At 62.5% G+C, this 57,671-nt stretch carries 49 protein-coding genes and 1 tRNA gene (2 of these 50 cut by a window edge); 27 read left to right on the plus strand and 23 right to left on the minus strand.

Annotated features, from left to right (window positions below):
• The 6 genes from I6L33_RS02965 to yqhD form a co-directional block, all read right to left on the minus strand.
• A protein-coding gene (locus I6L33_RS02965; protein ID WP_216973516.1) for an L-cystine transporter crosses the window boundary here: on the minus strand, positions 1-732 show its 5' portion. It extends 669 nt beyond the left edge of the window; 732 of the gene's 1,401 nt are visible here — the first part of the coding sequence; its start codon is at positions 730-732; the stop codon falls past the left edge of the window.
• Between the two features lie 166 nt (positions 733-898).
• A complete protein-coding gene (locus I6L33_RS02970) occupies positions 899-2,206 on the minus strand; it encodes a serine dehydratase subunit alpha family protein (protein ID WP_043158750.1) in 1,308 nt (435 codons plus the stop codon).
• A 315-nt stretch (positions 2,207-2,521) separates the two neighbouring features.
• On the minus strand, positions 2,522-3,274 hold the full coding sequence (locus I6L33_RS02975; protein ID WP_017784169.1) for an ABC transporter substrate-binding protein: 753 nt from the start codon (positions 3,272-3,274) through the stop codon (positions 2,522-2,524).
• A gap of 96 nt (positions 3,275-3,370) precedes the next feature.
• Complete coding sequence (gene pntB / locus I6L33_RS02980; protein WP_005306445.1) at positions 3,371-4,855, minus strand: Re/Si-specific NAD(P)(+) transhydrogenase subunit beta; 1,485 nt, start codon at positions 4,853-4,855, stop codon at positions 3,371-3,373.
• Between the two features lie 11 nt (positions 4,856-4,866).
• Positions 4,867-6,393, minus strand: coding sequence for a Re/Si-specific NAD(P)(+) transhydrogenase subunit alpha (gene pntA, locus I6L33_RS02985; protein ID WP_017764816.1), 1,527 nt, complete (start codon positions 6,391-6,393; stop codon positions 4,867-4,869).
• Between the two features lie 507 nt (positions 6,394-6,900).
• Positions 6,901-8,064, minus strand: coding sequence for an alcohol dehydrogenase (gene yqhD, locus I6L33_RS02990; RefSeq protein WP_017784171.1), 1,164 nt, complete (start codon positions 8,062-8,064; stop codon positions 6,901-6,903).
• 145 nt (positions 8,065-8,209) lie between these two features.
• On the opposite strand from yqhD, the gene I6L33_RS02995 reads away from it, so the two are divergent.
• Together I6L33_RS02995 and I6L33_RS03000 are read left to right on the plus strand one after the other, a co-directional pair.
• Positions 8,210-9,112, plus strand: coding sequence for an AraC family transcriptional regulator (locus I6L33_RS02995; protein ID WP_216973517.1), 903 nt, complete (start codon positions 8,210-8,212; stop codon positions 9,110-9,112).
• A 17-nt stretch (positions 9,113-9,129) separates the two neighbouring features.
• Positions 9,130-9,657: a lipocalin family protein gene (locus I6L33_RS03000; protein WP_216973518.1), complete on the plus strand. Its 528-nt coding sequence runs from the start codon at positions 9,130-9,132 to the stop codon at positions 9,655-9,657.
• Positions 9,658-9,706: 49 nt separating this feature from the next.
• On the opposite strand, the gene I6L33_RS03005 is transcribed toward I6L33_RS03000, so the two are convergent.
• Positions 9,707-11,599 (minus strand): methyl-accepting chemotaxis protein, encoded by a 1,893-nt coding sequence (locus I6L33_RS03005; RefSeq protein WP_216973519.1) that lies wholly within the window; start codon positions 11,597-11,599, stop codon positions 9,707-9,709.
• 242 nt (positions 11,600-11,841) lie between these two features.
• Between I6L33_RS03005 and I6L33_RS03010 the strand changes: the two genes are divergently transcribed.
• A complete protein-coding gene (locus I6L33_RS03010; RefSeq protein WP_019839389.1) occupies positions 11,842-12,360 on the plus strand; it encodes a class IV adenylate cyclase in 519 nt (172 codons plus the stop codon).
• A gap of 49 nt (positions 12,361-12,409) precedes the next feature.
• On the opposite strand, the gene I6L33_RS03015 is transcribed toward I6L33_RS03010, so the two are convergent.
• Complete coding sequence (locus I6L33_RS03015) at positions 12,410-13,780, minus strand: phosphatidylserine decarboxylase family protein (protein WP_216973520.1); 1,371 nt, start codon at positions 13,778-13,780, stop codon at positions 12,410-12,412.
• Between the two features lie 293 nt (positions 13,781-14,073).
• A tRNA-Trp gene (locus I6L33_RS03020) sits at positions 14,074-14,150 on the minus strand.
• A 209-nt stretch (positions 14,151-14,359) separates the two neighbouring features.
• On the opposite strand from I6L33_RS03020, the gene I6L33_RS03025 reads away from it, so the two are divergent.
• From I6L33_RS03025 to I6L33_RS03045, 5 genes are all read left to right on the plus strand, one after another.
• Complete coding sequence (locus I6L33_RS03025; RefSeq protein WP_005306461.1) at positions 14,360-14,902, plus strand: hypothetical protein; 543 nt, start codon at positions 14,360-14,362, stop codon at positions 14,900-14,902.
• A 99-nt stretch (positions 14,903-15,001) separates the two neighbouring features.
• Positions 15,002-15,196 (plus strand): hypothetical protein, encoded by a 195-nt coding sequence (locus I6L33_RS03030; RefSeq protein WP_216973521.1) that lies wholly within the window; start codon positions 15,002-15,004, stop codon positions 15,194-15,196.
• Positions 15,177-16,097 (plus strand): aspartate carbamoyltransferase, encoded by a 921-nt coding sequence (gene pyrB, locus I6L33_RS03035; RefSeq protein WP_216973522.1) that lies wholly within the window; start codon positions 15,177-15,179, stop codon positions 16,095-16,097. Before I6L33_RS03030 ends, pyrB begins: the two co-directional genes overlap by 20 nt.
• Positions 16,098-16,113: 16 nt before the next feature.
• Positions 16,114-16,578 carry an aspartate carbamoyltransferase regulatory subunit gene (pyrI, locus tag I6L33_RS03040; protein ID WP_005306465.1) on the plus strand — a complete coding sequence of 155 codons (465 nt, stop codon included), beginning with the start codon at positions 16,114-16,116 and terminating at the stop codon, positions 16,576-16,578.
• A gap of 218 nt (positions 16,579-16,796) precedes the next feature.
• A complete protein-coding gene (locus tag I6L33_RS03045) occupies positions 16,797-17,288 on the plus strand; it encodes an arginine repressor (RefSeq protein WP_005306467.1) in 492 nt (163 codons plus the stop codon).
• Between the two features lie 156 nt (positions 17,289-17,444).
• Here the strand turns inward: I6L33_RS03045 and I6L33_RS03050 are convergent, their stop codons facing one another.
• The 4 genes from I6L33_RS03050 to arcA form a co-directional block, all read right to left on the minus strand.
• Complete coding sequence (locus tag I6L33_RS03050; RefSeq protein WP_005306469.1) at positions 17,445-18,851, minus strand: YfcC family protein; 1,407 nt, start codon at positions 18,849-18,851, stop codon at positions 17,445-17,447.
• Between the two features lie 123 nt (positions 18,852-18,974).
• Positions 18,975-19,979: an ornithine carbamoyltransferase gene (gene argF / locus I6L33_RS03055; RefSeq protein WP_005306471.1), complete on the minus strand. Its 1,005-nt coding sequence runs from the start codon at positions 19,977-19,979 to the stop codon at positions 18,975-18,977.
• Between the two features lie 79 nt (positions 19,980-20,058).
• Positions 20,059-20,985 (minus strand): carbamate kinase, encoded by a 927-nt coding sequence (arcC, locus tag I6L33_RS03060; protein ID WP_042005682.1) that lies wholly within the window; start codon positions 20,983-20,985, stop codon positions 20,059-20,061.
• 62 nt (positions 20,986-21,047) lie between these two features.
• On the minus strand, positions 21,048-22,268 hold the full coding sequence (gene arcA / locus I6L33_RS03065; RefSeq protein WP_017764826.1) for an arginine deiminase: 1,221 nt from the start codon (positions 22,266-22,268) through the stop codon (positions 21,048-21,050).
• A gap of 746 nt (positions 22,269-23,014) precedes the next feature.
• Between arcA and I6L33_RS03070 the strand changes: the two genes are divergently transcribed.
• From I6L33_RS03070 to I6L33_RS03080, 3 genes are all read left to right on the plus strand, one after another.
• Positions 23,015-23,191 (plus strand): hypothetical protein, encoded by a 177-nt coding sequence (locus I6L33_RS03070; RefSeq protein WP_010635804.1) that lies wholly within the window; start codon positions 23,015-23,017, stop codon positions 23,189-23,191.
• Positions 23,192-23,289: 98 nt separating this feature from the next.
• Positions 23,290-23,937 (plus strand): AAA family ATPase, encoded by a 648-nt coding sequence (locus tag I6L33_RS03075; protein WP_005306480.1) that lies wholly within the window; start codon positions 23,290-23,292, stop codon positions 23,935-23,937.
• Position 23,938: 1 nt separating this feature from the next.
• Entirely contained in the window at positions 23,939-24,307 is a 369-nt protein-coding gene (locus I6L33_RS03080; RefSeq protein WP_005306483.1) for a hypothetical protein, read from the plus strand.
• Positions 24,308-24,907: 600 nt separating this feature from the next.
• Here I6L33_RS03080 and I6L33_RS03085 read toward each other — a convergent pair.
• The 6 genes from I6L33_RS03085 to I6L33_RS03110 form a co-directional block, all read right to left on the minus strand.
• Positions 24,908-26,641, minus strand: coding sequence for a methyl-accepting chemotaxis protein (locus I6L33_RS03085; protein WP_216973523.1), 1,734 nt, complete (start codon positions 26,639-26,641; stop codon positions 24,908-24,910).
• Positions 26,642-26,692: 51 nt separating this feature from the next.
• A complete protein-coding gene (mglC, locus tag I6L33_RS03090; protein ID WP_005306488.1) occupies positions 26,693-27,703 on the minus strand; it encodes a galactose/methyl galactoside ABC transporter permease MglC in 1,011 nt (336 codons plus the stop codon).
• A gap of 16 nt (positions 27,704-27,719) precedes the next feature.
• Positions 27,720-29,240 carry a galactose/methyl galactoside ABC transporter ATP-binding protein MglA gene (mglA, locus tag I6L33_RS03095; protein ID WP_201892751.1) on the minus strand — a complete coding sequence of 507 codons (1,521 nt, stop codon included), beginning with the start codon at positions 29,238-29,240 and terminating at the stop codon, positions 27,720-27,722.
• A gap of 52 nt (positions 29,241-29,292) precedes the next feature.
• Positions 29,293-30,279 (minus strand): galactose/glucose ABC transporter substrate-binding protein MglB, encoded by a 987-nt coding sequence (gene mglB / locus I6L33_RS03100; protein ID WP_216973524.1) that lies wholly within the window; start codon positions 30,277-30,279, stop codon positions 29,293-29,295.
• 234 nt (positions 30,280-30,513) lie between these two features.
• Positions 30,514-33,591 (minus strand): beta-galactosidase, encoded by a 3,078-nt coding sequence (locus tag I6L33_RS03105; RefSeq protein WP_216973525.1) that lies wholly within the window; start codon positions 33,589-33,591, stop codon positions 30,514-30,516.
• Between the two features lie 218 nt (positions 33,592-33,809).
• Positions 33,810-34,814, minus strand: coding sequence for a substrate-binding domain-containing protein (locus tag I6L33_RS03110; protein ID WP_017764831.1), 1,005 nt, complete (start codon positions 34,812-34,814; stop codon positions 33,810-33,812).
• A gap of 205 nt (positions 34,815-35,019) precedes the next feature.
• Between I6L33_RS03110 and galE the strand changes: the two genes are divergently transcribed.
• The 6 genes from galE (at position 35,020) to bacA (ending at position 41,492) form a co-directional block, all read left to right on the plus strand.
• Complete coding sequence (gene galE, locus I6L33_RS03115) at positions 35,020-36,033, plus strand: UDP-glucose 4-epimerase GalE (protein WP_216973526.1); 1,014 nt, start codon at positions 35,020-35,022, stop codon at positions 36,031-36,033.
• A 107-nt stretch (positions 36,034-36,140) separates the two neighbouring features.
• Positions 36,141-37,187 carry a UDP-glucose--hexose-1-phosphate uridylyltransferase gene (locus I6L33_RS03120; RefSeq protein ID WP_041204693.1) on the plus strand — a complete coding sequence of 349 codons (1,047 nt, stop codon included), beginning with the start codon at positions 36,141-36,143 and terminating at the stop codon, positions 37,185-37,187.
• Complete coding sequence (galK, locus tag I6L33_RS03125; protein WP_017781211.1) at positions 37,184-38,332, plus strand: galactokinase; 1,149 nt, start codon at positions 37,184-37,186, stop codon at positions 38,330-38,332. Before I6L33_RS03120 ends, galK begins: the two co-directional genes overlap by 4 nt.
• A 52-nt stretch (positions 38,333-38,384) precedes the next feature.
• The gene (galM, locus tag I6L33_RS03130; protein WP_216973527.1) at positions 38,385-39,377 is read left to right on the plus strand and encodes a galactose-1-epimerase; all 993 of its coding nucleotides are present in this window, start codon (positions 38,385-38,387) and stop codon (positions 39,375-39,377) included.
• Positions 39,378-39,475: 98 nt separating this feature from the next.
• On the plus strand, positions 39,476-40,486 hold the full coding sequence (locus tag I6L33_RS03135) for an aldo/keto reductase (protein WP_216973528.1): 1,011 nt from the start codon (positions 39,476-39,478) through the stop codon (positions 40,484-40,486).
• Positions 40,487-40,676: 190 nt separating this feature from the next.
• Positions 40,677-41,492 carry an undecaprenyl-diphosphate phosphatase gene (gene bacA, locus I6L33_RS03140; protein ID WP_017764837.1) on the plus strand — a complete coding sequence of 272 codons (816 nt, stop codon included), beginning with the start codon at positions 40,677-40,679 and terminating at the stop codon, positions 41,490-41,492.
• A 63-nt stretch (positions 41,493-41,555) separates the two neighbouring features.
• Here the strand turns inward: bacA and I6L33_RS03145 are convergent, their stop codons facing one another.
• From I6L33_RS03145 to I6L33_RS03155, 3 genes are all read right to left on the minus strand, one after another.
• Complete coding sequence (locus I6L33_RS03145; protein ID WP_214454587.1) at positions 41,556-42,221, minus strand: ChrR family anti-sigma-E factor; 666 nt, start codon at positions 42,219-42,221, stop codon at positions 41,556-41,558.
• Positions 42,214-42,783: a sigma-70 family RNA polymerase sigma factor gene (locus I6L33_RS03150; protein WP_010635791.1), complete on the minus strand. Its 570-nt coding sequence runs from the start codon at positions 42,781-42,783 to the stop codon at positions 42,214-42,216. Before I6L33_RS03150 ends, I6L33_RS03145 begins: the two co-directional genes overlap by 8 nt.
• Before the next feature lie 133 nt (positions 42,784-42,916).
• Entirely contained in the window at positions 42,917-43,483 is a 567-nt protein-coding gene (locus I6L33_RS03155) for an LON peptidase substrate-binding domain-containing protein (RefSeq protein ID WP_010635790.1), read from the minus strand.
• 313 nt (positions 43,484-43,796) lie between these two features.
• Between I6L33_RS03155 and argS the strand changes: the two genes are divergently transcribed.
• The 4 genes from argS (at position 43,797) to hslU (ending at position 48,524) form a co-directional block, all read left to right on the plus strand.
• The gene (gene argS, locus I6L33_RS03160; RefSeq protein WP_201971030.1) at positions 43,797-45,542 is read left to right on the plus strand and encodes an arginine--tRNA ligase; all 1,746 of its coding nucleotides are present in this window, start codon (positions 43,797-43,799) and stop codon (positions 45,540-45,542) included.
• A gap of 3 nt (positions 45,543-45,545) precedes the next feature.
• On the plus strand, positions 45,546-46,385 hold the full coding sequence (locus tag I6L33_RS03165; protein ID WP_017787082.1) for an SPOR domain-containing protein: 840 nt from the start codon (positions 45,546-45,548) through the stop codon (positions 46,383-46,385).
• A gap of 184 nt (positions 46,386-46,569) precedes the next feature.
• On the plus strand, positions 46,570-47,103 hold the full coding sequence (hslV, locus tag I6L33_RS03170; protein WP_005306539.1) for an ATP-dependent protease subunit HslV: 534 nt from the start codon (positions 46,570-46,572) through the stop codon (positions 47,101-47,103).
• A gap of 92 nt (positions 47,104-47,195) precedes the next feature.
• Complete coding sequence (gene hslU, locus I6L33_RS03175; protein ID WP_005306542.1) at positions 47,196-48,524, plus strand: HslU--HslV peptidase ATPase subunit; 1,329 nt, start codon at positions 47,196-47,198, stop codon at positions 48,522-48,524.
• A gap of 92 nt (positions 48,525-48,616) precedes the next feature.
• Here hslU and I6L33_RS03180 read toward each other — a convergent pair whose 3' ends face one another.
• Positions 48,617-50,041 (minus strand): MFS transporter, encoded by a 1,425-nt coding sequence (locus tag I6L33_RS03180; protein ID WP_216973529.1) that lies wholly within the window; start codon positions 50,039-50,041, stop codon positions 48,617-48,619.
• A gap of 168 nt (positions 50,042-50,209) precedes the next feature.
• On the opposite strand from I6L33_RS03180, the gene I6L33_RS03185 reads away from it, so the two are divergent.
• The 6 genes from I6L33_RS03185 to mgtE form a co-directional block, all read left to right on the plus strand.
• Positions 50,210-51,121 carry a LysR family transcriptional regulator gene (locus I6L33_RS03185; RefSeq protein WP_216973530.1) on the plus strand — a complete coding sequence of 304 codons (912 nt, stop codon included), beginning with the start codon at positions 50,210-50,212 and terminating at the stop codon, positions 51,119-51,121.
• A gap of 305 nt (positions 51,122-51,426) precedes the next feature.
• Positions 51,427-53,973, plus strand: coding sequence for a nitrite reductase large subunit NirB (nirB, locus tag I6L33_RS03190; protein ID WP_216973531.1), 2,547 nt, complete (start codon positions 51,427-51,429; stop codon positions 53,971-53,973).
• Positions 53,973-54,290, plus strand: a complete 318-nt coding sequence (gene nirD, locus I6L33_RS03195; protein ID WP_206867246.1) for a nitrite reductase small subunit NirD — start codon at positions 53,973-53,975, stop codon at positions 54,288-54,290. Before nirB ends, nirD begins: the two co-directional genes overlap by 1 nt.
• 51 nt (positions 54,291-54,341) lie before the next feature.
• On the plus strand, positions 54,342-55,154 hold the full coding sequence (nirC, locus tag I6L33_RS03200; protein ID WP_216973532.1) for a nitrite transporter NirC: 813 nt from the start codon (positions 54,342-54,344) through the stop codon (positions 55,152-55,154).
• Between the two features lie 12 nt (positions 55,155-55,166).
• Positions 55,167-56,573 carry a siroheme synthase CysG gene (cysG, locus tag I6L33_RS03205; protein WP_216973533.1) on the plus strand — a complete coding sequence of 469 codons (1,407 nt, stop codon included), beginning with the start codon at positions 55,167-55,169 and terminating at the stop codon, positions 56,571-56,573.
• Between the two features lie 132 nt (positions 56,574-56,705).
• Positions 56,706-57,671: the 5' portion of a magnesium transporter gene (mgtE, locus tag I6L33_RS03210; RefSeq protein ID WP_010635780.1), read on the plus strand. Its footprint extends 459 nt past the window's final position; 966 of the gene's 1,425 nt are visible here — the first part of the coding sequence; the start codon lies at positions 56,706-56,708; its stop codon lies beyond the right edge, outside the window.

Here is a 57,671-nt window from a genome sequence, read left to right on the forward strand (position 1 = left end):
CATCAGCGCCAGCACACCGTAGGGAGTGAGGCGCAGCACCAGGGTCACCATCCGCATCACGATGACGTGGGCCACCTGCATGAAGTGGCCGAAACTCGCGAAGATCTCCGGCTTCTTGCGGGCGATGCCGGTGGCGGAGAGGCCGATGAAGATGGAGAAGATCACCACGGCGATGGTGGAGGTCTTGCGCGCCCCCGTCATGTCGAGGAAGGGGTTGGCCGGGATGAACTCCAGCACCATCTTGGCAAAGGACATGCTCTCGACGCTGCCGAGGGTGGTCTGCAAGGCCACCCCGCGGGCGGTTTCGGCGGCGCCGGCGGTGAGCCCCTCGGCGGTCAGACCGAACAGGTTGGACATCAGGATGCCCGCCCCGGCGGCAATCATGGTGGTGAAGATCAGTACCCCTATGGTCATGGCGCTGATCTTGCCAAGGGCGGTACCACCGTTGAGCTTGAGGATGGCCCCTATGATGGAGACCATGATGAGCGGGATGATGATCATCTGCAGCAGTTTCACGTAGCCGCTGCCGACGATGTCCAAGTAGTCGCCGGTCTGCACCAGCACGTCGGAACCGGCCCCGTAGAGCAGCTGCAGGGCGGCACCGAACAGGATGCCCAGCCCCAGCCCCGAGAAGACCCGGCGGGTGAAGCTGACGTGGGTCTGCTGCAACCGATAGAGAAACAGCAGCAACATGGCCAGGATGGCCAGATTACCTATAACGCTAAGAGTCATGACGATATTCCCCAAAATGATCGGGCTAGGCCCGAAGTGTGCGGACGAGTGCCCAGTACGCACTCCTCCCTGAAACCTGCCGCGTCGTGGCGGCGCGCCCCCCGGTATGGCCGAGGTGGCGTCAACTGGCAGAAAAACGGAGGGTGGCCTGCGCCACCCTCTTGCATCACTCGGCCTTGCCTTGTTGCTTGGCCCGCATGATGTTGATGATCTCGATATCGGTATCCAGCATCCCCTGCTTGGAGAGGCGGCCCAGGTTGGCGATGGTCTGATCCACATCGTCGGAGACGATGCCTTCGCTCTGGGGGACCCGCAGATTGTTGATGGCCATCAGCGAGGATTTCACCGCCGCCGAGGTGGAGGTAGAGACCTTCATGGAACAGGCGCTGCCGGCACCGTCGCAGATGATACCGGAAACGTCGCCAATCATGTTGTTGATGCAGTGACTAATTTGCTCGAACTGACCACCCAGCAGCCAGGTGATGGCGGCCCCCGCCCCCATGGCGGCGGTGCTGGCGGCACAGAGGGCCGACAACTTGTTCTGGTAGGTCTTGATGTAGATGGCGACCAGGTGGCTCATCACCAGCGCCCGGGTCAGCTGCTCGTCGCTCGCCTTGAGGAAGCGGGCGGCGGCGACCACCGGCATGGTGGCGGCAATGCCCTGGTTGCCGGAGCCCGAGTTGGACATGGCGGGCAGCATGGCACCATCCATCCGCGCGTCGGAAGCGGCGGAAGAGAGGCGCATGGCCAGGGTCATCAGATCATCGGAGAGCAGCTTGCGCTCCACCTGCTCGGTGAGGATCTTGCCGATGCGCAGGCCATACCCCTGCAACCCTTCGTCCGCCAGCGCCTGGTTCATAGTGGCCGCCTCGCGGATGAAGTCGATCTCGGCCAGCGGCACCTGCAGGGCGAACTCGACAATCTCGCGCAGGGTCATGGTGGGCTTGCTGGCAGGGGCGGCCTGGATCTGCACACCAGGGGCACTGTCCTGCGCCATCAGCACCTCGCCATCGCGCTCCATCAGGATGATGCGGGTGTGGTCGGTACAGATCACCACCCGGGCGCTGTGGCCCTCTACCTCTGCCAGCACCTCGGCGTAGAGCACGTCCGGCACGTCCTTCACGTCCACCTTGATGGCGGGCAGCAGCGCCTTGGCGGCTTCGACCTGATCCGGCGTGAGGGTCTTGAGCACCTCCAGCCCGGCATCCGGGTTGCCGCCGGTGATACCGACGGCGGCAGCCACCGGTAGCCCTATCATGCCGGTGCCCGGCACCCCGACCCCCATGCCGTTCTTGAACAGGTTGCCGCTGACCCAGACGCTGACGCGGGTCGGCACCTGCCCCAGCAGCTTGCGGCAGTTGGCCGCCGCCAGCGCCACCGACATGGGCTCGGTGCAGCCAAGGGCCGGCACCACTTCACGCTTGAGCAGGGTAATAAAGTCGGTCCATTGTGCGTTCATTGCGATGTGTCTCATGTTCATGGTGCCCGCATGGGGGCGTGTATTGTGCAGTCCGGCCCGCCGTGCAACGGCGGAGCGACATATAACCAGTATGGCGGGAGATGCCGGGCTGGCGGCAGTCGAATGAGGGCCGCGCCTATGATCGGAGCCGCTGTGGCGCTGGGCAATCCGATCAACTTTTGGTAACTCTAAAGCAATAGGACTCAAATAAAATTGAGCCGACTCGCTTTTTGCGCAGGCATTATGCCCCACTGGCGGTGAAGTGCCACAAAATGTGAACAGGCGCACAACAGGGCGATAGCGGCCCGGTACCGCCGGTTCAAGAGGGGGTCAGAGCCCGTAGCGGGTCAGCAGGGCCTGATACTCGGGGGTCTGCTTGAAGGCCTTGAGGGCGAGGGAGAACTGATAGGCCAGCCGTTCGTTGCCGGGCCTGTGGGTAAAGGCGAGAAAGTTGCGGTTGCTCTCGGTCACCATCTTTTCGCTGTGACCGACCTGATCCTGCAGCCCCTGCCCCTTGAGCAGGTAACGGCCCACTATCTGGTTCATCACCACCGCATCCAGCCGACCCGCCATCATCAGGTGCAGCTGCTTGATCATGTTGCTCTCCCCGGTCATGGGCACCCGGGTGAACAGGGCCGAGGTCAGGAAGGGTTCGCCATAGGCGTAATCGGCCTGGGTGCCGATACGCAGCCCCTTGAGGCTCTCCAGGCTCTGATAGTCGACAGGTTTGCTGAAGGGGAAGAAGATCACTTCGCCGCTCTGGGAGAGGGGTTCATCCGGATAATGCAGCCACTCCAGCCGGCGCTCCTCGAAGAAGACGTCGACCACGGCATCGCCGCGCTGGAACCTGGCCTCCTGCAGCACCCGCTTCCAGGGCAACACCTTGACCCTGGTCTGGTAGCCCATCCGTTTGAGCACGGTGCGGGCCAGCTCAAGATCGGCACCGCCCAGACTGCCGTCGTCGAGGCGCATCACATAGGGCGGCCACAGTTCAGTGAGCAGGGTCAGGGTCGGCGGCTCGGCGGCCTGCACCAGGCTCCCCCACCAGAGACAAAACAGGATCCATCCTTTCCGCCACACCATGCCGCGCTCTCCCTCTGTGCATTGGCTGAGGATATACCAAAAAGTAAGTAATAAAAAAGGAGGCCGCAGCCTCCTTTTTGCTTTCCTCTCCGGCGCTTACAGCGCTTTCAGGATGGCCTCGACGCTGGCCTTGGCATCGCCGAACAGCATCTGGGTGTTCTCTTTGAAGAACAGCGGGTTCTGCACACCGGCATAGCCAGTGTTCATGGAGCGCTTGAAGCCGATGACGTTCTGCGCCTTCCACACTTCCAGCACCGGCATGCCGGCGATGGGGCTGCCCGGATCTTCCATGGCAGCCGGGTTGACGGTGTCGTTGGCACCGATCACCAGCACGGTGTCGGTATCGCTGAAGTCTTCGTTGATCTCGTCCATTTCCAGCACGATGTCGTACGGGACTTTCGCTTCCGCCAGCAGCACGTTCATGTGGCCAGGCAGACGACCGGCAACCGGGTGGATACCGAAGCGCACCTTGACGCCGCGGTCACGCAGCTTCTGGGTGATCTCGGCCACCGGGTACTGGGCCTGCGCCACCGCCATGCCGTAGCCCGGGGTGATGATGACGGAGCTGGAGTTTTTCAGCAGCTCGGCCACGTCTTCGGCGCTGGTCTCGCGGTATTCGCCCATCTCCTGGTCGGCCGTGGAGGCCACACCGTCGGAACCGAAGCCACCGGCGATCACGGAGATGAAGGAGCGGTTCATCGCCTTGCACATGATGTAGGACAGGATCGCACCGGAAGAACCCACCAGGGCACCGGTGACGATCAGCAGGTCGTTGGAGAGCATGAAGCCCGCCGCCGCCGCCGCCCAACCGGAGTAGGAGTTCAGCATGGAGACCACCACCGGCATGTCGGCGCCGCCGATGGAGGCAACCAGGTGCCAGCCGAAGGCGAAGGCGATCAGGGTCATCACCAGCAGGGCGAAGGTGGAGCCACCGGCGTTGACGAAGTGGATCATCAGCGCGATGGAGACCACCACGGCCAGCAGGTTCAGCTTGTGGCGGTGCGGCAGCATCAGCGGCTTGGAAGAGATCAGGCCACGCAGCTTGCCAAACGCCACCACGGAACCGGTGAAGGTCACCGCACCGATGAAGACGCCCAGGAACACTTCCACCAGGTGGATGTTCAGCATGGCGCCGGTCAGGTGCTCGACCTGGGCGACGCTGTTGGCCTGTTCGAAGGCGGCGCGGGCCGCGGCCAGAGTGGCATCTAGGTTGGAACCGACAGAGACCACCACTTCAGCCGGAGCAGACGGGTGCAGATCGATGAAGCTGTTGAAGCCCACCAGCACGGCCGCCATACCCACGAAGCTGTGCAGCACGGCCACCAGCTCGGGCATTTCGGTCATCTCGACCTTGAGCGCCAGACGCACGCCGATGGCACCGCCGATCACCATGGCCAGGATGATCCAGTGAACGCCACTGGTTTCCGGGTTGAATACGGTGGCGAGCAGGGCGATGGCCATACCCGCGATACCGAACAGGTTGCCATGTTTGGCCGTCTCTTGCTTCGACAGTCCCGCGAGACTGAGGATGAAGAGCACGGCGGCAACGATATAGGATGCTGTTACCAGTCCTTGAGACACGTTAAACCCCCTTAATCCTTACGGAACATCTTCAGCATGCGCTGAGTGACGGTGAAGCCGCCGAAGATGTTGATACTGGCAATCAGCACGGCGATGAAGGCCAATGCGGTGACCAGGGTCGACCCTTGCCCAATCTGCAGCAGGGCACCGACCACGATAATGCCGGAGATGGCATTGGTGACCGACATCAGCGGCGTGTGCAGGGCGTGAGAGACGTTCCACACCACGTAGTAACCGACCACACAGGCCAGGATGAATACGGTGAAGTGAGAGAGGAACGCGGCAGGCGCCACGGCAGCAACCCAGCCGAAGGCGGCGATGCCGAGGGCACCGAACACGAACTTCTTGTTGGAGGGTTTGGCCTCTTCTTTCTTGGCAGCCGGTTTGGCGGCGGCCGGCTTCTGCGGGGCGGCAGAGACGGAGATGGCGGGTGGCGGGAAGGTCACTTCACCGGCCTGGATCACCGTCATGTTGCGCTGCACCACGTCTTCGAAGTCGATGGCGACGTTGCCGTCCTTCTCCTTGCACATCAGCTTCATCAGGTTGACCAGGTTGGTACCGTAGAGCTGGGAGGATTGGGCAGGCAGACGACCCGGCAGATCGGTGTAACCGATCACCTTGACGCCGTTGTCGGTGACATGCAGTTCACCCGATACCGTGTATTCGCAGTTGCCGCCAGCCTGGGCAGCCATGTCCACGATGACGGAACCCGGCTTCATGCTGTCCACCATCTCTTTGGTGATCAGCTTGGGTGCCGGCTTGCCCGGGATCAGGGCGGTGGTGATGATGATGTCCACTTCCTTGGCCTGCTGGGCAAACAGCGCCATCTCGGCCGCGATGAACTCTTCGCTCATTACCTTGGCGTAACCATCGGAGGAAGAACCATCCTCGCCGCCGAAGTCGAGCTTGAGGAATTCACCACCCATGGACTCGATCTGCTCGGCCACTTCCAGACGGGTATCGAACGCACGCACGATGGCACCGAGGGAACCGGCAGTACCGATGGCGGCCAGACCGGCGACACCGGCACCGATCACCAGCACCTTGGCGGGCGGCACTTTACCGGCGGCGGTGATCTGGCCGGTGAAGAAGCGACCAAACTGGTGCGCGGCTTCAACGACGGCGCGATAGCCACCGATGTTGGCCATGGAGGAGAGGGCATCGAGGGACTGGGCACGGGAGATCCGCGGCACCATGTCCATCGCCATCACATTGATGTTGCGCGCGGACAGCTTCTTGACCAGCTCAGGGTTCTGGGCGGGCCAGATGAAGCTCACCAGAGTGGCACCATCTTTAATTTGTGCGATCTCGGCATCGGTCGGCGCATTGACCTTGAAGATGAGGTCGGCTTGCCAGACGCTCGGCACCACGCTGGCACCGGCAGCCTCGAAGGCGGCATCATCGAAGCTGGCCAGCAGGCCGGCACCGGCCTCGATAGCGACCTCGAAGCCGAGCTTTTTCAGCTGCTCAACGGTGGCCGGGGTCGCTGCGACCCGGGTCTCACCGGCGAGACTCTCTCTCGGTATTCCAATCTGCATGACTATTCCCTGATGGTTAATAAACAATCGCTGCCCAGTGTCGCATTTCTGGCGAAACAAGACATGACCAAAGTGCAGGTCACGGGCCCTTTGTTATGAAAATCAGTAGGCTTTACCTCAACCTCCTGTCATGGTCAGGCCCCCGCTTTTCAGGCGCGAAGGTGATTAGTATCAAATTTTGGAGTTTTATTACAACCGCAGTCCCGGCAGCGCGCGTACAGAATTCAGCCCGTCCCGGACCATGATTTAAAAAAACAAACCAAATTAGCGACTTATACCAGTAAAAAGCGCTGGAAAAAGTGATCCAACCAGTCAAAAAAAATGTTTTACCGGCCCTCTATCTTAGCGCTTTTTGTTCTTACGAAATCCGCACGGATCACAGATATCAGGCCGAAAACGAAAAAAGTAACTGTTTTGTAACAGACAAGGGGCCGTCTACCCGCCAAATAGGCGGATCCGGCCCCTGTTATTTAATCGTTTCGATGGTGACTGACCGGTGCGCCCGGCTTACCAGGCCGCCTCATAAATATGCTGGCTCTGCACCAGGTCGATATCGCCGTGCTCGCCGATGGCGGTCATGCCGTGTTCCGCCAGCTTGCCGAGCAGGGTATCAATTCCTGCGTCCGCCACGCCGTAATCCCGCAGCCGGGTCTTGATCCCCATCCGCTCGAAGAAGTCGCGGGTGGCGGCGATGGCGCCGTCGATGCGCTCAGCCTCGCTGCCACTGCGCAGATCCCACACCCGCTCGGCGTATTGCAGCAGCTTGGCGTGTTTCTGCTGGCGCTTGGCCTGCAGCAGGGCCGGCAGCACCACCGCCAGGGTCTGGGCGTGGTCGAGGCCGTGCAGGGCGGTGATCTCGTGGCCCAGCATGTGGGTGGCCCAGTCCTGCGGTACACCGGCTCCGATCAGGCCGTTCAGCGCCAGGGTGGCACTCCACATGATGTTGGCGCGCACCTCGTAGTTTTCTGGTTCCACCAGTGCCTTGGGGCCCTCTTCCAGCAGGGTCAGCAGCAGGCCCTCGGCGAAGCGATCCTGCACCTTGGCGTTGACCGGGTAGGTGAGGTACTGCTCCAGGATGTGCACGAAGGCATCCACCACCCCGTTGGCCACCTGACGGGCCGGCAGGGTGTAGGTGAGCACCGGGTCGAGCACGGCGAAGCGCGGCATCACGAAGGGCGAGAAGAAGTGCACCTTGTCGCCGCTGCTGCGACGGGTCACCACGGCGCCCATGTTCATCTCGGAACCGGTGGCCGGCAGGGTCAGCACGGCGCCGAGCGGGATGGCGGAGCGCACTTCATTGCCCACGGTCTCGAGGATGTGCCAGGGATCCCGGGCCGGATCATAATGGGCAGCCGCGGCGATGAACTTGGTGCCGTCGAGCACGGAGCCGCCGCCGACAGCCAGCAGGAAGTCGACCCGCTCGGCGCGGGCCAGCTCGACCGCCCCCATCAGGGTTTCATAGGTGGGGTTGGGCTCGATGCCGCCGAATTCAAACAGGGTCATGCCGGCCAGTTCGCTGCGGATCTGGGCCAGCAGGCCGCTGCGCACCACGCTGCCGCCACCGTAGGTGATGAGGATGCGGGCGTCGTGTGGCAGTTGGGCACGCAGCTGGGCGACCTGGCCCTTGCCGAACAGGATCTTGGTCGGGGTATGCAGGGTGAAGTTGTTCATCGACATTGCCTTTTTAGTCTCTGGCGGCCAGGCCGCAAAAATGTGATTGCATTTTTCTCCAGACAACCAATACCATCAAGACAACATCCTGCTAGTTATTTGCCTATTTCTACAAAACAGTCAGAACAGACTTCAAGAGCACCCCATGCAGACACGCTACACCGACCTCGCCGCCAAGCTGGCTCGCCACGTCACCGCCCCCGGCATCACTCCCTCGCCGGTGGATCAGGTGAGCCTCATCTACACCACCGAATACCACGGCCGCACCCCTGTGCTCTACCAGCCGCGGATGATAGTGATCCTGCAAGGGCACAAGGTGGGCTATCTGGCGGACCAGGTGTTTCGCTACGACCCCAACCACTACCTGCTGATGACCCTGCCGCTGCCCTGCGAGTGCGAGTGCTTCGCCTCCCCCGAGCAGCCCCTCATCGGCTTCTCCCTCGAGATCAACTTGGTGACCCTGCAGGAGCTGTTGCTGGAGCTGGGGGATGCCCTGCCCGCCCCCGCTCCGCAAAAGAGCGGTGTGCACTCGGTGCCCCTGTCGAAGGCCATGTTCTGCGCCGCCGAGCGACTGATCGATCTGATGGACAAACCCCATCACGCCCGGGTGCTGGGGCCGCAGACGGTACGGGAGATGCTGTTCTACGCCCTGCACGAGGGGGGTGGCCCGGCGCTGCAAGCGCTCGCCAACCGCCACAACCATGTGGGCCAGATTGCCCGGGTGCTGCGTATGATAGAGCAGCGTTTCGCCGACAACCTGACCATGGAGGAGCTGGCACGGGAGGTGAACATGAGCGTCTCCGCCTTCCACCACCACTTCAAGGCGGTCACCGCCACCTCGCCGTTGCAGTACATCAAGTCGTTTCGCCTCCACAAGGCGCGGATGATGATGCTGCACGACGGCATCAAGGCGGGCACCGCGGCGGCCAGGGTCGGCTACGAGAGCAACTCCCAGTTCAGCCGGGAGTACAAGCGCTTCTTCGGCAGCACGCCGACGGATCAGGCCTCCCGCTTTCGGGAAGGCCAGCTGCGCATCATAGAGGGATAACCAGAGAGGAACTGTTCATGCGTACACTGCTTTGCCTGCTCACCGCCTGCCTGCTGACGGCCTGTACCGGCCTCGCCGACGGCATCCGCCCCGTTACCGGCTTCCAGCTCGACCGCTACCTCGGTACCTGGTACGAGATAGCCCGCCTCGACCATAGCTTTGAGCGCGGACTGGAGCAGGTGAGCGCCACCTACAGCCTGCGCGACGACGGCGGGGTCAGGGTGCTCAATCGCGGCAAGCAGAGTGACGGCAGCTGGCGCGAGGCAGAGGGCAAGGCCTACTTTGTCGACAAGCCGGACGAGGCACGGCTCAAGGTGAGCTTCTTCGGCCCCTTCTACGGCGGCTACAACGTCATCGAGCTGGATCCCGATTATCAGCTCTCGCTGGTGACCAGCTACAACCACGACTACCTCTGGATCCTCGCCCGTTCCCCCAATCCGCCCAAGGCCAACGTGGATGCGCTGATCGCCAAGGCCAAGGGGCTGGGCTTTGCCACCGATCAGCTGATCTGGGTCAAGCAGACCCCTGAGCCTGTCGTGAAATAACAAAGGGCAGCCCGCGGGCTGCCCTTTTTCATGGACGTTCGAGCGATGATCAGAGCCGGAAGCGGCCGATCTCCTGCTCCAGCCGCTCGGTCAGCCCCTTCAGCTCGGCCGCCTGCACCGCCTCCTGATTGGCCTGCTCGGCCAGCTCCTGGGAGACGTGGCGGATGTTCTCGGTGTTGCGGCTGATCTCGCTGGTGACCGAGGTCTGCTCTTCGGCCGCCGCCGCAATCTGGGTCGCCATGTCGCTGATGGAACCGATCGCCTCGTTGATCCGCGCCAGGCTCTGGTTGGCGGACTCCGCATCCTCCACGCTGGTGCCCGCCAGCTGGCGACTGGTCTCCATGCCGCCCACCGCCCGGCGGGTGGTCTGCTGCAGGGTCTCGATCATCTGCTGGATCTCGTCGGTGGAGTCGTGGGTGCGGCGCGACAGCACTCGCACCTCGTCCGCCACCACCGCAAAGCCGCGCCCCTGCTCGCCGGCCCGGGCCGCCTCGATGGCGGCGTTGAGGGCCAGCAGGTTGGTCTGCTCAGCGATGCCGCTGATGGTGGCCAGAATGCCGCTGATCTTCTGGGCATGGGCATCCAGCTCGTTGATGATCTGGCTGGCGTCGGCCACTTCGTCCGCGAGCCCCGTGATGCTGCGCTGGCTCTGGCCGACCTGCGACTGGCCCGATACCGCCAGCTTGACCGCATCGCCCGAGGTGGTGGCGGCAAACTCGGCGTTGCCGGCGATCTCCTGGGTGGCGGAGGCCATCTCGGTCACCGCGGTCGCCACCATCACGATCTCGTCCTGCTGCTGGCGCACCCGCTGGCTGCGGGACTGGGCGCCGGCCGCCTGGGCGCGAGACTGGGCCGCCAGCTCGACGGTAACGTCACGCAGTCGGCTGACGATGCCGTGCAGCCGCGCCACGAACTGGTTGAAGCTCTCCGCCAGCTGACCCACCTCGTCCTTGCTGCGGGTGTTGATGTGGACCGTGAGGTCCCCCTCGCCGTGGGCGATGTCGTGCAGCGCGCCGGCCACCCGGCCCAGATCGGCAAACAGATACTTGAACATGGCGGTGAGCAGGGCGCTGAACACCAGCATCAGCACCAGGGTCAGCCCCACCAGCTGCCACAGCAGGGTGGCGAGCGGTGCCTCCAGCACGTCGCGATACATCACCATGGCCAGCAGCCAGTCGGTGCCCGCCACCGGTTGCACCGCCAGCAACACGTCGCGCCCGTCGAGGGTGGCGGCGTGCAGCTCGTTGTTCTCGCGACCCCACTGCTGGAAGGTGGCCGCCGACAGGTCGGGAGAGAGCTCGCCAATCTGCTTGAGCGCCAGCTCCTTGTTGGGGTGGCCGACGATGAGCCCGCTGCTGTCGAGCAGCATGGCGTACCCATCCCCCTGCACCTGCATCGCCAGTACCTCGTCGATCAGCTTGTCGAGCGCCAGGTTGGCCCCCACGGCGCCGACCAGCTCTCCCTGATACAGCACCGGCTCGGAGAGGGTGACCACCAGCTTCTGCATGGTGACGCTGACATAGGGGGCGGTGACGATAAGCTGTCCCGCCTTCACCGCGTCCTGATACCAGGGGCGCTCGCGCGGGTCATAGTTGCCGGTATTGAGGGAGGGGTCCTGGCGGGTCATCACCCCCTGGGTAGAACCAAAGTAGGTAAGCCCGAAGCCACCCGAGGTGTAGGCCTGCTTCAGGTGGGGCACCAGCTCGGCCTGCGGGTTGTCGGCGATCAGGTTCACCAGCGCGTGCACCGTGTTCTTGCGATCCGCCATCCAGTCGCCGATAGCGACCGAGTAGGCGTGGCCATAGTTGACCGCCTCGCTCTGGATGGCGCTCATGGTGCGGGATTTGAGGGTGTGAAAGGCAACGATGCCGAGCAGTGAGGCCATCAGCAGCACCACCCCCAGACTGGTGGCCAGCAGCTTGCCGCGCAACGAAAGTGTCATGACTACGGATCCTTGTTGTTGTGACGGGCCAGGGAGAGACCCTTGTTTAATCAAGGCTATCGGCCACATGCTGAACAGACTTTAGTGAATCCTGTCGATTTATCATGACTCGGCAACAGGTTGTGCCACAGCTCACGAAAAACCACCCACTCTTCGTCCGATATCCGTCTCGACAAATGGCTATGCAGGGGAGCAATCCGTGCTAGGTTGGACTCCTTCAAACCCTGATGGATAAGCCTGCCATGCCCCGAAATATCGAGATAAAAGCCAGCATAGAGCGGATAGATGACCTACTCCCCAAGGCACTCGCCATCGCCGATCAGGGCCCCGTCGAGATCGAGCAGGATGACACCTTCTTTCGCTGTGACGCCAGTCGTCTGAAGCTGCGAACCTTGTCCCCCTCGGCCGGCGAGCTCATCTTCTACCGCCGCGCCGATCAACAAGGCCCCAAGGAGAGCTTCTATCAGCTGACCCCGACACATGAACCGGATCGCCTGCGGGAGACCCTCAGCCTGGCCTGGGGCCAGATCGGCAGGGTGCAGAAGAAGCGCACCCTGTTGCTGGTCGGCAGAACCCGGATCCACCTCGATCGGGTGCAGGGGCTCGGCCACTTCCTCGAACTGGAGGTGGTGCTGGAGGAGGACGAGCCGCTTGAGGCGGGGATGCAGGAAGCCAACGACCTCATGGCGCAGCTTGGAGTTGAGCCCTCCCGGCTGATAGAAGGCGCCTATCTGGATCTGCTTCTCCGGCAGCAGGCCTGAATGCAACAAGGCCGCCCGCAGGCGGCCTCCCATACTCTGCCCGGCAGAGCTACTTGACCCGGGCGATGGCGGTATTGAGCCGCATATTGGTCGCATCCAGCCCTGGGGTCTGGCCATGGAAGTCGAACTCCAGCCTGACGCCGGGGCGAAACAGCAGACAGTGGGTGGAGCCGCCGAAGTGGAACATGCCGAGCTGATCCCCCTTCTTCACCCTGTCCCCCGCCTGCACCGTGATCTCGCAGCTCGACACCTCGGCCATCCCCACCGGTACCACGCACATCAGACCGATTTTGGGGTTGTCCGCCTCGATGAAGATGAGTGCCCGGGTCGCCACCGAGGTGAGGAACGGCTGGGAGTTGTTGGGGGCGCAGGGATCCGCCCCCTGCGGGTCGGCAAAGCCTTCGAACTGGTTCTCCAGATAGTAGGTGCCGTTGACGACGCGCACCTTGCGGATGGTGCCGCTCACCGGGCTGTGCCAGCGGTGGTAGCTGAGCGCGCTGAGGAAGGCCTGGTAGACGGTGCCGCCCTCGAAACGGGGGGCCAGATCGTCAAAATCGAGCATGTTCTCCAGCGAATAGGGCTGCCCCTTGAGCCAGAACTGATCGCTGCGGCTCACCTCCTTGCGCACCTGCAGCGGCGCCGACTCGCAGGCGTTGACGATGACATTGTCATCCGTTGGCGCCGAGACCGGCCGCACCCCGGCCCGAAAACGCCGGGTGAAGAAGTCGTCCCAGCAGCCGAAGCCGTGGTAATCGGCCGCCGGCTCGCACTCGAAGATCTGCTCGAAACTGCCCGGCGTGGGGTTGGGCCCCTCCCCGACCGCTTCGTTCGCCACCTGCACCATCTCGGCCTTGGCCGCCTTGCCGAGCCAGGGCACCACCAGGGTCTCGCGATCCAGCCGGCTTACCGGCTCGGTCAGCACATAGCGGGAAGCCGGGCTTTGCAGGAACTGGGCCCAGTAGTCGAGGATCTTCTTGAACTGCTGGTTGACCAGGGCATTGGCAAAAAACTGGTAGCCGGAGCGGGTGGCCATGGGCCAGTCGAGCAGGGCATTGATGGGAAAGCCGATGAGGCCGGACGGTTCCTGGCTGGGGATGTCCTGATAGGCCTCGGGGGCCGTGGTCATGATGCCGTTGAGCAGACCGAGGAACTCCTCGAACGAGCGCACCTCAGGCTGACCGAGCGGGGTCTGGTGCTTGTGGCGCCAGGCCTCCTTGAACATGGCCTCGGCCTGGGCATGCAGCGCCGGGTCGGCCTTGACCAGATCCCGCAGCTCGGCGATGGGGGGGACCAGCGCCCTCGGCTGCTGGTTCACGTAGTGCTTGATCCGCCGGATCCAGCGCTCGACATGGGCCCCATCCTGGGGGATCCAGCCGCCGGGTCGGGACTTGTTCAATCGGGTTTCCACTGCCTTGTTCATGGTTCGCTCTCCTCAGCTGATGTGCACGCCCACAATCCACGGCTTGAGCATTGAGTGCCGGCCTGCCAGCGGCATGCCAGGGCACCGACCCTGTTATGTAGCACAGGGGGCCCTGCAGCACGATTGCCAGAAACGACAGGGCAGAGTGGCGCAATAGCGACTAGCGGTTGGGATAGGCGGATATGGGGAGAGCAACCAGGCCAGGAGAGCAGGCGGCACAAGGGATGTGCAAAAGGAGAGTGGCAGGCCCGGAAAAGCGAAAAGCCAGCTCAATGAGCTGGCTTTTCTGAAAATGGCAGGGGCGGCAGGACTCGAACCCGCAACCATCGGTTTTGGAGACCGCTGTTCTACCAATTGGAACTACGCCCCTGCAACAAACGAGGCGTAGTATACAAAGCGGGTTTCAAAGGTAAAGGCTTTTTTCTCACTTTCGGTGCGATTGCGCAAAGGACGAGCAGATCCCGCCAATTTATGCAGCTCCAATGGGTAACCTGCTGTATTTACAGCCTTGTTTGGGTAGGAAACTGACCGCAATGGGGGTAGGGTTAAAGTTGGGGCCAGGCAAGAAGGGGGCTGCACATGCTCAATTACCGGTTACTGCAACAACTTGCACCGCTCAACTTCAGGGATGAAAGCAAAACCGAGACACTGCCCGACTATCTGGCACGGGTCGCCCCGCTGGTGCCCTTCATTCCCGAAAATGTGCTCATCCAGTGGATTTATCGCCATTGGCGCGGTTTTGAGTCCAACTGGAGCTTTATCGATCTCGCCCGCCATCAGTTCGAGTGCGAGAGCTGGCCCACCGCCCGGATCATCGACCAGATAGACTCCCGCCATATGGAGGTGATCGAACGTTGGGGCGAGATGCTGCGCAGCAACCGCTACGTGCGCAGCTCCTGGCTCGGGGAGAGGATGTTGCGTGAAGGGAGTTGGCCAGAACCCATCATAGTGCTGGCATCGACGGCCGGGGACAGCTACCCGAACGGACAACCCCTGCCCCACCCCTACTGCCTGCTGGAAGGGCACCACAGGCTCGGCTATCTGCGTGCCATGGTGCATGATGACGAGCCACTGCAGCCCCAGCATCAGGTGTGGGTTTGCCGACCTGTTCGCAGCACTTAAACGTTTTTCCGTGCAAATCTTGCCTTTGAAATAAATTTTTGACAATTCAAAATGCGACTCTATAATCTGTCCGGTTTGAAAAAAGGTCAGGACAGGACGATGCAGTTTTTGATGAAAAAAACAGCCTTGCAGACGGGTGAAGCGCACCAGAGCGGCCCCGTTGTTTCCGGTTCCCGACCCATAGATCCCCAATTGTTTTCAAAAAAAGCCCCTGTTTCAGGGGCTTTTTTTTGTGCCCGAAAAACCTTCATTGATGTCAAAGGGAATGCAGACGATGACCAATCCACTCTATAAGAAACATGTCATCTCCATCACGGACCTGACCCGGTCTGAAATGGAACTGGTAGTCTCAACCGCACAACGGTTGAAGGCCGAGCCCGACACCCGCTTGCTGAAAGACAAGCTGGTCGCCAGCTGCTTCTTCGAAGCCTCTACCCGCACCCGCCTCTCCTTCGAGACCGCGGTGCAGCGCCTGGGTGGCAACATCATCGGCTTCGCCGACGGTGGCAACACCAGTGCCAAGAAGGGTGAAACCCTGGCCGACTCCATCAAGATCATCGGCTCCTACACCGATGCGGTGGTGATGCGTCATCCGAAAGAGGGGGCAGCCCGCCTCGCCTCCGAATTCTCCCGCGTGCCGGTCATCAACGGCGGTGACGGCTCCAACCAGCATCCGACCCAGACCCTGCTCGACCTCTTCTCCATCCGCGAGACGCAAGGGCGCCTGGACGGCCTCAACGTCGCCTTCGTCGGCGACCTCAAATACGGCCGCACCGTGCACTCCCTGGCCCAGGCCCTCAGCCTGTTCAACTGCCGCTTCTTCTTCATCTCGCCGGAAGCGCTGGCGATGCCGGACTACATCTGCGAAGAGCTGGAAGAGAAGGGCATCCAGTTCAGCGTGCATGAAACCATGGAAGAGGTGATGCCGGAGCTCGACATCCTCTACATGACCCGGGTCCAGAAAGAGCGCTTCGACGAGACCGAGTACAAGCACATGGCCGCCAAGTTCGTGCTGGAACAGGCCACCCTGGAAGGGGCCAAGCCCACCATGAAGATCCTGCATCCCCTGCCCCGCGTCGACGAGATCGACGTCGCGGTCGACAAGACGCCCCACGCCTACTACTTCCAGCAGGCTGAGAACGGGGTCTATGCGCGCCAGGCACTGCTGGCTCTGGTACTGAACGAAACTGTCTAACGGAAAGGGGAACATCATGTCTGACAAGAACCAACTGCAAGTCGAAGCCATCCGTCACGGCTCCGTCATCGACCACGTCCCCGCCGGCCAGGGCATCAAGATCCTCAAGCTGTTCCAGCTGGTAGAGACCCAGGAGCGGATCACCGTCGGCTTCAACCTCAAATCCGGCGCCCTCGGCAAAAAGGATCTCATCAAGATCGAGAACACCCGCCTGACCGAGCAGCAAGCCAACCAGCTGGCGCTGTTCGCCCCCAAGGCGACCGTCAACATCATCGAAGACTTCGCCGTGGTGAAGAAGCACCAGCTCAAGCTGCCGGAGTTCATCGCCGGGGTGTTCCACTGCCCCAACTCCAACTGCATCTCCCACAACGAGCCGGTGGAGAGCTACTTCCGGGTGCGCGAGGTGAAAGGCGCGGTACGGATGAAGTGCAAATACTGCGAGAAGTCCTTCACCCAGGACATCGTCAGCGAACGCTACTGAGAACCAGACTCAAAAAGATATCCATGTGGGCCCCAAGGGGCCCATTTTTGACCCCTGTCACATCACCAAATAACCAGTTGGTTATAATTTGCCATCCAAAGAGAGCTATTCCCGCTCATTTCCTGCCAGTGCATTGATTGCCAGTATTTTTTGCTGATATTCAGCAAATGCGGCAGATATCGAGCATTTACCGTCGGTCATCATCAAAGGAATTCGCCGTGGTCAAGACCCTCAGCCGTCCCGTTGCCCAAGAGCCCGATCTGGCCCAGCTGGATGCCTGTCGCCAGATCATCGGCCAGCACTGCTACAGCACTCAGGAAGAGATCCGCCGCGAGCTGTCGGAGCGCGGCTTTGCCGATATCAGCCAGTCCACCATCTCCCGCCTGTTGCGCCGCCTCGGCGTCGCCAAGGCGCAGAATGCCAACGGCAAGAAGGTCTACACCCTGGTTGACGAACAGCTGGAACCCGCCGGCAGTACCCGCTCCATTCACGACATGGTGCGCGCCGTGGTGCACAACCAGCAGATGGTGTTGATCCATACCACGCCGGGGGCCGCCACCGTGGTGGCCCGCCTGCTGGATCGCAACGCCAATCCCGAGATCATGGGGGCCGTCGCCGGCAACGACGTAGTGCTGGTCGCCCCGCGCCACATCAGCCGCACCCGTCAGGCCCACGCCGCCGTGGTGCGCACCCTGGAACAGGCGCGCTAGCCCTCCCCCAATGCAGCAAGGCGACCCAGGGTCGCCTTTTTGTTGTCTGCCAATCGGCTTTTTATCCCATCCGTGCGCTGTCTGGGCCCGCCTCGTGGTCGGCCATAAAAAACGGGAGCCAGCGGCTCCCGTTTTTACGGCTATGTCTGTCGGTGTTTATGCCAGCACGGCGCCCAGGCTCAGGCAGACCACGATCAGCACGGTCAGCAGGCCGAGCAGCGGAGCTACCCATTTCAGCCAACGTACATAGGGTACCTTGGCGATGGCCAGGCCACCCATGACCACGGCGGAGGTCGGGGTCACCAGGTTCACCAGACCGGAGGCTGACTGGTAAGCGGTGACCACCAGCTCGCGACCCACGTTGGCGAAGTCAGCCAGCGGCGCCATGATCGGCATGGTCAGCACGGCCAGGCCGGAGGAGGACGGCACCAGGAAGGAGAGCACCACTTCCAGCACGAACATTACGTTGATGAACACTACTGTGGAGAGGCCGGTCACTATCCCTTCTGCGCTGTGCAGTATGGTGTGGGTGATCATGCCGTTGTCCATCACCACTACGATACCGCGGGCGATACCGATGATCAGGGCCACGCCGAGCAGGTCGCGGGCACCGTCGATGAAGTTGGAGGTCAGCTCCTCCTCGCTCATGCGGGAGATGACGCCGACTATGATGGCGGCGGCCAGGAACACACCGGAGATCTGCGCCATCCACCAGCCCAGCACGGCCACCCCGTAGATCATCACGGCGAAGGCGGCGACGAAGATGCCCAGCACTATCTTGCGAGTAAGAGTGAACTCCAGCATCTGGTCGCTTTTGTTGCCGAGGAAGTGGGCACGGTTCTCTTCCCACTTGTCAGCCACCAGGGACTTGCTGGGGTCGCTGCGAACCATTTTGGCGTAGCGCATCACATAGGCCACGCACAGCAGCCAGCCGGCCACCAGCATGGCGACGCGCAGCCAGATGCCGTCGGTAAAGGAGATGCCGGCGGCGTTGGCGGCGATCACGGTGGCAAACGGGTTGATGGTGGAACCCAGAGTACCGATACCGGCCCCCAGCAGCACAGTTGCAGCAGCCACCACCGGGTCGAAGCGGGCGGCCATCATCACAGGCACCAGCAGGGTGTAGAACGGCAGGGACTCTTCCGCCATGCCGTAGATGGTGCCCCCTGCGGCGAACAGCGCCATCAGGATCGGGATCATCCACTCTTCACGGCCGCGCAGGCGGTCGGTTACCCGTTCGATACCGGCATCGATGGCACCGGTCTTGGTCACTATGCCAAGAAAACCACCGATGATCAGGATGAAGAGGGAGACGTCGATGGCGCCTGCCTCGTAGGTGTCATGGTTGTAGAGACCATCGATCGGCGCCAGCAGCACGTCGACGATCCCCTGGGGATTGCCCTCTACCAGCTTGTAGGTACCGGCCACCGGCACTTCCTTGCCGAGGGCTTCGTTCATGGTCATTTCGTATTTGCCGGCCGGCACTATCCAGCTCAGGGCGGCCACCAGGGCGATCAGCACGAACAGTATCGTGTAGGCTGACGGGAACTTGAATTTGGTCATGGTCCAGCTTCCTTCTGTGGGTGTGGTATCCATGCAGGCTGCGGGTCGTAGGGTTGGAGGTATTATGCCGCTGTCACATGGTCGAAAAGCCGGGGGTCACCCCCCGGCACCACTACTGCGACCTTAGTCGCCCAGCGTAGCAACCATCACTGCCTTGATGGTGTGCATCCGGTTTTCGGCCTCGTCGAACACGATGCTGTGCTCGGATTCGAACACGTCCTCGGTCACTTCCAGGCCTTTCATGCCGTATTTGTCAGCCACTTCCTTGCCCATGGTGGTTTCGTCGTTGTGGAACGCCGGCAGGCAGTGCATGAACTTCACATCCGGGTTCTTGGTGGCGTTGATGACGTCCATGTTGACCTGATACGGGGTCATCAGTTTGACGCGCTGATCCCAGGCTTCTTTCGCTTCACCCATGGAAACCCAGACGTCGGTATAGAGGAAGTCGGTACCCAGCACACCCTCTTTGACATCTTCGGTCAGGGTGATGCGTGCGCCTGTCTCTTCGGCGATCAGGCGGCACTTGGCAACCAGCTCTTCTTCCGGCCAGAAGGCTTTCGGCGCAACCAAGCGGATGTCCATGCCCATCTTGGCGGCACCGACCATCAGGGAGTTACCCATGTTGTTGCGGGCGTCACCCAGGTAGGCGAACTTGATTTGATCCAGGCGTTTGCCCTTGCCGTGCTCCAGCATGGTCATGAAGTCGGCCAGGATCTGGGTCGGGTGGAATTCGTTGGTCAGACCGTTCCAGACCGGGACACCGGCGTGGGCACCCAGCTCTTCGACGATTTCCTGACCGTAGCCACGGTATTCGATGCCGTCATACATACGGCCCAGCACCCGGGCGGTGTCTTTCATGGACTCCTTGTGGCCGATCTGGGAACCGCTCGGGCCGAGGTAGGAGACCTGGGCGCCCTGGTCGAAGGCCGCCACTTCAAACGCACAACGGGTACGGGTGGAGGTCTTCTCGAAGATCAGGGCGATGTTCTTGCCGGTCAGGTGTTTGCGCTCATAGCCACCGTATTTGGCTTTCTTCAGGTCGATGGCCAGATCGATCATGTATTGGATTTCGCGCGGGGTGAAGTCCAGCAGTTTCAGGAAGTTACGGTTACGCAGATTAAAAGCCATGATGAGTTCTCTCTATATTTGTTTCAGACCAATTCAGGCAGTAGTGTTGACTACGCATTCTCAGTACATATGTCGGTAATTACGCATTCACGGTACGGGTGGCGACGATATTGGTGCCGGCTTCGCCCTTGAGGATGGCCAGGCCATCGTCCAGTGCACCTATGCCGACCATGCCGCCGGTTGCCTTGACGAATTCACAGGAGGCTTCGACCTTGGGCCCCATGGAGCCGGCATCGAACTTGACCCCGGCCAGCTCGTCCGGGCTGGTGATCCGCAGCGGACGCTGGGTCGGTTTGCCCCAATCCAGGTAGACGGCATCGGCATCGGTCAGGATCAACAGGGCGTCGGCCTTGATCTGCTTGGCCAGGTAGGCGGCAGACATGTCCTTGTCGATGACGGCTTCGATACCGGTCAGGCTCTGGCCATCCCAGGTCACCGGAATGCCACCACCACCGGTGCAGATGATGAGGTGACCCTGGGCGATCAGGGTTTCGATGGCGTCGCCTTCGACGATGCGCTGGGGCAGCGGAGACGGCACCACGCGGCGGAAAAATTTGCCATCGGCCTTCACCACCCACTGCTTCTCTGCAGCCAGGGCGCGGGCTTCAGCCTCTTCGTAGACGGGGCCGATGAATTTGGTCGGATTGACAAACGCCGGATCCTTGGGATCGACCTGCACCTGGGTCAGCAGCGCGGTGACGTTGCGACTCGGCATCAGGTTCTTCAACTCCTGGATCAGCATGTAGCCGATCATGCCCTGAGACTCGGCACCCAGCACATCCAGCGGATAGGGGGATACCTTGGTGTAGGCGCTGTTCTGCAGAGCCAGCAGACCGACTTGCGGGCCGTTGCCATGCACCAACACCACGTTGTACTCCTGAGCGATCAGGGCGATGGTCTTGGCGGCGGTGGCGATGTTCTTGCGCTGGATATCTGCTTCGAGCGGCTCGCCACGACGGAGCAGGGCATTGCCACCCAGGGCGACGACGACAGTTGGTTTTTTCATGAGTGTTACTCTCGAGTTTGGTGCTGTGTGGCGCCAGCCTCTGCCGGCGCCACGCCGTCTTGTTAGATGCCGTCGCGTTCCATCGGGCAGCTCATGCAGCGGGCGCCGCCGCGGCCACGTCCCAGCTCTTCACCCGGGATGGGCAGCACAGTGATGCCGGCCTTGTCGTACTTCTCGTTGGTGTAGGTATTGCGCTCGTAACCCACCACCACGCCGGGGCGCACGGTCAGCACGTTGTTGGCATCGTTCCACTGCTCGCGCTCGGCCTCGAAGGTGTCGCCACCTGTGGTGATGAGCTTGAGCTGATCGACACCCAGTGCCTTCTCGATGGCGGTGACGAAGTAACCCTCTTCCTTGATGTTCATGCCGGTGGCACCGCCCGGAGTCAGGCTCCAGCAGTTCACATCCTTGCGGATGACTTCCGGATAGACGGAGAAGGTGTCTATGTCCATGTGGGTCATGACGGTATCCAGGTGCATGCAGCTGCGGTGTTTCGGCAGTTGCATGGCGATGACCTGTTTGGCCTGGCCGTGCTTGAACAGGCCGCGAGCCAGGTGCTCGACCCCTTGCGGTGTGGTGCGCTCGGACATGCCGATGAGCACGGCGCCACGACCGATGACCAGTACGTCGCCCCCTTCGATGGTGGAGTTGTCGTAGTCGCGATCCTCGTCACCGAAGTATTTGATGAAGTCCTGACCGGCAAACTGCGGGTGCCAGCGATAGATGGCCTTCACGTGGTTGGTTTCGCGACGGCGGGCCGGTTTGGCCATCGGGTTGATGGAGACGCCACCATAGACCCAGCAGGAGGTGTCACGGGTAAAGAGGTGGTTGGGCAGCGGCTCGATGATGAAGTCGGTCGGTGCGTGCATGCCCACTACCATGTTGACGCCGCTGTAGGGCATCTCGGAGTAGGTCAGGCCACCGGAGAGAATGCGGGCCAGCTCGCGGTGTGGCATGTCAGCCAGGAAGCAGCGTACGTCGTTGGCAAAAGAAGTGCCGAGGCGATAGTCGGAGACCTGATGTTGCAGCAGCCAGGTTTTGGCTTCCGGCACGTCCAGGGTTTCCGCCAGCAGATTGGTCAGCAGGAAAACTTCGACATTCTGATCGCGCAGTACCTGAGCGAATTTGTCGTGCTCCTGACCGGCACGTTCAACGGACAGGACGTCATCGAACAACAGATCCTGGCAGTTGGAAGGAGTCAGACGCTTCAGACTGAGGTTGGGGCGGTGCAACATGACACGGCGCAATTGGCCAACTTCAGAACCTACATAAAATTTGCTCATGATTATATTCCGTCTAGCAGTGGTCCCTGCGAGTGATTGAATAGATTCCTTCTATTCATGCTCGTGGCTAAGGCGGGATATTCTTTATGTAGGGTAATCGGCTTGTGTTCTATCCTGCCCTTGCCTTTCGAGACCGAGGTTAGACCTGCCAATCACGATAAACTTAGACATTGATCACATTCACCCAGAACTGAATAAATTCACGGTTTATTCTTTGATAGGGGTAACAGAACTGACAATCTCCCATTCACCCATCCCGATTAAATACGCACTTTCTTCGGCACATATTTCATATTCCACCTTGTTTCATTCACGAAAAATATCTACAAAGGGATAAGCGCAAAAACAAAAAACCTTTAATTTCATGAAGATAAAAACACAATCAACACAGAATGAATTTTATATGCAGATATTTGAATTTTCCGCGCTCTTTACGAGGCGCTCGCAGCAAATAAAAAGTCACCGCCAGGCTTCGCGCTGAATAATCTGTTTGTTGTTCCAGATCATGGCATCGCGTCTATTCCGCTTGCCGGGCCAGACTACAGGCAGCGTTGCCTCTTCACCTCTTATATGGATATGCACGAATTGCGCATCTTGGCCGGCCAATTTTCAACTGGCCGGCGCCGGGGCTTTTTCAAACTTTTTTCATTAGTTGAATTTATTTCAGCAGCTTGCACCGCAAGCCGGCTCGACTTAACTCAGAAAGTGATCAGGATCACACCTGTTATGTCACCAAGGAGATAGCCATGAAGATGAAGTCACTGCTGCTGCTTTCCACTCTGCTGCTGCCCATGACCCCGGCACTGGTCCATGCGGAGGGTGCCCCTGCCATGCCATTGGTGGTGTGCCATGTCGATCAGGCCCCCCAGATGCTGGTACCCGCCTACGTGTGTCAGTGGCATGGCGGCAGCCAGCACTACTGAGCGAAACCCCGGGAGGAGGTCTTCTCCTCCTGGCTTGTCATGGCCCAACCCCCTCCTATACTCAATGCAGCTGTTTTTCATAGGGATAGGAGACGGTCATGATCCTGCTGGTCGGTGGTGAGAAAGGAGGGAGCGGCAAGAGTTGTCTGGCCCAGAATCTGGCGGTTTACCTCAGAACCCAGTTTCACGGCGAAGTACTGTTGGTGGACTGCGATCCGCAGCGCACCACCTCGGACTGGATCCAGGAGCGCAACGACAATCCGGATCTGCCCCAGATAAACTGCGTCCAGCTCTACGGCAACATCCGCAACGATCTGCTCAGCCTGAAGAACCGCTATGACTACCTGATCGTCGACTGTGGCGGCCAGGACAACCGGGCACTGCGTTCAACCATGGCCGTCGCCACCCATGCCCTGATCCCGCTGCGTCCCAAGCGCCGCGATCTCAAGACTCTGCCGCACATGGAAGACCTCATCACCACCTGCAAGATGGTCAACCCGACCTTGCGGGCTGCCGTGGTACTGACCCAATGCCCCGCCCTACCCAACCAGGCGAAGCGGATACTGGAAGCCAAGGAGGTCTGCTCTTCCTTCGGTGTCGACGTGCTCAATTCCATCACCTATGGCCGCAACGTCTACGACGACAGCGAGGAGAAGGGATTGTCGGTGATGGAGATAGAGCCGGATGGCAAGTCTGCCGAAGAGATCCGCGCCATCGCCAAGGAGTTTCTGGAGCTGGGGGTATGAGATGGGACTTGCCGACCTGAAGAAGAAACACAATCTGCATCACCAGAAGAAGTTCACCATAGACGAGTTCATCGAGGACGCGGATTTCTATGCCAAGGGCAAGCCCAAGGTCGTCAGCCTGGAGCTGACCCTGCATCGAGACGAGGCTCTGACCGCACTTGCCTTCATCGAGAGCGGTGAACATCTCAAACCCAGCTTCAAGAAAGCCACCTTCTCGCTCAGCACCACGGCCATCGATGAGCTTGGCAACCTGACCCAGCAAGACGGCATGAACAAATCTCTGCTGCTGCGGTTGTTTACCCACTACTTCTCCTCCCTGAGCCCGGAAGAACGCCAGACCATCTATGAGCGGCTGCAGGCACACAACTGACGCTATCTCCCTCCAGCCATGCTTCGTTGCCAGCAGGTCCTTATCTGCTCGCCTCCCCTTTCTGAATCCCAGTTGAACAAGGTGTAAGACATTCGCCATAGACGATGTAGGTAAAGCGCCAGAAAAGATCCCGCGATAGTCGGAAGATAAGATCGTAAAACATGAACAAAAAACACCTATACCAATGAAATTAAAGGATAAATATTGAAACAAGTTTCCTTCGTAACGAGATGCTTAAAAACGTTTTTCACTCTACCGTTGTCCCGCCCCATGAAATCCTTATAGTTACTCCTGCACGGACGCAATGAAGTCGGTCAGGAAGACTGGCTGCCAGGGTTGGGCAAATGGACTCACCACAGGATGTGGTAAAGGACACCTCCCAGGACGGAGAAAGTGCGACGGGAACGGATGACTCGTCAGGCCATGATGGCTAAAGGACACCCCAAAGGATTGGGAAGGGGAAACCTAAAGGAAGAGGTATAGTCAGGGATTGCAGGGAGCAACTTCGTTCAAGGATATGAGCGATAAGACTATCGGGGGCGACGCAAGTCGCCCCCATCTTTTTTGGCCATTTTTACCCCGGCCTACCTTTCTATCTGCTCATTCCAACCGGAAGTGCCCCACAATCTCCCGCAGCCTGTCATAGGTCTGCTGCATCGAGCCGGCACTGGCCACCGTCGCCTCGCCGTTGTGGGTCAGCTGGCGGATCACCTCGGCAATGGCGCTCATGTTGCGATTGATCTCCTCGGCTACCGCGCTCTGCTGCTCCGCAGCTGTGGCGATATGGCTGATGAGATCGTTGATCTCCACCACCTCGCCCGCCATCAGATCCAGTGACTCGTTGACTCGAGTGGTGTTCTCGGCGGCACCCTGACAACTCTGCTTGGTATTGCTCATGGCATTCACCACGGTCCGGGTCCCCTGCTGCAGGCTGGCCAGCATGGTCTGGATCTCTGCCGTACTCTGCTGAGTACGGGCGGCGAGTGAACGCACCTCATCGGCCACCACCGCAAAACCGCGCCCCTGCTCGCCGGCGCGGGCTGCCTCGATGGCGGCGTTGAGGGCCAGCAGGTTGGTCTGCTCGGCTATGCTGCCGATGACCCCGAGCACCGAGCCAATCTGCTGCACATCCTGCTGCATCGCCTCGATGGAGCGGGCGGTGGCTTCCACCTCATCCACCAGCGCCATCACGCTGGCCATGGCCTGATCGACCACCTGACGGGACTGGCTCGCCAGTTGCTGGCTCTGGCCGGTGAGTTGGGCCGTGCTGGCGGCGCTCTCCGAGACAGAGACCGCGGTGCGACTCATCTCGTTGATGGCGGTCACCACCTGCTCGGTCTCCCGCACATGATCCGCCAGCAGGGACTGGGCAGCACCGGTCTGGCTGGCCAATCCGGCAATGCCGCTATTGAGCTGGCCGCTGGCCTGGCGTACCTCGTTCATCATCTCCTGCAGCCGCTCGATGAAGCGGTTGATGCCGGCCGAGATCTGGCCCAGATCATCGCTACTGGTTACCGCCAGCCGACGGGTAAGGTCACCGCTGCCACGAGAGAGCTCCAGCACCAGGTCCCGCAGCGAGAGAATCGGACGATAGGCCACATTGAGCGCCAGCACGGCGAGCACCATCACCACCACGGCCACCCCGAGCAGCGCCATGATGATCTGGCCGTTGAGTGCCTGGGTCATGGTGCGGATGTAATCGAGATCTATGTAGCCGGTCAGGATCCAGCTGCTGCCGCGAATATCCAGCGAATTGGGGCGCGCTTCGCTCTCTCCCTGCGGCTTGCTGCTGTAGAGCTCATTGCCCTGGCCATCGGCCAACGAGAAGTAGCGCCCCTCGCCACTGACGCTGGCCAGCAGGTTCTTGAACTCGCTCATGTCGAGGTAATAAAGGTAGGCAGAGTCGGCACCACGCGGCACCAGAATCGAGATGACGGGCTTGCCATCCACCTGCTGCAGCGGACTGACGGTGATCTGGTTGTTGGCGGCTGGGATAAGTTTGCGCAGGGCATCGACCTTACTGCTGTCGTTGATGACGCCGCTCACGTCGAACGCCATGTCGCCGATCACCTTGACGATGTTGTGAAAGCCAGTCTCTTCCAGCGTCTTCTTGACGTTGGTCACCCCGAAGTTGAGGTTGGCTGCCAGCAGGATTTTCTGATTGATGTCGCCGGCCAGCTTCTCTTTGACCAGGGAGATCTGTTCGTTGATGTTCTTGGTCGCCTGAGTGCGGATGTAGGCGCTGATGAAGTGATTGACGCTGAACCAGGCGGTACCGATGGTGACCAGGATGGCCAGCAGCAACAGGACGTAAATCTTGACCTTGAATGGCATGGGATCCCTCCAGAAGAGAGGGCCGGCACTGCCAGCCCTCCCTGCCAATCGTTATTTCTTCTTGGCGTACTTCATGGAGTCCAGTGCCACCGCCAGAATGATGATGCCGCCCTTGATGATGAACTGCCAGTAAGGGCTGACGCCGATATAGGTCAAACCATAGTTGATCAGGGTGAAGATGAGCACGCCGGTGATCACCCCTGCGACCGTACCCACACCACCCGCAAACGACACCCCCCCCACCACGCAGGCGGCGATGGCATCGAGCTCGTACATGAAGCCCAAGTTGTTGGTGGCGCTGCCGATCCGGCCCGCTTCCAGCATGCCGCCAAAGGCGTAGAAGACCCCCGCCAGCGCATAGATCATCACCAGGTTGACCGCCACGTTGACGCCGGAGACCTTGGCCGCTTCCGGGTTGCCGCCGATGGCGAAGATGTTCTTGCCAAAGCGGGTCTTGTTCCACAGTACCCAGACGAACACGCTGGCGATGGCGGCGTAGAAGGTCAGATAGGATAGCTTGAAGCCACCCAGCTTGATGAACCCCTGCGCGAAGCTAGAGAAACGGGGGTCAAAACCGGCCACCGGCGAAGCCCCTACCGAGTCAAAGTAGAGGGAGTTGATGCCGTAGACGATGATCATGGTGCCCAGGGTGGTAATGAACGGGGTTACGTTCAGATAGGCCACGATGAGGCCGTTGACCAGGCCAATCAGGGCCCCCACCGCGCACACCAGCAGGATCACCACCGGGATGGGTACCTCGCCCAGACTGGGGAACACCTTGTTGACGTTGGTCAGCGCCTGCAGCATGGTCGCCGCGATGAGCGCCGCCAGACCGACCTGACGACCGGCCGACAGATCCGTCCCTTGGGTGATGATGATGCCAGCCACCCCGAGCGCGATAATGACCCGCACCGAAGACTGGGTTAGGATGTTGCTGAAGTTGGTGAGACTCAGGAAAGAGGGTTCCTTGATCACGATGATCATGAGCAGCACCAGCAGCACCACGTAGATGCCGTTCTCCTTGAGCGCCCGCATCAGATTGAAATTTTTAGCCGACTCCATAAATGTCTTCCTGTCTCTAGAGGTACAGAGATGCCAGGCGCAGTATCTCGCTCTGGTCAGTTTCTTTGGTATTGACGATCCCGGCGACCCGGCCATTGCTCATCACCATGATGCGATCCGTGATGCCGAGCAGTTCGGGCATTTCCGACGAGATGATGATGATGCCCTTGTCCTTCTTCGCCAGCTCCAGGATGAGCTGATAGATCTCGAACTTGGCCCCCACGTCGATGCCGCGGGTCGGTTCGTCCAGCATCAGGATCTCCGGCTGGGTCAGCAGCCAGCGGCCGATGATCACCTTCTGCTGGTTGCCCCCCGAGAGGGAGCCGATCTGGGTCTGCTGGGTCGGCGTCTTGACCCGCATGGAGTCGATGACCCACTGGGTGTCGCTCTTCATCTTGTTGTCGCTGAGCAGTCCCATGGAGCCCTTGTAGTTGTCCATGTTGGCGATCAGGGAGTTGAAGGCGATGTCGAGGCGCGAATAGATACCGGTGGAGCGGCGCTCCTCGGTCACCAGTGCAAAGCCGTTGCGGATCGCTTCGTGGGCGTTGTGGTTGGCCACCTCTTTGCCGTGCAGCTTGATGGAACCCTCGCTGCGGTCGCGAATGCCGAACAGGGTCTCGACGATGTCGGTCCGCTTGGCCCCCACCAACCCGGCCACCCCGAGGATCTCCCCCTTGTGCAGGTTGAAGGTGATGTCCTGGATGGAGGGCTGGTTTTTCGCCGTCAGGTGCTCGACCTCGAGGATCACCTCTTTCGGCTGGTTGGTCTTCTCCGGGAAACGCTGGGTGAGCTCGCGACCGACCATCATGCCGATGATCTGATCCATGGTCATGCCCTTGAGCGGCTGGGTCGCCACCCATTGGCCATCCCGCAATATGGTGATCTCGTCACAGAGCTGGAAGATCTCTTCCATCTTGTGGGAGATGTAGACGATGCCGCAGCCCTTCTCCTTGAGCTTGTTGATGATCTTGAAGAGGTGGCTCACTTCTTTCTCGGTCAGCGAGGAGGTGGGTTCGTCCATGATGACGATCTTGGCATCGTAGGAGAACGCCTTGGCGATCTCGATCATCTGCATCTGGGAGACGGAGAGGGTACCGACCTTGACCCGCGGGTCTATGTCGATGTCCAGCTCGTCGAAGATATGCTTGGTGTCCTGATACATCTTGCCGTGGTCGATGAACAGCCCCTTGGTCGGATAGCGACCGAGCCACATGTTGTCCATCACGGAGCGCTGCAATACCAGGTTCAGTTCCTGATGCACCATGGAGACACCGTTCTCCAGCGCCTCCTTGGAGGAGGTGAAGTTGATCTCCTGCCCCTTGAAGAAGATCTTGCCCTCATCCTTCTCGTAAATGCCGAACAAGCACTTGAGCAGCGTCGATTTCCCTGCCCCGTTCTCGCCCATCAACGCATGCACAGAATGAGGACGGACCCGTAAATTGACATTATCGAGTGCCTTGACGCCAGGAAAGCTCTTACTGACGCCAATCATCTCCAACAGCCATTCTGATTGTTGCTGTGTTGTCATATCAGCCATCACATCTGGTTGAAAAAAGGGCAAGGGATCTCCCTTGCCCTGGAGGAGGGAATTATTCGAATTTGGACAGGTTGTCTGCGTCTACGCCAACGTAGGGAACACGCACGACCTTGTTGACGATGTTCCAGCTGGTGCCTTCACCGGCCGGTTTGCCTTCAGCCAGGTTCTTGGTCAGCTCGTAGGTCGCCTTGGCCTGGTTGGCGGCATCGTTCAGCACGGTACCGGCCATGGCACCGCTTTTGACCAGCGCCAGCGCTTCAGGCAGAGCATCGACACCGAACACCGGGATGGCGGTCTTGCCCTGGGCCTTCAGCGACTCCACGGCCCCCATCGCCATGCCGTCGTTGTTGGCGATGACCACTTCGATCTTGTTGGCGTTCGGGCCGGAGATCCAGGCGTCCATCTTGTCCTTGGCCATGGCGGTATCCCACATACCGGTATCCATGTGCAGCTGCTCGGTCTTGATGCCGCCATCGTTCAGGGTCTTGATGACGTAGGTGGTACGGGCTTCGGCATCCGGGTGACCCGGCTCGCCCTTCAGCAGCACGAACTGGATGACGCCATCCTTGTTGAGATCCCAGGCCGGGTTGGCTTTCCAGTGCTTGGCGATCAGCTGACCCTGGATGATGCCAGACTCCTTGGAATCGGTACCCACGTAGTAGGCCTTGTCGTAGCTGGCCAGATCGGCGGCATTGGGCTCCTTGTTGTAGAACACCACGGGCACGTCCTCGCCACGGGCTTTCTCGATCACGACCGGGGCCGCCGCCGGGTCAACCAGGTTGATGGCCAGCGCCTTCACCCCCTTGGCCAGCAGCACGTCGACCTGGTCGTTCTGCTTGGACTGGTCATTCTGGGAGTCGTTCATCAGCAGCTCCACCCCCGGGTTGGCCGCCGCTTCCTTCTCGATTGCCTTGCGCACTACCGCCATGAAGTTGTCGTCGTATTTGTAGACGGTCACCCCGATGCGGGTTTCGGCATGGGCGGTGGCTCCTGCCATCAGGCTCATCAGTACGGCGGCAATGGTCGTGATCTTTTTCATTGTTATGCTCCGATCTCTCTATCTGTTTTTGTAGGGAATGCTGTACACCAAGTGAACTGGCGCCAGCCTAATGTAATCAGTTTGTTGTATGTCGTTCTGTGATCATGACAACAAAATGAAAACGTTTACACTCTGTTACATAGCAACAAATTAATTAAAAATCATATGGTTATATTTAATTGGCGACACTGAAGCTCTGAACGGGACCCTTTCTTGTTAAGCAATCGCTCAGGTTCAGCGTAGAACACAGTTCCAATAGTAGCTGCCTGGTTGCAGCCAATATTCCGGTCGTACGCTCTGGCTCCAGGAGTCATCCCCTCCAATCCCCATATGAAAACCATCCAGACAGAGATGGAGCCCGCCTGCGGCCACCAGATCGGTCTGGTGACGAGCCTGGGCCAGCTGCTGCTGGCTGAAACGGCTCAGGCTGAAATGAAACAGTCCCTCGACCTCGATGGAGCCGAATCGCAGCTGACGGGTGTCACAGCGCAGCCCGTTGTCGGTCGGGAACACATACGCGGTGTGCAGCGCATCGAGAGACGACTGCCAACAACCGAGGTCGGCAGCCAGCAGGCGATCCGGATAGTTCTCGTGCGGACCACGCCCCAGCCAGCTCACCTCCTCCCCTGCCGCCAGCACCTCGTCGGCCAGCCAGAGCAGGGCGCCGATGCGCGGCAGGGAGGGCATCTCGGCTGCCACCTCCACCTCGATGGCGAGGTGCATGGCCCCATCCTGATCGAAGGAGTGGCGCCAGCAAGTCAGCAGCTTGAGCGCCTCGCCGACGAAGTAGCCGTGGCGTACCGTCACAACCCCTTGGTCAGGGCTCACTACCAGCTCGAGGCAGCGATGCTGCAACTCATTGAGCCCGGCCGCCTGCCAGCGGGCGATCCAGGCGTTGGGATCGGCGTGGTCCGCCTCGCTGGTGCCGATGTCGTTGTCGAGCGGTGCCCGATAGAAGTGATCGGCGATGGCCTCTTTCAGCTGCTCGCGGCCCAGCTTGCACCAACTGCGGATACGGCCGCTGACCTTGTCCAGCCGCCACTCGCTGTTGGCCGCCCAGATCTGCCAGCTATCCGCCAGCTCGATGAAGGTGGCCGGTGTACGGGCGGCAGGCAGCGCCAATGGCGCGGGCAACATGCATTGCTGGCGCGCCACCTCGTGACCGGCCGCTGACCAGGCCGTGGCAGCGGGCGGCACGATGGCGAGATCCAGCCAGGCGAGCGCCCCCGGCGCAAAGGCCGGCAACCGCTCCAGCAGGGTCAGCGTCACACTCCCCTGCGGCGCCAGGGTGAGTGGGCATTCACCCTGGCTCACCACCACGCCGTCTTCGCACAGCCGCCACTGCAGAGTCTCGTTGTCCGCCTCGCGAAACAGGTATTCGCTGCGGATCTCGACCGTCAGCGGCTGACGGTGTTGCAAGGTCAGCACGAACGGCTGCTGGGCACGTTTTGCCTCAAACAGGGCGGGATGGGGGGTACGGTCGGGGAACAGCAGACCGTTGCAGCAGAACTGGCGATCATTCGGGGTATCGCCGAAATCACCGCCATAGGCCCAGAAGTGGCGACCGTCATCGGTCAGCTTGTCCAATCCCTGATCGACCCAATCCCAGACGAAGCCACCCTGCAACCGAGGATGATCGCGAAATGCCTGCCAGTAGTGGGCATAGCCCCCCAGGCTGTTGCCCATGGCGTGAGCGTATTCACACAGGATCAGCGGGCGGCTCTCCCCCGGCAGGCCGATCCACTTGGCCAGCGCCCACTTGGGCACCGCCGGGAAGGGCTGCTCCTGATGGGTGCGGGCATACATGGGGCAGATGATGTCGGTGGCCGGCGTATCGGCACCACCCCCTTCGTATTGCACCGGGCGGCTCGGATCCGCCCCCTTGACCCAGCCATACATGGCATCGTGGGCCGGGCCGTAACCCGACTCGTTGCCAAGGGACCAGATGATGATGCTGGGGTGGTTGAAGTCGCGGGCCACCATGCGGGTCACCCGCTCCAGGAAGGCGTTGCTCCAGGCGGGGTCCCGTGCCAGCCGCCCCATCGGAGTCATGCCGTGGGTCTCCAGGTTCGCCTCGTCCACCACGTAGAGGCCGAGCCGGTCGCACAGCCGATAAAGCTCGGGGTGATTGGGGTAGTGAGAGCAGCGCACCGCGTTGAAGTTGTGCCGCTTCATCAACAGCAGGTCCTGCTCGATGGCCGCAGGGGTCACCACGTGCCCCGTTGCGGGGTGGTGCTCGTGGCGGTTGGCGCCACGGATCAGCAGCGGCTGGCCGTTGACCCGCAGCAGGCCGCCACGGATCTCCACCGCCCGAAAGCCCACGTCACAGGCTTCGCTCTCGATGGGCTCCCCCCGCTCGTCCAGCAGGGTCAGGGTGAGGCGATAAAGGTGGGGGGTCTCGGCGCTCCACTTGCGTGGGGCCGCCACCTCGAGCCAGCACTCGGCGCAATCGTCATACGCCCCTTTCTCGTCAATGGTTTGCGTGCCGATAGGCTGGCACAGGGTCGCCACCCGATCACCGCCGTCATAAAGGTTGAGCTCCACCGACAGGCCGGTCCCATTGGCTACCTGCACTGCGATCTTGAGGCGGCCATCCCGGTAGCAGGCGTCGAGCTCGGGCGTTACCCGTATATCCATCAGATGACGAGCCGGTTTGTGCAGCAGGCTGACGGAGCGGAAGATGCCGCTCATGCGCCACATGTCCTGATCTTCCAGATAGGAGCCGTCGGACCAGCGCAGCACCAGCACTGCCAGCCGGTTGTCGCCGGCCTGCAGGAAGAGGGTCAGATCGAACTCGGCGGGCAGCCGGCTGTCCTGGGAGTAACCGACCCAGCGACCGTTGCAGAAGAGGTGAAAAGCGCTGTCCACCCCGTCGAAGATGATCCGGGTCTGACCGCTGGCAAGCCAGTCGGCTGGCACGCTGAACTCGCGGGAATAGCAGCCGGTGGGATTCTCGGCCGGCACCCGCGGTGGATCGCACGGGAAGGGATACTTGATGTTGGTGTAGATGGGTACATCCGTCGCAGGCCGCAACCCTGGGTAGGCCGCAGCCAGCTGCCAGTTGCCCGGCACCTGGATGGGACAGGCATCCGGCAGATCCTGCGCCAGCCACTGCTCCGGCACCCGCTCGGGCGCCGCGAAGAAGGAGAAGCGCCATTCCCCATCCAGCAGGGTGCGCGAAGGCGAGGCGAGATCATCCCGCGCCTCGGCTTCGTTGCGCCAGCTGAACAAGGGGGTATGGGCGGGCAGCCGATTCACCGCGGTAATCGCCTGGGTCTGCCAGTCCTGACGGGCCACTATCTCCCTGAGCATTCGTCTCTCTCCCTGCATGAACGCCGAAAACGTATGCAGTGTAGGGGAGATTTGCCCGGTGATCGGCGATCCCGCTCACACAGATGTAAACGATTACACTGAATTTGTTAAGTAAAACAGGGTAAAAATGCGATAAATGCAGGTAAAAGACCAAGGCTCCGGATCGAGCGCCTCAAAAACGGCGATCCGGAGCGATAAACGGAGGTAAATGAAAGGGATCAGCTTCGAACGGGTGCCACCGAGTGGCGGTTGATCAGAGTCGGGGTGTAAATGCGGCTCTGTACCACCTCGCTTTCGCCCGCTGCCAGCTGCAGGGCCAGCTTGGCCGCCTGGGCTGCCATCAGTTCAACCGGGTAGCGCATGGTGGAGAGCTTGGGGCGCAGGTATCTGGCATAGATGATGTCATCGAAGCCCACCACCGACACCTCCTCCGGCACCTTGAGGCCGTTGTCCGCCAGCACCGAGATGGCCCCCGCCGCCATGGCATCGTTGTAGGCCACCACGGCCGTGATGGGCAGCCCCTTGGCCAGCAGGTTGAGCATGGCCCGCTCGCCGCCCTCCTCGTTGGGCATGCCGCTCTCCACCAGCTCGGGGTCGGCGCGCACGCCAGCCTCGGCCAGCGCATCCTGATAGCCCTGCAGCCGCAGGATGGCATCCTCGATGGCGTGATCGGAGCTCAGGAAGGCGATGTGACGGTGGCCCAGCTCCAGCAGATGCCGGGTCGCCGTGGCAGCCCCCTGCCGGTTGTTGAGGGCAATGCAGCGCCCCTTGAGTGCCGGGATGTCGCGGTTGATCAGCACCATGCCGGGCACCCGCAGCGCATAGTCGATCAGCTCCTCGTCGCTCAGCGCCTTGCTGTGCACCACCAGCGCCTCGCAGCGCTTGCCGATCAGCAGCTCGATGGATTCGCGCTCCTGCCGTGCCGTGTGAAAACCATTACCCATCAACAGGTGCAGCCCCTGTTCCACCGCCACCGCGGCGACCCCCTTGACCAGGGCGCCGAAGAAGGGATCCGCCACATCGCCCACCAGCACGCCCATGGTATCGCAGGTCTGGCTGACCAGCGCCCGAGCGTTGGCATTGGGGGTGTAGCCCAGTTCGGCCATGGCTTTCAACACCACCTCGCGGGAGGCGGCACTGGCCTTGGGTGAGTTGTTCATCACCCGTGAAACCGTTGCCACCGATACGTTGGCCAAACGGGCGACATCCTTGATGGTACTCATGTTGTTTTCACTTATTTCACGGTTCGGGACTAGGCCATTATACCGAGCAATGTCACTGATAACAGGGGGAAAAACCATATTGCTGAAATGATGACCACCAAAACAAGTGTAATCGTTTACACGTATTTGTTAGCCAGTTCACAGTTTGCCCGCCAGCCCCTCGGCTAGACTCCTTCACAGGCTTTTTCTGAGCGTGGAGATGAGGATGAAAGTACTGGTCACCGGCGGCTGCGGTTACATCGGCAGCCATACCTGCCTGGCACTGCAGGCGGCCGGCATGGAGCCCGTGGTGGTGGACAACCTCTGCAACAGCAAGGCGGGCGTGCTGACCCGCATCGCTGCCATCGGCGGACGCGAGCCCCGCTTCTATCGGGGGGACATCCGTGACCCGCTCCTGCTGGATCGCATCTTCAGCGAGCAAAGGATCGATGCAGTGATCCACTTCGCCGCCCTCAAGGCGGTCGGCGAGTCCACCCGCATCCCCCTCGACTACTACGAGAACAACCTGAGCGGCACCCTGGTATTGCTGCAGGCAATGAAGCGGGCCGGCGTCCACAACCTGGTGTTCAGCTCGTCGGCCACCGTCTACGGTGACCCGGCCAGCACGCCCATTCGGGAAGATTTCCCGCGCAGCGCCACCAATCCCTACGGCCGATCCAAGCTGATCATCGAAGAGATCCTCGAGGATCTGCAGCGGGCCGAACCGCACTGGAGCATGACCCTGTTGCGCTACTTCAACCCGGTCGGCGCCCACGAGTCGGGCACCATGGGGGAGGATCCCCAGGGGATCCCCAACAACCTGATGCCGTTTTTGACCCAGGTCGCCATCGGCCGACGCGACTGCCTCTCCATCTTTGGTAACGATTACCCCACCGTCGACGGCACTGGCGTGCGCGACTACATCCACGTGATGGATCTCGCCGAAGGGCACGTCAAGGCGCTGCAGCACTGCGCCAGCAAGGGCGGCGTGCACGTCTACAACTTGGGTACGGGCCTGGGCCAGAGCGTGCTGCAGATGGTGGCGGCGTTCGAGGCGGCCAGCGGTCGCCCCTTGCCCTATCGCATCGAACCAAGACGCCCGGGCGACATCGCCGAATGCTGGGCCGATCCCGCCAAGGCCGAGCGCGAGCTGGGCTGGCGTGCCCGGCGGGATCTGGCCGCCATGTGCGCCGACAGCTGGCGCTGGCAATCCGCCAACCCGCAGGGGTATGAGGCGTGATGCCCGTTTTGCTCCCTTCTCCCTTGTGGGGGAAGGGTCACAGATGAGAGGCGCACCCGCCCTCATCAACTGCCCGCAGTTTCTTTTATTGAGCTTGAGGAGTGATGATGTTCAACCCGGTTGATCACCCCCACCGTCGTTTCAACCCGCTGAGCGGCCAATACGTGCTGGTCTCCCCCCACAGGGCCAAGCGCCCCTGGCAGGGCCAGGTCGAGAAGGTGAGCCAGGCACCGAGCCAGGCCCATGACCCCGACTGCTTCCTCTGTGCCGGCAACAAGCGCGTCACCGGCGACCAGAATCCCGACTATCGGGATACCTTCGTCTTTACCAACGACTTCGCCGCCCTGATGCAGGACACCCCGGCCGCCAGTGGCGAGCAGGATCCCCTGCTCAAGCTGGAAGCCGCTCGCGGCACCAGCCGGGTCATCTGCTTCTCGCCGGATCACGGCAAGACCCTGCCCGAGCTGCCTCTGCCCGCCATCGAGAAGGTGATCACCACCTGGATGGAGCAGGTGGCCGAGCTGTCGGCCCAGTGGGAGTGGGTGCAGGTGTTTGAAAACAAGGGCGCCGTCATGGGCTGCTCCAACCCGCATCCCCACGGTCAGCTGTGGGGCAGCGACTTCCTGCCCAATGAAATTGCCCGCGAAGAGCAGCACCAGCGCGCCTGGCTGGCGGAGCACGGCCGCCCGCTGCTGGTCGACTACGTGGAGCGGGAGCTGCAGGATCGCTCCCGCATCGTGGTGGAGACCGAACACTGGCTGGCGGTAGTGCCCTTCTGGGCGGCCTGGCCGTTCGAAACCCTGCTGCTGCCCAAACGCCATGTCCCCTCTCTGCTCGACCTCACCCCCGAGCTGCAGCAGGATCTGGCCATCGCGCTCAAGGAGCTCACCAGCCGCTACGACAACCTGTTCGAGTGCAGCTTCCCCTACTCCATGGGCTGGCACTTTGCACCGCCCCGCTCCGACTGCCCAGAGGCGTGGCAACTGCATGCCCACTTCTATCCGCCCCTGCTGCGCTCCGCCACGGTGCGCAAATTCATGGTGGGCTTCGAGATGCTGGCCGAGACCCAGCGCGACCTGACTCCGGAGCAAGCCGCGGAGCGCCTGCGGGCGCTTTCCCCCGTTCATTACAAAGCCAATGAGGTGACCCCATGACCCCGAGCCAGCGCATCAGCGCCGTCTTTGCCGAGCAGTTTGAGCAACAACCCGACCTGCTGGTGCGGGCCCCCGGCCGCGTCAACCTCATCGGCGAGCACACCGACTACAACGACGGCTTCGTGCTGCCCTGCGCCATCGACTACGAGACCTGCGTCGCCATCGGCCTGCGCGATGACAGCCTGGTGCACGTGGTCGCCGCCGACTACGGCAACCAGCGCGACCTGTTCGATCTCGGCCAGCCCATCAATCATCATGCCGACCAGCGCTGGAGCGACTACATCCGCGGGGTGGTGAAGTACCTGCAGGAGCGGGGCTATCCCCTGCGCGGCCTCAATCTGGTGGTCTCCGGCAACGTGCCGCAGGGGGCCGGCCTCTCCTCTTCTGCCTCGCTGGAGGTGGCCATCGGCCAGGCCTTCAAGGAGGCGCTGGGGCTCACCATCAGCCAGGCCGAGATTGCCCTCAACGGCCAGCAGGCGGAGAACCAGTTCGTCGGCTGCAACTGCGGCATCATGGACCAGATGATCTCCGCCAGCGGCAAACAGGATCACGCCCTGCTGCTCGACTGCCGCTCGCTGGAAACCCGCCTCATCCCCATGCCCACCGACCTGGCGGTGCTGATCGTCAACTCCAACGTCCGTCGCGGCCTGGTGGACAGCGAATACAACACCCGCCGCCAGCAGTGCGAAGCCGCCGCCCGTCACTACGGGGTCAAGGCGCTGCGCGATCTCGATCTGGCGGCGCTGGAAGCGGGCAAGGCCGGGCTGGATGAGGTCTGCTACCGCCGTGCCCGTCACGTGGTGGGCGACAACAGCCGCACCCTGGCCGCCGCCGATGCGTTGGCGCAGGGGGATCTGGTGCGCCTCGGTGAGCTGATGGCCGACTCCCACGCCGCCATGCGCGATGACTTCGAAATCACCGTGCCCGCCATCGACGGTCTGGTGGAGATCATCAAGGCCAGGATCGGCACCGAGGGCGGCGTGCGGATGACCGGCGGCGGCTTCGGTGGCTGCGTGGTCGCCCTGCTGCGCCCAGAGAAAGTGGCCGAGGTGATCGCCGCGGTCGATGCCGAGTACCCGGCCCGCTTCGGCCTCAAGGCCGACAGCTACGTCTGCCGCGCCAGCGCGGGGGCGGGAAAACTATGAGCCCATGTATGATGCAGGCCTGCCGGATCGGCAACGCCGGTGCAGGCAGACTATGAACGACGCCATGATTCCGTTCGAGCTGGAAAACGAGGAGGGGCTGCGCCTGCGCGGCCTCGACTTCGGCGCCACCCTCACCTCCCTCACCCTGCCGGTGGCGGGATCTCGCCGTGAAGTGCTGCTGGGCTGCGCCGATGAGGCCTATCCCGCTCAACAGGTGTGGCTGGGGGCGGTGGCGGGACGCTTTGCCAACCGCATCGGCAACGCCGAGCTGCTGCGCGACGGCCAGCGCTGGCCGCTGGATGCCAACCAGCCGCCCCACTGCCTGCACGGCGGACGGGCGGGGTTTCATCGCCAGCACTGGCAGATCAAGGAGCGGGAGGCGGACCGGGTCAGACTGACCCTGCTCTCCCGTAGCGGGGATCAGGGCTTTCCTGGCAACCTGCGGGTCATGCTGGAGTACCGGCTGGAGCAGTGCGATCTGGTGGTGGATTTCGTCGCCAGCACGGATGCACCGACCCCGGTCAGCCTCACCAGCCACACCTACTTCAATCTCGACGACAACCCGAACGGCGGCGATGTACGCGGCCACCTCATCCGCCTCAACGCCGACCGTTTCCTGCCCACCGACCAAAGCAGCCTGCCGCTCGCGATCGCACCGGTGGAGGGGCCGTTCGATCTGCGCCACGAGCGCCTGATCGGACAAGATTGGCTGAGCCACCCCCAGCAGCAACAGGCCAAGGGGTACGATCACGCCTTTGTGCTCAACGGGCCGAGCGCCGAGTGGGCGGCGCGGGTGGTCTCGGGGGATCGTCAGCTGGCGATGGAGGTCTACACCAACCAGCCTTCGCTGCAGTTCTACAGCGGCAACTGGCTGGCCAATACACCGGCACGCGATGGCCGGCGCCATCGGGATCACGCCGGCTTCTGTCTGGAGGCCCAGCAGCTGCCGGACAGCCCCAACCGGCCCGAGCTGGGCGATCCCTGGCTGTTGCCGGGGCAGACCTATCGCCATCAGACTCGTTACCGCTTTATCGCTGCCAGCTGACCCCGGCACCCTCTTCTCCCGCGCAGACATGCCGAGCGAAGAGGGCTCGGGGTCACCCATCACATCCGCTCGCACACAAGTCCACGCAAGGAGTCGTTATGGATGATCACTACCTCGCCGCCCCCGACCGCTACCAGCGCCAGCCCTATCGACCCGCCGGTCGCCACGGTCTGCGCCTGCCCGGCATAGCTCTCGGCCTCTGGCACAACTTCGGCGCCGAGTGCGATCCCGCCACCGCAAAAGCCATGGTGCACCAGGCGTTCGATCTGGGCATCACCCACTTCGATCTGGCCAACAACTACGGGCCGCCGCCGGGGTCGGCCGAGCTCACCTTCGGCAAGCTGCTCAAGGGGAGCCTGGCGCCCTATCGGGACGAGCTCATCATCGCCAGCAAGGCGGGATACATCATGTGGGATGGCCCCTACGGCGACGGCGGCAGCGCCAAATACCTGTTTGCCAGCCTGCACCAGAGCCTGCGCCGGCTTGGCCTCGACTATGTGGACATCTTCTATCACCACAGGCCGGACCCGCGCACCCCGCTGGAGGAGACCTGCCAGGCGCTGGCGCTGATGGTGCGTCAGGGCAAGGCGCTCTACATCGGCCTCTCCAACTACCCGGCACCGCTCGCCGCGCAGGCCGCCGCCCGGCTGGCGGAGCTGGGCACCCCCTGTCTGGTCAATCAGCTCAAATACTCCCTGTTTCAGCGCGACATCGAGGCTGAAACCCTGCCGGTCTGCCGCGAGCACGGCATGGGGGTGGTCGCCTTCTCCCCGCTGGCGGGCGGACTGCTGAGCGATCGCTACCTGGCGGGCATTCCGGCAGATTCGCGCGCCGCCAGTGCCAGCCCCTTTCTCAAGCCCGAGCAGATCACCGCCGACAAGCTGGCCACCATCCTGGCCCTGCAAGCGCTGGCGCAGCAACGGGGCCAACCGCTGTCACAACTGGCGCTGCAGTGGGTGCTGCGCGACTCTGTGGTGAGCTGCGCCCTGATCGGTGCCAGCAGCCCGCAGCAGATTGTCAGCGCGGTGGAGGCCCAGGCCCAACCCCCGCTGGATGCAGCACTGTTGCAGCAGATCGAGGGGATCCTGGCCGGGCAGGGCCCCGCTTGATCGGAGCCGCTGAGCGTCGAACGCCATGCAGGGCCGAATGAAACCAACATCCTCGCCGTCGATACCGCCGGCGGGGGCTGACGCCAACACAATATTCACTGGTTGCCCGCTCGATTTTCCTCCATCATTGGTCGCCCCGGCTCGGCTCGGGGCCGACTTCAACCGGACCAATAATCAAGAGATCTGAAACATGACAGAGTCTTACGCCCTGTTTGTCGCCTTCGTGCTGGGCATAGTGGAGGGCCTGACCGAGTTCCTCCCCGTCTCCTCCACCGGCCACATGATCATCGTCGGCCACCTGCTTGGCTTCGACGGTCCCAAGGCTGCCACCTTCGAAGTGGTGATCCAGATGGGCTCCATCCTGGCGGTGGTCGCCGTGTTCTGGCGCCGCCTGTTTGGCCTCATCGGCATCCACTTCGGCCAGAAGCCGGCGCAGGGACACGCCACCCTCTCACTGGTGCACATCATCCTCGGCATGCTGCCCGCCGTGATCATCGGCCTCGCCATCCACAGCTGGATCAAGGCTCATCTGTTCGGCCCGCAGACCGTGATGTACGCCCTGGTCGCCGGCGGCATCCTGCTGATCATCGCCGAGAAGTTTCGTCCAGCGGTGCGCTCCGAAACCCTGGACGACATCAGCTACAAGCAGGCGTTCGGCATCGGCCTGTTCCAGTGCCTGGCGCTCTGGCCCGGCTTCTCCCGCTCCGGTGCCACCATCAGCGGCGGCATGCTGATGGGGATCAGCCGCCAGGCGGCGGCCGAGTTCTCCTTCATCCTGGCGGTGCCCATGATGGTGGCGGCCAGCGGACTGGATCTCTACAAGAGTCGCGATTTCCTCTCCATGGCCGACTTCCCCATGTTCGCGGTGGGTTTCGTCACCGCCTTCGTGGTGGCCATGATCGCCATCAAGACTTTCCTGGCGCTGATCCGTCGCCTCGACTTCATCCCGTTCGCCATCTACCGCTTCGTGGTGGCCTTCGCCGTCTACCTGGTGTTCGTGGCCTGATCCGGTCAATGCCCCATGCAAAAAAAGGGACCCGAGGGTCCCTTTTTTTATTGCCGCCAAGGCTCAGTAGAGGCGATGGCTGATGCCGTTGAGCAGCCGCGACAGCCCCTTGGTGAACTGCACCGGCGCGTCCTGCACCGTGTAGCAGAGGCAGCCGTCCGGCGTGTGTGGACTGTGGGCGTGGCTGGCATCGCGCCAGATGAAGTCCCCCGCCTGATAGCGGGTGTCGCCATCTTCGATGGTGCCGGCCAGCAACAAGGTCAGCTCGTAACCCTTGTGAGTGTGCTCAGGGATGCGGCCACCCGCCTCTATGTGCAGCAGGCTGGCACGGGCTCCCTGCTCGTCGAGCGGCAGGCTCACCTGCCGGATGGCGCCGATGTGGCGCCAGCTGGGGGCATGGTGACGGGCCAGTACCCGTGGCAACCGGTACGACTGGCCCGCCACCTGCAACTCGGGTCGGGCCACCGCCGACTGGGTCAATGCGGCCGCAGTGGCCACCGGCTGTTGCAGGATGCCGGCAAGCATGGCATCGAACTCTGCCGGCAGTGGCTCGCACTCTTCCGCCGGGGTCAGGTATTGCCGGGCCAGCTCCTCTTCGCAGGCCCGCAGCCGGGCCGCACAATCGGGGCAGAGCTCGCAGTGGGCGGAGACGCCGACGGCCAGCGGCAGGGGCAGTTCGTCGGCGGCAAAGGCGCGCAACATGGCCTGAACGGGATGGGCTTTAATCATGGCCTTGCTCCACTTGTTCCTTCAATTTCTGTAACGCCAGTCTGAGGCGGGATTTGATGGTGCCGAGCGGCACGCCGAGCCGGTCTGCCAGCTCCTGCTGGGAGAGCTCCTGCAGGTAGATGCCGCGCACCACCTGCTGCTGTGGTTCCGGCAGGGTGCCGAGGTAATGGGCCATCTGACGGGTCAGCACCGCGTCTTCGCCGCCGCTCAGGTGCTCCTCTTCCGCCCTGTACTCCAGCATGGGCCACAGCTCCTCGGCGCAGAGCTCTTCCTTGCTGGCGCGGCGCCGGCGCAGCATGTCGAAGCCCTGGTTGCGCATGACGGTGTAGATCCAGGTAGTGGCGGCGCCCTTGTCGGGGTGGTAAAGACGGGCCTTCTGCCAGACCAGCAGCATGGTCTCCTGCACCAGCTCCATGGCGTTGGCCTCGCTGCCGAGGTGGCGCAGCCCATAGCTGCGGATGCGCGGCGCGAAGTGCTGGAACAGGGTGGCGAAGGCAGCCTTGTCGCCATGTTCGGCAACCCTGACGAGCAGGGACTTGAGATCGCCGGCTGGGTCATCCATGGGGGGCGATATCCTGTACGGAGTCGATTGTGATTGGCCAGTATATGCCATTGCGCCATGCCTTGAAGAGGGTGGTGAGTGCCAATACGTGCGGCGTGGCAAAAGGATCACCGGCTCTGCCATCAAAAACGGCTCAGTGGCTGGCGACCAGCAATCCGCTCAGCAGGGAGAGTGCCGGCTGGTTGTCTTCCGCCGCCACCAGCCACTGCTTCTGCTCAACGGGGATGGGCAGCACTTCCAGCCAGCGCTGGGCCACCCAGCTGGCATCGTCCCAGTCCGGGTTGCGGTAGAGGGCCGCATATTCCGGATAGTCGTTGAACACCTCCTGCAACGCCCTGGCCAGCGAGTGCTGGTCGGCATTGAGCCGGCCGGTACGCCAGGGGGGCAGCACGTCCACCTCCCCGACCCGCAAGCCGTCCGACTCCTGCCACAGATCGGTGATCCTGACCCGCTCCATGCCGAGCACCGTGATGCCGAGCAGACCGTCCGGCAGCTGATCGAAGTCGACGATCCGTACCCGGGTGGCGATGGGGTACATGTTGCGCAGCGCATCGGGCTGGCGGGGATCCAGCATGCAGATAGCAAAACCCTGCTCTCCCGCCTCGGCGATCATGCGCTGATATCTGGGCTCGAAGATGCGCAGCGGCATGATGCCACCGGGCAGCAGGTGGGCCGAGAGGGGAAACAGCGCCAGTTTCATCGACAGATTCCTCGGTAAAAGGTCCCTGTTGATACGACCGGAGCGGCGGGGCAGATCATTCAGAACGAGTTGGAATAAAAAACCCCTTAACAATCAGGGGAAAATAGCCTGGACAAGCCGCTTCGATATGCAGTAGAAATGGATAAGCACCGTAATTTCCGTCCAATATTCTGGGAACTGGTGCCAAATGCAGTGAAATATCCGCCCGACCGCGAGCGGCGGGTCATCCCTATAGTTTTCTCGGGCCGATGCGGGTAAAATTCACGCCCTTATATATCAGTCATTTTTCGACGCGCAACCTTGGTGGTCAGTTATGAAAGAGCATATTCATCATCTACTTGAACAAACGGTAGCCAATCTCAAGTCAGCGGGCATCCTGCCGGCGGACCTGGAAGCCCGCGTGCAAGTAGACCGATGCAAGGAGAAGGCTCACGGTGACCTGGCCACCAACCTGGCCATGCTGCTGGCCAAACCGGCCCGCAAGAATCCCCGTGAGCTGGCCGCTGCCATCATCGAGCACCTGCCCGCCTCCGACCTGATCGCCAAGGTCGAGATCGCCGGCCCCGGCTTCATCAACTTCTTCTTCGACCCGAGCTGGCTGGCTGGTCAGGTAGAGGCCATGGTGACCTCCGCCAACGCCAACGTGAAGCTGCCAACCCCGCAGACCGTGGTGGTGGACTACTCCGCCCCCAACGTGGCCAAAGAGATGGCGGTGCATCACATCCGCAGCACAGTCCTCGGTGACGTGGCTGCCCGCGCCCTCGAGTTCCTCGGCCACAAGGTGGTGCGTGCCAACCACATCGGCGACTGGGGTACCCAGTTCGGCATGTTGATCGCCTATCTGGAGAAGATGGCCAACGAGCACGCCTCCGACATGGAGCTGCGCGATCTGGAAGCCTTCTACACCCAGGCCAAGCGTCACTACGACGAAGACGAAGCGTTCGCCGAGCGCGCGCGCAACTACGTGGTCAAGCTGCAGGGTGGTGATGAGTACTGCCGCACCATGTGGAAGAAGCTGGTCGACATGACCATGGAGCAGAACCAGCGCAACTACGACCGCCTGAATGTCTCTCTGACCAACAAGGACATCATGGGCGAGTCCATGTACAACGACATGCTGCCGGAGATCGTCGCCGATCTGAAAGCGCGCGGGCTGGCGGTCGAGAGTGAAGGCGCCACCGTCGTCTTCCTTGACGAGTTCAAGAACAAGGATGGCGAGCCCATGGGCGTCATCATCCAGAAGAGCGATGGCGGCTTCCTCTACACCACCACCGACATCGCCTGTGCCAAGTATCGTTACGAGACCCTGGGCGCCGACCGCGTGATGTACTTCATCGACTCCCGTCAGCACCAGCACCTGATGCAGGCCTGGACCATCACCCGCAAGGCGGGCTATGTGCCGGAATCCGTGCCCCTCGAGCACCACGCCTTCGGCATGATGCTGGGCAAGGATGGCCGTCCCTACAAGACCCGCTCCGGCGGCACCGTCAAGCTGGTCGATCTGCTGAATGAGGCGGAAGAGCGCGCCGCCGCCCTGCTGGAGAGCCGCAACAGCGACCTCTCCGCCGAGGAGAAGGCCCAGGTGGTGCACGCCATCGCCATGGGCGCGGTCAAGTATGCGGATCTCTCCAAGAACCGCACTACCGACTACATCTTCGACTGGGATCTGATGCTCTCCTTTGAAGGCAACACCGCGCCCTACCTGCAGTACGCCTACACCCGGATCCAGTCCATCTTCCGCAAGGCCGGCGTCGATGCCGATACTCTGGGCGGCAAGGTGGTCCTGAACGAGGAAGCGGAAGAGACCCTGGCCCAGAAGCTGATCCAGTTCTCCGACGCGGTCAACGGCGTGGCAGACAAGGGCATGCCGCACCTGCTCTGTACCTATCTGTACGAGCTGTCCGGCAACTTCATGACCTTCTACGAAGCCTGTCCGATCAACAAGGATGGCGTGGACGAGGCGACCCGTGAGAGCCGTCTGCTGCTGTGCGCCGCCACCGCCAAGGTCCTCAAGCTGGGCCTGGGCGTACTGGGCATCCACACCCTGGAGCGCATGTAATAGATGGCGACCCGGGATTATGTCGGCAGCCGCCCGCGACGTCGGGCGGGTGGTCGCAACACCAAGAAAGCGGCACCTCGCCGCTTTCCTGTTATCCCGGCCCTGCTGGCTGGGGTGCTGCTGGCCGGGTTCGGCGGTTTCCTCTACATGATCAGTGGCAAGGGCAACGACGCCCCCACCATTGAGGAGCAGGTGAAAGCCAACAAGCCCAAGGCCCAGAGCAACGGCCTGCCGCAGGAGAAATGGAGCTACATCGAACGGCTGGAGAACAAGCAGGTCGACATCGTCGAGCCGCCGCCCCAGCCGGGCGTGCTGCCGCCACCGCCGGCGGAAACCATGACCCTGCAGCCGGAGAAGCTGCCGCAGCCGGTGCCGACCAATATTCCCCAGCCCGGAACCCCCATCGGCCAGGTACAGCCCTACAAGCCGCAACCGGTACAACCGGCCAAGCCGGCGACAGGCGCGCCTGTGGCCAGCGCCCAGGAGCAGGTGATCGACCGCAAGGCCGAACGGGATCGGATGGAGCGGGAGCTGCGCGCCGAACTGGAGCGGGAACGGGCCGAGGCCGCCAAGGCCAAGGCGGCGACCCCGCCTGCCGCGGCTGACAACGAGCGCTACATGATGCAGTGTGCCGCCCTGCGTTCGCAGGATTCCGCGGAATCCCTCAAGGCGCGCATCGCCTTCACCGCCGGGCTCTCCTCCAGCCTGCAGGTGGTGAATGGGGCCGGTGGCGCCGTCTACAAGGTGATGGTGGGCCCCTTCAGCGGCAAGGCGGCGGCCGATGCGGCCAACCGCAAGCTGCAGGGCTCAGGCATCAGCGGCTGCATCCCCAAGAAGGGGTGATCGCAGCGTCCATATACTGGGCCAGGTGGCAACACCCGGCCCTGTTTCTTTTGGTGCCAGTCGCCACCACTCCCAGCCAACCCCGTTGGCCGCGCCAGCGCAGGCTTGAAAAGCCGGATTGCCATCCCCATCTCTCTTGCCATGCACAGTCAGGCCGTCATTCGGCTCAAGCGAGGTAAGTAAAGTGACTACCATAGTTTCAGTTCGCCGCAACGGTCAGGTCGTCATCGGTGGCGATGGCCAGGTTTCTCTTGGCAACACCGTCATGAAGGGCAACGCCCGCAAGGTTCATCGCCTCTACAACGGCAAGGTGCTGGCAGGTTTTGCCGGCGGCACCGCCGACGCCTTCACCCTGCTCGAGCGCTTTGAAGCCAAACTGCAGGCCCATCAGGGCAACCTGGAGCGCGCCGCCGTGGCGCTGGCCAAAGACTGGCGCACCGATCGCGCCCTGCGCCGCCTCGAGGCGCTGCTGGCCGTCGCCGACGAGCACAAATCCTTCATCATCACCGGCAACGGTGACGTGGTGCAGCCGGAACACGATCTCATCGCCATCGGCAGCGGCGGCAACTTCGCCCAGTCCGCCGCCATCGCCCTGCTGGAGAACACCGAGCTCGACGCCAAGAGCATCGTCGAGAAGTCCCTCAAGATTGCGGGCGACATCTGTGTCTTCACCAACGGCAACCACACCATCGAAGTGCTGGATTATTCAGCTAAATAAATCGTCGAAATAGGGCCGCCAAATAAGGCCGCCAGCCAAACCCCATTTTCCAAGGGGTGGGCCCTGCCCGCCCCGGATACAGGAACACCATCATGTCCGAGATGACCCCGAGAGAAATCGTCCACGAGCTGGACAGACACATCATTGGTCAGGCCGACGCCAAGCGTGCGGTGGCCGTCGCCCTGCGCAACCGCTGGCGCCGGATGCAGCTCTCCGAGGAGATGCGCCACGAGGTGACCCCGAAGAACATCCTGATGATCGGTCCGACCGGTGTCGGCAAGACCGAGATCGCCCGTCGTCTGGCCAAGCTGGCCAACGCCCCCTTCATCAAGGTCGAAGCGACCAAGTTCACCGAAGTGGGCTATGTGGGCAAGGAAGTGGACAGCATCATCCGCGACCTGACCGATGTCGCCATCAAGCTGGTGCGCGAGACCGAGATGGAGAAGATGAAATACCGCGCCGAGGAAGCCGCCGAAGAGCGCATCCTTGACGCCCTGCTGCCCAACCCGCGCAACAGCTGGGGCGAGGAAGAGAAAGCCGACAACTCCAACACCCGCCAGATCTTCCGCAAGAAACTGCGGGAAGGTCAGCTGGATGACAAGGAGATCGAGCTGGAGCTCTCCGCCTCCCCGATGGGCGTCGAGATCATGACCCCGCCGGGCATGGAAGAGATGGCCAACCAGCTGCAGGGGCTGTTCCAGAACCTGGGCCAGAACCAGAAGAAGAAGCGCAAGATCAAGGTCAAAGAGGCCATGAAGGCGCTGATCGAAGAGGAAGCGGCCCGCCTGGTCAACCCGGAAGAGCTGAAGCAGAAGGCCATCGCCTCGGTCGAGAACAACGGCATCGTCTTCCTCGACGAGATCGACAAGATCTGCAAGCGCGGCGAGAGCTCGGGCCCGGACGTTTCCCGTGAAGGGGTTCAGCGCGACCTGCTGCCGCTGGTCGAGGGCTGCACCGTCAACACCAAGCACGGCATGGTCAAGACCGATCACATCCTGTTCGTCGCCTCCGGCGCCTTCCAGATCGCCAAGCCGTCCGACCTCATCCCCGAGCTGCAGGGCCGTCTGCCGATCCGGGTCGAGCTGACCGCGCTGACCACCGAAGACTTCGAGCGGATCCTGACCGAGCCGAACGCCTCCCTGACCGATCAGTACAAGGCGCTGATGGCCACCGAAGGGGTCAACATCGAGTTCACCCAGGACGGTATCCGCCGTCTGGCCGAAGCGGCCTGGCAGGTCAACGAGCGCACCGAGAACATCGGCGCCCGTCGTCTGCACACCGTGATGGAGCGCCTGATGGAAGACATCTCCTACGACGCCTCCGAGAAGTCCGGCGAGACCTTCGTCATCAACACCGACTACGTCAACGCCCACCTCGGCAAGCTGATTGAAGACGAGGATTTGAGCCGCTTTATCCTGTAAATCGAGAACGAGGAGCTGAGCGCTTTAATATCCTGTAAGCGAACAGCTCAATCTCATAACAAGACGCCTCCCCTGTGGAGGCGTCTTTGTTTTCAGCCCCCTCCCGACTCGCAGCCTGCCCGGGTCACATCGCCTGTTGTACTGCACAGGTCTCTTCCCGCCAGCCAGAGCGCGGCCAGCAGCAACACGCCGCTCAGGGCGAAGCTGGCCTGCATGGCGAAGTGCAGCTCGCTGGCACTGGCGACGGCCGGATCGCCCCCTCCCGCCAGACCGGCAAACAGGGCGCCGAGCCCGGCCGCCCCCGTCAGCTGACCCAGATTGCGCGCCAGGGTCAGCAACCCGGCCACGGCACCGCGGGTCTGTTCGTCGGCGGCGCCGATCACCAGGCTGTTGTTGGCGGTCTGGAACAGGGCGTAACCGGCAGTCAGCAGCAACACGGGCAGCAGGTATCCCACCGGGCCCCCGCCGCTGCCCAGGGTGGCCAGCAGCACCACCGCCGCGCTCATCACCAGCAAGCCCAGTCGCACCACTGTGGTGGCGCCGACCCTGTCCACCAGCCAGCCGGCTGGCATCCCGCTCAGTGCCGCCAGCAGGGGTCCACCCGAGATAAGCAGCCCGCTGGTCAGCGGGCCGAGCCCGAATACTCCCTGTAGATAGAAGGGACCGATCAGCAGGGTCGCCACCATCACCCCGGCCACCAGCGCACTGGCCGCCAGAGCGCCGCGCAGCCGCCGGGTTCGCAGCAACGCCAGCGGCAACAGAGGGGCGGGGGAGCCCAGCTCGCTGCGCACCAGCCAGGCGGCGGCCAACAGCGCCCCGCCCCCAGACCAGAGGGCCAGGACGCCTGTCGTAGTGAGCGCCAGCCCGTAGCCCAGCAGCGTCACCAGCAGCCACCACAGGCTGGCCAGGTTGAGTCGTGCCCCCTGCCCGCTCGCCCCGTCATCGGGCAGACCGGCACGGGCACAGAGCAGCGCCAGCAGGCCGAGGGGGAGCAGCGCCAGGAAGGCCGCCTGCCAGCCCGCCACCTCCAGCAGCAAGCCGCCAAACGAGGGGCCCAGTGCCGTGCCGCAGGCCGACAGGGTGCCGAGCAATCCCATGCTCCAGCCCCGTCTGGCCGGTGACACCAGCTGCCCCACCATGGCCAGCGAGAGCGTCAGCATGCAGGCCGCACTCGCCCCCTGCAGTGCCCGGGCGGCGATCAGCCAGCCGATGGTCGGCGCCAGCGCGCAGAGCAGGGAGGCCAGCGCAAATCCCCCCATGCCCCAGAGCAGCAGCCGACGCCGGCCGAACCTGTCACCCAGCCGGCCGGCAACCACTGTCAGGCAGGTGAGTCCCAGCAGATAGGCCACCAGCACCCACTGCAAGATGGCGAAGGGCAGATGAAAGACCGCCCCCAATGCCGGCAGCAAGATGCCGCCCATGCTGGCCGCCAGCATGGGCAACAGGGTGGCGAGGCCAAGCGCCAGCAGAGCGAGACGAGACGCCGCCAGGGACGGGAAATGGGTTGGTGTTGACATGAGCTGGGTTCCACATAGGGGTGATGACGACAAGGCTAGTGGGGCCGGTGAGCGGGCGGAAGACCCACCAGTTGCAGCTTATCAATGCACTGGACGCCATATGAGGGTGCCCGTTCTCGGGTATGATGAAGCTGGCCCCTCTGCTCCCACTCCGATGAAGGCATGCACATGAGCACTCCCGACCTCAACCTGCTGATCACCCTGGATGCCCTGCTGGACGAAGGCAGCGTGGCGGGCGCCGCCAGACGACTGGGCTTGAGCCCCTCCGCCATGAGCCGGGCCCTGGCAAGATTGCGGGAGACCACAGGCGATCCGCTGCTGGTGCGGGCCGGCCGCGGCCTGGTGCCGACCCCTCGAGCCCAGTTGCTGCGCGAGCAGGTCGGTCGGCTGGTGCAGGAGGCAGAGAGCATGCTGAGCCCCCGACAGGAGGTCGACCCGGCGCGGCTGGAGCGCACCTTCACCCTGCGCGCCAGCGAGGGGCTGGTGGAACTGTTCGGCGCCGCCCTGCTGAGCCGGCTCGCCACCGAGGCGCCCGGAGTACGGCTCCACTTTCTGGCCAAGCCGGACAAGGAGAGCGGCCCCTTGCGCAGCGGCGAGCTGGATTTCGAGACCGGGGTCATCAGCGCCACCACGGCGCCCGAGCTGCGTACCCAGGCCCTGTTTCAGGACCACTTCGTCGCCGTAATGCGCCCCGGTCATCCACTGTGCGACGGCCTACTCACCGCCAGCCGCTACGCCGGGGCGCGCCACGTGCTGGTATCCCGCCGCGGCCAACCCCACAGCCCGGTCGATGAGGCGCTGGCCAAGCAGGGGCTCTCGCGCACCGTCGCCACCCTGGTGCCCGGCTTTGCCACCGCGCTGGCGCTGGTGCGCGGCAGCGATCTGGTGGCCACTGTGCCTGAGCGTCACTGCGCCGCCCTGCTGGGGGAGCTGGTTGTTCGTCCCCTGCCCTTCGCGCTGCCAGCGATCCGGGTCGCCCTGCTCTGGCACCCCAGGCTGGATGCCGACCCGACCCACCGCTGGCTGCGCACCCTCATCCGCGATATCTGCGCCCAGGAGCCTTACCGCCCCCTTCCCTGACGCCCCCCGGTTCTGCTGGCAACCCATGGCTGCCGCCATCCCATGAAGGAATTTTTCACGCTTTTTGACGGTACGGGCATTTCTTTGCAGGGTCAGCCAGGCAGCCCCTGCAGCGGTGGCTCCGCTCCCCACGCCATAACCAATTGCACCACTGGTATACCTATTTATGTATAGCTTTGAATTATCAGGAATTACCCCTGAGGAGATATATAAATAGACACTTGATTTGCATCAATCGCCCGCCCCTGCCGACTGGGTAGCCTAGCCTCAGAATGATGTTTTATTACTCCAAACTAGAGGCAATCATGAGCAAAGTCAGACTGGTCGTTGTGGGCAACGGCATGGTGGGGCACCGCTTCATCGAAGAGCTGATCGAACGGGCCGACCCGGGCCGGTACGAGATCACCGTCTTCGGTGCAGAACCCCGTCCCGCCTACGATCGCGTCCATCTCTCCTCCTACTTCTCCCACCACACCAGCGAAGATCTCTCCCTCGTCAAACCCGGTTTCTACGACAAGCACGGCATCCGCCTGCTGCTCGGCGAAGCGGTGAAAAAAATCGACAAAACGGCCCGTGAAGTGCACTCCAACAAGGGCACAGTGGTCGGTTACGACAAACTGGTGCTGGCCACCGGATCCTACCCCTGGGTGCCGCCCATTCAGGGCAGCCAGCACCACGAGTGCTTCGTCTATCGCACCATCGAGGATCTCAAAGCCATCCGCAGCGCCGCCAAGAGCGGCAAGAGCGGCGTGGTGATCGGGGGCGGCCTGCTTGGCCTCGAAGCGGCCGGCGCCCTCAAGGCGCTGGGTCTCGAAACCCATGTGGTGGAGTTCGCTCCTGTGCTGATGGCCGAGCAGCTCGACGGCCAGGGCGGCCAGCTGCTGCGCCGCAAGATCGAATCCATGGGCGTGCAGGTACACACCAGCAAGAGCACCAGCGAGATCCTGATGCATGGCGGTGAACAGGCGAAACACCGCCTCGCCTTTGCCGACGGCAGCCAGCTGGAAGTGGACGTGGTGGTCTTCTCTACCGGCATCCGCCCGCAGGATACCCTCGGTCGCTACGGCGATCTGGCCATCGCCGAGCGCGGCGGTATCGTCATCGACGATCACTGCCTCACCTCCGACCCCGACATCTATGCCATCGGCGAGTGCGCCGCCTGGCAGGGCCGCTTCTTCGGCCTGGTGGCCCCGGGCTACAAGATGGCCCAGATCACCGTCGACCACCTGCTGGGCGGCGACAGTCGCTTCGAAGGGGCTGACATGAGCGCCAAGCTCAAGCTGCTCGGCGTCTCCGTCGGATCCATCGGTGATGCCCACGGCCGCACCCCGGGCAGCCACAGCTATGTGTTTCAGGACGATCAGGCCGGCGTCTACAAGAAGATAGTGGTGAGCGAAGACAACAGCCGATTGCTCGGTGCCGTGCTGGTGGGTGACGTGGAGGATTACGGCAACCTGCTGCAGATGATGCTCAATGCCCTGCCGCTGCCGAGCCACCCGGATACCCTGATCCTGCCCGCCTACGCCGGCGCCAAACCGACCCTGGGGGTGGATGCCCTGCCAGAGAGCGCCCAGATCTGCTCCTGCTTCGACGTCTCCAAGGGCGACATCGCCCAGGCCGTCGCCGAGGGTCACACCACGCTGGCCGCCATCAAGCAGCACACCAAGGCCGGTACCGGCTGCGGCGGCTGCGTGCCCCTCATCAGCCAGGTGCTCAACGCCGAGCTGGTGAAGCAGGGTATCGAGGTCAACAACCACCTCTGCGCCCACTTCCCCTACTCCCGTCAGGAGCTGTTCCACCTGGTCAAGGTGGAAGGGATCAAGAGCTTCGACGAGCTGCTGGCCAAGCACGGTCACGGCCATGGCTGCGAGGTGTGCAAACCGACCGTCGGCTCCATCCTCGCCTCCTGCTGGAACGACTATGTGCTGAGCCCGCTCAACACCCAGCTGCAGGACACCAACGACATCTTCCTCGGCAACATGCAAAAGGACGGCAGCTACTCCGTCATCCCGCGCATGGCCGGCGGTGAAGTGACCCCGGAAGGGCTGCTGGCGGTGGCCGAAGTGGCCCGCGACTACAAGCTCTACACCAAGATCACCGGCGCCCAGCGCATCGGCCTGTTCGGGGCCCAGAAGGATGATCTGCCCGCCATCTGGCGCAAGTTGCTGGCAGCGGGCTTCGAAACCGGTCAGGCCTACGCCAAGGCGCTGCGCATGGCCAAGACCTGCGTCGGCAGCACCTGGTGCCGCTTCGGCGTGCAGGACAGCGTCGGCCTCGGGGTCTTCCTCGAGAACCGCTACAAGGGCATTCGTACCCCGCACAAGATGAAGTTCGGCGTCTCCGGCTGCACCCGTGAATGTGCGGAAGCCCAGGGCAAGGACGTCGGCATCATCGCCACCGACGCGGGCTGGAACCTCTATGTGGGCGGCAACGGCGGCATGAAGCCGCGCCACGCCGATCTGCTTGCTTCTGACCTCGACCGCGAGACCCTGATCAAGCTGATCGACCGCTTTATGATGTTTTACGTCACCAGCGCCGACAAACTGCAGCGCACCTCGGTCTGGCTCGGCAACCTGGAAGGGGGCGTCGACTACCTGCGCGAAGTGATCGTCGACGACAAGCTGGGACTGGCCGAGACCCTGGAGCGCGATATCCAGACCCTCATCGACAGCTACGAGTGCGAATGGTCGCGCACCCTCAACGAAGAGCAGGCGTTGCAGCGCTTCAGCCACTTCATCAACAGCGACAAGCGCGATCCGGACGTCCAGTTCGTCGCCGAGCGCGCGCAGCATCGACCGGCCACTCCGGCCGAGCGCATCCCCGTCTACCAGATCGAGGTGGAGACCAAATGATGAAACTTGCCTGCCAACTCAACGACATCCTGCCGGGAACCGGCGTCTGCGCACTTATTGAAGGTCGCCAGATCGCCCTGTTCCGCCCGAGCGCGGCGGCCGAGGTGTTCGCCATCGACAACCGGGATCCCTTCTTCGCCGCCAACGTGCTGTCGCGGGGCATCCTCTGCGAACACGACGGCGAGCTCTGGGTCGCCAGCCCCCTCAAGAAGCAGCGCTTTCGCCTGAGCGATGGCCACTGCTTCGATAACCCGGCCATGTCGGTGCAGAGCTACCCCGTTGAAGTGCGCGACCAGCAGGTCTGGGTTGCCGTCTAACACCATGCATATCAGGGCTGCCCGCGGGCGGCCCTCTTGAAGGAAACAAAGATGTATACCGAAACCATCAACAAGTGTGCCGCCAACGCGGCCCGCATCAACCGCTTCGAGCGCAGCGACAAGCTCGGCTTCTGGCTCAGCTCCGCCATGGCGGGGGCCTATGTGGGCCTTGGCATCATCCTCATCTTCACCCTGGGCAACCTGGTGGATCCGAGCATCCGTCCGCTGGTGATGGGGGCCACCTTCGGCATCGCCCTGACCCTGGTGATCATCGCCGGCTCCGAGCTGTTCACCGGCCACACCATGTTCCTCACCTTCGGGGTGAAGACCGGCAAGATCACCATGGCCGACCTGCTGCGCATCCTGCCCCAAACCTGGGCCGGCAATCTGCTCGGCTCCATCGCAGTGGCGCTCATCTACTCCTACGGCGGCAGCCTGCTGCCGGACGCGGGCAGCCTGGCCCACAAGGTGGCGCTGGCCAAGACCCAGGCACCGGCCCTGACCCTGTTCATGAAAGGGATCCTCTGCAACTGGCTGGTCTGCCTCGCCATCTGGATGGCGCTGCGCACCGAAGGGGCCGCCCGCTTCATCGCCATCTGGTGGTGCCTGCTGGCCTTTATCGCCTCCGGCTACGAGCACTCGGTCGCCAACATGACCCTGTTCGCCCTCTCCTGGTTCGGCGCCCATTCCGAGGCCTACACCCTGGGCGGCATCGGCCACAACCTGCTGTGGGTGACCCTCGGCAACACCGTCTCTGGCGCCCTCTTCATGGGCCTCGGCTACTGGTATGCCACCCCCAAGGCCGAGCGCCCGGTCGCAGTGAGCGAGACCACCACCACTGCCAGCCAGACCCAAACCGCCTGATCAGGAGGCCCCATGGACTACTTGCCCATCTTTTGCCGACTCGACAACAAACCCGTGCTGCTGGTCGGCGGCGGCGAGGTAGCACAGCGCAAGGCGCGCCTGCTGCTGGATGCCGGTGCCCAGCTCACAGTCGTGGCTCCCGAGCTCGACCCCGAGCTGGCGGAACTGGCTGCCAACGGCAGCATCGAGTGGCTGGCCGGTGAATTCGCGCCGCAGCAACTGGCGGGCAAGTGGCTGGTAGTGGCCGCCACCGATCGGCGCGAGGTGAACGCCCTGGTCTACCAGAGCGCCAATCAGGCGCGGATCTTTGCCAACGTGGTGGATGACCCGAAACGCTCCAGCTTCATCATGCCGTCGATCATCGACCGCTCGCCGCTGATGGTGGCCATCTCCTCCGGCGGCAAGGCCCCGGTGCTGGCCCGGCTGCTGCGGGAGAAACTCGAAGCCCTGCTGCCCCAGCACCTGGGGGCCGTGGCGGCCTTTGCCGGCAGCCTGCGGGATCGGGTCAAGACGCGCTTCGCCACCATGGGGGAGCGGCGCCGCTTCTGGGAACGACTGCTCGGGGCGGATCGGCTCGGGCAAGCGCTGGCTCGGGGGGATAGCGCCTCTGCCCACCAGCTGGCCGACACCCTGTTTGCCGATGAAAGCCAGACCGGTGGCGAAGTGGTGCTGGTCGGTGCCGGCCCCGGCGATCCGGGCCTGCTCACTCTGCACGCCCTGCGCCAGATGCAGCAGGCGGATGTGGTGGTCTATGACCGGCTGGTCTCCGACGAGGTGATGGCGCTGGTGCGCCGCGACGCCAAACGCATCTTCGTCGGCAAACAGGCAGGCAACCACTGCGTGCCCCAGGAGGGGATCAACCAGCTCTTGCTGGAGGAGGCGAAGAAGGGTCAGCGGGTGGTGCGGCTGAAGGGGGGCGATCCCTTCATCTTCGGCCGCGGCGGCGAGGAGCTGGAGACGCTCGTTGGTACTGGCATTGGCTTTCAGGTGGTGCCGGGGATCACGGCGGCCAGCGGCTGCGCCGCCTACGCCGGCATTCCGCTGACCCACCGCGATCACGCCCAGAGCGTGCGCTTCGTCACCGCCCACGGCAAGGGGGGCGCCCAGGATCTCGACTGGCCGCTGCTGGCCAAAGACAAACAGACCCTGGTGTTCTACATGGGGCTTTCATCCTGCGGGGTAATCCGCGAGCAGCTGCTGGCCCACGGCAAGGGGGGCGACACCCCGGTGGCGCTGATCGAGCGCGGCACCCAGCCGAGCCAGCGGGTCATTTGCGGCACCCTTGACCAGTTGCCCGCGCTCGCCATCGGCGTCGAAAGCCCGGCCCTTATCATGGTGGGCTCGGTGGTGACACTGGCTGACTCCCTCGCCTGGTTCGGGCAAGGGGCTGCCACGGAGAGGGCGCTGGCTTCGGCCTGATGTCACCTCATATGCAAACGCCACCCTGGGGTGGCGTTTCTTTTCCTGCATTTACTGTCATAACCTCTTGTTTTGAGTCTGGTATCCTATGGGGTGTGTCAGCCGGACCACCGAATTCAGGAATTCAGTTTCATGTCTCTCCCCGCCAAGAACAACGCCAAGCAGCGTGAACAGGACAGAGCCCGCATCCTCACCCTGCTGCTCGCCGACGACGCCCTCACCGACAGCCTGCTCGACCCGCAAGGGGAGCAGGACGCCGAACTGCGGGACCAGACCAGCGAGCTCACCCGACTGGTCAACAGCCTGCCCGCCGCCGATATCGCCGATGCGCTGGAGTCCCTGCCGCCGGACGAACGCCACGTACTGTGGCAGCAGGTGGACGCGGACAAGCACGGCCAGATCCTGGTGGAGGCCTCGGAGACGGTGTGGGACAGCCTCATCAGCGGCATGAGCGACAAGGAGCTGCTGCATGCCCTGAGCACCCTCGACATCGACGATCAGATCTATCTGGGCCAGTACCTGCCCCGCAACCTGATGGGGCGGCTGCTCACCTCCATGGCTCCCATGGACAGGGATCGGGTGCGGGAGGTGATCCGCTACGGCAAGCACACGGTTGGCGCCATGATGGACTTCGACCTGGTGACTGTGCGTCCGGATGTGACCCTGGCTACCGTGCAACGCTACCTGCGCCTGCGCGGCCAGATCCCCGATAACACCGACAAGTTGTTCGTCATCGACCGTCGCAACCGGCTGCAGGGAGAACTGCCGCTCACGACCGTGTTGCTGCACAGACCCGAGACCCGGGTGAGCGACGTGATGGAGAAGGATCCGGTCACCTTCGATCCGGAAGACAACGATGAGGCGGCCGCCCGTACCTTCGAGCGGGACGACCTGGTCTCCGCCGCCGTGGTGGATGCCAGGGGCAAACTGATGGGCCGGCTCACCGTCGCCGAGGTGGTGGATCTGGTCTATGAGGAGAGCGATACCGACCTGCGCCGGATGGGGGGGATCAGCGAGGAGGAGGACGTGTTCGCGCCCGTCTCCAAGGCGGTCAAGACTCGCTGGGCCTGGCTCGCCATCAACCTCTGCACAGCCTTC

Source organism: Aeromonas sp. FDAARGOS 1403 (genome assembly GCF_019047325.1).
Classification (GTDB): domain Bacteria; phylum Pseudomonadota; class Gammaproteobacteria; order Enterobacterales; family Aeromonadaceae; genus Aeromonas; species Aeromonas dhakensis.

What these genes read in the sequence shown, in the direction of transcription:
- I6L33_RS02970 (WP_043158750.1), bottom strand. Translation starts at nt 2,206, where the DNA reads ATGAGACACATCGCAATGAACGCACAATGGACCGACTTTATTACCCTG.
- I6L33_RS02975 (WP_017784169.1), bottom strand. Translation starts at nt 3,274, where the DNA reads ATGGTGTGGCGGAAAGGATGGATCCTGTTTTGTCTCTGGTGGGGGAGC.
- pntA (WP_017764816.1), bottom strand. Translation starts at nt 6,393, where the DNA reads ATGCAGATTGGAATACCGAGAGAGAGTCTCGCCGGTGAGACCCGGGTC.
- yqhD (WP_017784171.1), bottom strand. Translation starts at nt 8,064, where the DNA reads ATGAACAACTTCACCCTGCATACCCCGACCAAGATCCTGTTCGGCAAG.
- I6L33_RS02995 (WP_216973517.1), top strand. Translation starts at nt 8,210, where the DNA reads ATGCAGACACGCTACACCGACCTCGCCGCCAAGCTGGCTCGCCACGTC.
- I6L33_RS03000 (WP_216973518.1), top strand. Translation starts at nt 9,130, where the DNA reads ATGCGTACACTGCTTTGCCTGCTCACCGCCTGCCTGCTGACGGCCTGT.
- I6L33_RS03005 (WP_216973519.1), bottom strand. Translation starts at nt 11,599, where the DNA reads ATGACACTTTCGTTGCGCGGCAAGCTGCTGGCCACCAGTCTGGGGGTG.
- I6L33_RS03010 (WP_019839389.1), top strand. Translation starts at nt 11,842, where the DNA reads ATGCCCCGAAATATCGAGATAAAAGCCAGCATAGAGCGGATAGATGAC.
- I6L33_RS03015 (WP_216973520.1), bottom strand. Translation starts at nt 13,780, where the DNA reads ATGAACAAGGCAGTGGAAACCCGATTGAACAAGTCCCGACCCGGCGGC.
- I6L33_RS03025 (WP_005306461.1), top strand. Translation starts at nt 14,360, where the DNA reads ATGCTCAATTACCGGTTACTGCAACAACTTGCACCGCTCAACTTCAGG.
- I6L33_RS03030 (WP_216973521.1), top strand. Translation starts at nt 15,002, where the DNA reads ATGCAGTTTTTGATGAAAAAAACAGCCTTGCAGACGGGTGAAGCGCAC.
- pyrB (WP_216973522.1), top strand. Translation starts at nt 15,177, where the DNA reads ATGACCAATCCACTCTATAAGAAACATGTCATCTCCATCACGGACCTG.
- pyrI (WP_005306465.1), top strand. Translation starts at nt 16,114, where the DNA reads ATGTCTGACAAGAACCAACTGCAAGTCGAAGCCATCCGTCACGGCTCC.
- I6L33_RS03050 (WP_005306469.1), bottom strand. Translation starts at nt 18,851, where the DNA reads ATGACCAAATTCAAGTTCCCGTCAGCCTACACGATACTGTTCGTGCTG.
- argF (WP_005306471.1), bottom strand. Translation starts at nt 19,979, where the DNA reads ATGGCTTTTAATCTGCGTAACCGTAACTTCCTGAAACTGCTGGACTTC.
- arcC (WP_042005682.1), bottom strand. Translation starts at nt 20,985, where the DNA reads ATGAAAAAACCAACTGTCGTCGTCGCCCTGGGTGGCAATGCCCTGCTC.
- arcA (WP_017764826.1), bottom strand. Translation starts at nt 22,268, where the DNA reads ATGAGCAAATTTTATGTAGGTTCTGAAGTTGGCCAATTGCGCCGTGTC.
- I6L33_RS03070 (WP_010635804.1), top strand. Translation starts at nt 23,015, where the DNA reads ATGAAGATGAAGTCACTGCTGCTGCTTTCCACTCTGCTGCTGCCCATG.
- I6L33_RS03075 (WP_005306480.1), top strand. Translation starts at nt 23,290, where the DNA reads ATGATCCTGCTGGTCGGTGGTGAGAAAGGAGGGAGCGGCAAGAGTTGT.
- I6L33_RS03080 (WP_005306483.1), top strand. Translation starts at nt 23,939, where the DNA reads ATGGGACTTGCCGACCTGAAGAAGAAACACAATCTGCATCACCAGAAG.
- I6L33_RS03085 (WP_216973523.1), bottom strand. Translation starts at nt 26,641, where the DNA reads ATGCCATTCAAGGTCAAGATTTACGTCCTGTTGCTGCTGGCCATCCTG.
- mglC (WP_005306488.1), bottom strand. Translation starts at nt 27,703, where the DNA reads ATGGAGTCGGCTAAAAATTTCAATCTGATGCGGGCGCTCAAGGAGAAC.
- mglA (WP_201892751.1), bottom strand. Translation starts at nt 29,240, where the DNA reads ATGGCTGATATGACAACACAGCAACAATCAGAATGGCTGTTGGAGATG.
- mglB (WP_216973524.1), bottom strand. Translation starts at nt 30,279, where the DNA reads ATGAAAAAGATCACGACCATTGCCGCCGTACTGATGAGCCTGATGGCA.
- I6L33_RS03105 (WP_216973525.1), bottom strand. Translation starts at nt 33,591, where the DNA reads ATGCTCAGGGAGATAGTGGCCCGTCAGGACTGGCAGACCCAGGCGATT.
- I6L33_RS03110 (WP_017764831.1), bottom strand. Translation starts at nt 34,814, where the DNA reads ATGAGTACCATCAAGGATGTCGCCCGTTTGGCCAACGTATCGGTGGCA.
- galE (WP_216973526.1), top strand. Translation starts at nt 35,020, where the DNA reads ATGAAAGTACTGGTCACCGGCGGCTGCGGTTACATCGGCAGCCATACC.
- I6L33_RS03120 (WP_041204693.1), top strand. Translation starts at nt 36,141, where the DNA reads ATGTTCAACCCGGTTGATCACCCCCACCGTCGTTTCAACCCGCTGAGC.
- galK (WP_017781211.1), top strand. Translation starts at nt 37,184, where the DNA reads ATGACCCCGAGCCAGCGCATCAGCGCCGTCTTTGCCGAGCAGTTTGAG.
- galM (WP_216973527.1), top strand. Translation starts at nt 38,385, where the DNA reads ATGAACGACGCCATGATTCCGTTCGAGCTGGAAAACGAGGAGGGGCTG.
- I6L33_RS03135 (WP_216973528.1), top strand. Translation starts at nt 39,476, where the DNA reads ATGGATGATCACTACCTCGCCGCCCCCGACCGCTACCAGCGCCAGCCC.
- bacA (WP_017764837.1), top strand. Translation starts at nt 40,677, where the DNA reads ATGACAGAGTCTTACGCCCTGTTTGTCGCCTTCGTGCTGGGCATAGTG.
- I6L33_RS03145 (WP_214454587.1), bottom strand. Translation starts at nt 42,221, where the DNA reads ATGATTAAAGCCCATCCCGTTCAGGCCATGTTGCGCGCCTTTGCCGCC.
- I6L33_RS03150 (WP_010635791.1), bottom strand. Translation starts at nt 42,783, where the DNA reads ATGGATGACCCAGCCGGCGATCTCAAGTCCCTGCTCGTCAGGGTTGCC.
- I6L33_RS03155 (WP_010635790.1), bottom strand. Translation starts at nt 43,483, where the DNA reads ATGAAACTGGCGCTGTTTCCCCTCTCGGCCCACCTGCTGCCCGGTGGC.
- argS (WP_201971030.1), top strand. Translation starts at nt 43,797, where the DNA reads ATGAAAGAGCATATTCATCATCTACTTGAACAAACGGTAGCCAATCTC.
- I6L33_RS03165 (WP_017787082.1), top strand. Translation starts at nt 45,546, where the DNA reads ATGGCGACCCGGGATTATGTCGGCAGCCGCCCGCGACGTCGGGCGGGT.
- hslU (WP_005306542.1), top strand. Translation starts at nt 47,196, where the DNA reads ATGTCCGAGATGACCCCGAGAGAAATCGTCCACGAGCTGGACAGACAC.
- I6L33_RS03180 (WP_216973529.1), bottom strand. Translation starts at nt 50,041, where the DNA reads ATGTCAACACCAACCCATTTCCCGTCCCTGGCGGCGTCTCGTCTCGCT.
- I6L33_RS03185 (WP_216973530.1), top strand. Translation starts at nt 50,210, where the DNA reads ATGAGCACTCCCGACCTCAACCTGCTGATCACCCTGGATGCCCTGCTG.
- nirB (WP_216973531.1), top strand. Translation starts at nt 51,427, where the DNA reads ATGAGCAAAGTCAGACTGGTCGTTGTGGGCAACGGCATGGTGGGGCAC.
- nirD (WP_206867246.1), top strand. Translation starts at nt 53,973, where the DNA reads ATGAAACTTGCCTGCCAACTCAACGACATCCTGCCGGGAACCGGCGTC.
- nirC (WP_216973532.1), top strand. Translation starts at nt 54,342, where the DNA reads ATGTATACCGAAACCATCAACAAGTGTGCCGCCAACGCGGCCCGCATC.
- cysG (WP_216973533.1), top strand. Translation starts at nt 55,167, where the DNA reads ATGGACTACTTGCCCATCTTTTGCCGACTCGACAACAAACCCGTGCTG.